The following is a 53,829-nucleotide window of genomic DNA, read 5'->3' on the forward strand; positions in this document are numbered from 1 at the left end:
CGCTGGAGGCCATCTTCTCGACAAAGATGAAGTTGGCGTTGAGGTGGAAAGGCTTCCGTCGAGCCAGATCAAACTCGGCCTGCATCGCCGCAATCTCATTCAACATGATGATCGGCGATCCGGGGGCGAGCCCGGTCTCGTACGTGTACAGCCCACCGCCAGCGAAACCGTCGACTAATGTGAGGTTCAGCCTGTCATGTGTAGGGTTTGAAGTCAGGACTTCGATATATCGCCGTAAGTAAGCACGCAGCACAGCGTGCTTGGCTCGGCTATGCTCTTCAAGCAAGGGTGGCGGGTTTCCGATAAGCCATTCGTATTTGTCGCCTGACATGGAAAAGCCACCTGACTGATGCAACTCCACAGAGTGTTCTATGGTGGAGAGGTGTCGTCAAGATGGCTTTGCAAGAGTGAGTTTCCCTATGGGTTTGTCATGTCACGAATGGGTCGGACCAGACAGACCGTTACGATGTAGCTTGGCGCAGCCTGCAAGATGCGTTAGGTCTGCTGCGATACAATCGATACCCTCAGTCCGGTCTGCTCTGGTCGGTTAATGAATGCACTAAGATTAACGCATTATTTCTGAGAGCTGGTTGAACCTTCAGTTGACACCCATGTGCACTTTTTCTTTTTCGACCTCAGATATTCGCGATGCTTTTCAGTTAAACCACTCACGGAATGGTCTTTAGGGTTGCCGAGCCCAGCACGTCTGCATTCTTCTGGCGTTAAATCCGGCGATACAAGCCAATTTCCATTATCGTCTAATGTAATGAGGTTTTTGTCGAAAGCTGCATCATAGCTTGGGTTCAAGAGGAGCCCGTTGTAAGGATTTATCCGGTCGGCATTATCACATTCACTCCACGGAACAATGTGCGATGCCCGGAGCATTTCAGGGCGAGAAGTTCCCGTGGCGCAGCATTTGCCTGACCATATTTTCATCAAGTCACTGCGAAACTGTCCTTGGCCGACGCGCGCTTCCACTACTGCTGTACGTGTTGTTTTATCGGGTACCGATCGAGCAACAAGCGTTTCGAGGCCGATCCCCGACACTCCTTGTATGTTTGCAGATATAGCCTCAACAATTTTGCTAGCAACAGAGACTGGGATTTGGCAGAAATAGACCTGGTTTAAGCCACGAGAACTAAATGGTCCTCGATGCTCCTTTGGCAAGGTTATGCCTGAAAGGGTGTCTTTTCTGTCCAAAGCCGGCTTGGCGTCTATAAACTCGACCGGAAGCTTCCATCCAATTTCGTGCCATTTCTTGTGCTGTGCATCCAAACCCAGCGGTTTTTCAGAGTTGGGGATTGCAGTTTCTTTGGCAACACACAAACCCGTTATCAAATTTTTCCGGCAACATACAATCACCTCCCCGACCTTCACCGATGCCATCATCTCCCAGTGCCACTGAGGTTCTGTCAGAGATCCATCTTTTCTTCTGGTTTTGTTCGGGCACCAAAGAACCCCTGCCTCCCGCTGAGATTTGTATTCTTGACCCACATTTACCCACCACACAGCCATGTCGCTAATCCCCTGATCGCAAAATTTCAGGCAAACTTTCTGCCATGCTTCTGTGAATTCTAGCCAAAGTTTATGCTTTGAAAAGAGCAACAACCATCGCAGAGGCTGTGGCGGGCACCAGACAAACCGTTAGGTATGTAGCTCGGCGCAGGCTGTGGGGGTTTCTCAGGCCTGCCGACGTACAAACGTTACTATCTGTCTGGTCCGGCGCACCAGATCGTCAGGCCTGAACCACCGGCACTTCGTCCAGCTTCGTAGTGTAGCTGGGCGAACGTTGGTCCTGACGCATGTGCCAAGAGCGGCCGATGGTGGCCGCCGGCACCAGGGTGTTCCGTCCCATCCTGGTGTTGACCGCATCGAGCGCGGCCATCAGCTTCGCGCCGCGTTGTCGATCGGCGACCTGCAGCAGGTCGGGCTGCACCTTTCCCTCCGGGATAAGGCCGGTCAGGATCACGCCGGCCTTGCTCATATCGTAGCCGTCACGCCAGATCCGGCGGGCGCCGGCAGTTGCCGCAGCGATCAGTTGGAAGGTGTCGCTGCTCGCCGGCTGCACCTCCACGGTTACCGCATTGCTGTAGCTCGGACCGGGGCGGAATGGCGAGGTGTGGCAGAACACTTGGATGGCTTCGGTCGCGAGCTTTTCCGCACGAAGTTTCTCGGCCGCCCTGGTGGCGTAGGTGGCCACCGCCTCGCGCATCTCATCCCACTCCGTCACCGGCTGGCCGAACGAGCGCGTCACCGCGATGGTCTTGCGTGGGCCAGGCGCCAGATCAAGCGGCATGCAGGCGATGCCGCGCAGCTCATAGACGAGCCTTTCTCCGGTCACCGTCAGCACCTGACGGGCGAGCCGAGGGTCGAGGTCGCGCAAGTCGGCCGCAGTATGCACGGACAGCCGCTCCAGCTTATCGGCCGATCGCCGGCCGATGCCCCACACTTCGGCGATTGGCACCCGCTCGAGGATCACTTCCCGAATGTCCGGGTTGGTCAGGTCGCAGACGCCGCTATCATCTCGGAAGGCTTTCTTGGCTGCGAAGTTCGCCAGTTTCGCCAGCGTCTTGGAAGGGGCGATCCCGACACAGGTCGGAATGCCGGTCCAGCGCCGCACCGTTCGGCGGATATCGGCGGCATAGGCGGGTAGGGAGCCCGTCATTCCCGTAAGATCGAGGAACGACTCGTCGATCGAATAGACCTCCAGAGCCGGAGCAAAGCCCCGCAGGCAATCGGTCACGCGGGCGCTGAAATCCCCATAGAGGGCATAGTTGCTGGACAGGACCCGGACATTGTGGCGGCGGACGAGGTCGCGCACCTCGAACAGGGGTTGGCCCATGGTGACGCCAAGCGCCTTCAACTCGGCCGACCTGGCGACGAAGCAGCCGTCGTTGTTCGACAGCACGCCGACCGGCACCCCCTCCAGCCGTGGGTTGAAGACCCGTTCGCAGCTCACATAGAAATTGTTGCAGTCCACCAAGGCGAAGGTGCTGGCCATCGTCAGCCCCGGTGGATCCGGATGGTCGCGCTGACGACGCCCCAGACTTCGAAGTCGCGGCGATCGGTGACGTCGATGACCTGATACGCGCGATCATCCGACTCCGGTGCGAGGTAATAGCGCCCCCGGCGGACCAGCAGGCGCTTGCACACCAGCTCACCATCCAGCACGGCAACCACAACGTCATCATGCCGGGCCGTCAGGCTTCGGTCGACGATCGCCAAGTCGCCATCGTGGATGCCGGCGCGCGTCATGCTGTGGCCAGAGATGCGCAGGGTGAAGGTGGCGCTGGGATGCGGCACCAGCACCTCCGAAAGGTCGATGCGGCCTTCGACATAGTCGGCGGCCGGGCTGGGGAAGCCTGCCGAGATCACAGCATCGTATGAGGCAATTGGGCACGAACGCATGTAGACCAATTGCGGCTCGCACATGGCTTCCTCCTTTTTACTGACACTGGCCGTCAGGATGGCGCTGCATAAGAACTTTTCAAGAACATTGATCGGTTGACAGCGGTTCCGCGAGACCGGGATGGGGAAAAGCAACAAAAAACCCTGTCCGAGCAATTTGTCGCAAGGAATTGGTAATCCTTTTGGGCAAACAATCCTAACGACCCTGGCGGATGTGTGCCGTCAGGCGGTCGCCGGAGGTTTGAATGCCCGTCCCTGCTACGCCGTTGCTGCCGGCCCTGCTAGATTTCCTGGCGCTATCCGGGGCGGCCGACTCGCCAGCGGCGGATGATGCATGTAGCCGGTCGGAGCGGCTTCTCGTTGCCGGCGAGATCGCCGATGCCGATGACCTCTTCGCAAAAGCACGCTATCTGCAGGCCTGTGGCCGGATCGATCCCAGCCTGATCCCCCAGGAAGCATTGGACACGCTGGTGGTGGGCATTGTCCGTCTGTTCGGGCAAAGCCTTTCCAGCTCGGACTTGCCCATCCGGGCGGCGGCCTGACCATGGCCGTCGCCTATGTCCATTCGGTGCAGGATCGGCGCCGTCCTCTTGACCTGGAGGAATTGGTGGTGTGGGCCTGCCGGGACCAGCAGGCGCTACGCGATGGCAGCACCCTACATGTAATCGAGGCCGCCGCCCAGTTCGGCATCCGCAACCAGCGCCGCCATCTGAGCGGCTCCGATTACCCGGGTACCTGGGGTGTCGACAGCTGTGCCCGGCTGGCCGCCATCGGCGCCGTCGGCACCCGGTTGGATGGCGGCGGTCCGACGCGCGGCATCGCCCCACGGATCCCACCCGATGCCGAAACCGTGGCCACCGCCATCGAGGCATTGCCCATGGGCAAGCGGCGCCTCGTCCGATCCCATGGAAAGGCCGGAACGCGGCCGGACTGGCTGTCTCTGCGGCAGCCGCTGGTGGCGTGCCGGCAGCCGTCCGACCGGCCAGGCCGATACCGCCACGTGATCGAAGAGGAGTGGCAGCCGACCCCGCTTCGCTCAGAGCTGGCCGCGCGCTATGTGGCACGGGGACAATCCTTGTTCGACGCCCACGGTCGCCGCCGGATCTCGGCAGAGGAACAGGACTTCCAGTTCCGCCCCGACGATCAGGGCGGAAGGGAGCTGCTGGTGCGTTGGTGCGCGTTGGAGCCTGAGCACAGCGACGCGGAGATCATCGAGGCCAACTGCGATTATGCGGAATGGCATGATGGCATGACGGCGCTGTTGCGGTCACTTCAAGGCCGGTATCTGCGGGACCACACCGTCACCGGCTTTGCCGCCCCGGCTCGGCCTTGGGATGATTTTCCTTGAAATAGGATCAATATCTTGACAGAGTGACCTGGACGAATTGCGTGTAAACGAAGGCCTGCCCGGCAGATGCCGCGGCGGGCCTTCGCATTTTTGGCCCGGGTGATCCCAGGGAGCGATGATGGATACGAGTTTCCGCCCGGTCCGCCCAGTAAGCCCGGTTGCCGGCTACATCGGGGGCAAGCGCAACCTCGCCAAGCGCCTGGTGCCGCTGCTGCAGAAAATCCCTCACCGCACCTATGCGGAGCCGTTCGTGGGGATGGGCGGCGTGTTTTTCAGGCGCTATCACGCGGCGCCGGCAGAGGTGATCAACGATTATTCCAGGGACGTCGCCACCCTGTTCCGGATCCTGCAGCGGCACTACGTGTTCCTGCTCGACCACATGCGGTTCGGCATCACCAGTCGCGTCGAGTTCGAGCGCCTTGTGGACGTGGACCCCGACACGCTGACAGACATCGAGCGTGCCGCGCGCTTCCTATACCTGCAGAAGCTCACTTTTGGCGGCAAAGTGTCCGGCCGAACCTTCGGCGTCACCCCATCTTCGCCGGGACGCTTTGACTTGCAGCGCCTCGGCCCCGTCCTCAACGAGGTGCATGAGCGCCTCTCAGGTGTGGTGATCGAGTGCCTGTCGTACGCGGCTTTCATTCCCCGCTATGACCGACCGGAAACGCTGTTCTTCCTCGATCCGCCCTACTGGAATAGCGAGGGCGACTATGGGAAGAACCTGTTCGGTCGGCCCGACTTCGAGATCCTGGCGACAATCCTGGGCGAGCTGAAAGGGCGCTTCGTCATGACGATCAACGACACGCCCCAGGTCCGCGCCATGTTTGGCCGCTTCGCGTTCGCACCGGTGGAGACGACCTACAGCGTCGGCTCGAGCAACGGCGTCAAGGCCGGAGAACTGGTGATCACGAACGTGCCGGAGTGCCTGACCGCTCTGGCGCCGGCCTGACCGGCAGCCCGAGACGCGCGTCATAGCCATCCAGCGCCAGCAGGATAGACCTGGGGATCGGGTAGGCCCGCTTTTCGTAGTTGCGCAGCATGCGGTCGGTGATGCCGAGGATGGCGCAGGCCTGAGTCTGTGTGAGGTGGTGCCCGCTGCGCCAGCCGACCAGCCGATCGGCGGCCTGGGCCAGCCCCAGGTCCCACAGCTCGGCCGCGGTGAGCAGCCCGCCGGCGGGCCAGCGGACGCCGTCCGGGCCGGCCTCGGCCTGGGCGAACGCGGAATCGTCTGGCGGCGCCTCGGCGCGGCCGGACAGATCGAGGTCATGCTCGATGCCGTCGGACCAACCGACGAGCAGCCGACGGCCGCCGGCGGCGAGCAGGGTGGTGATGGTGCGCGTGTCTGCCATAGCGGTCCCCGAGTTGACGGGGGATGGTAGGGGGCACCCAGGGCGGTGGCAATCCCAGCGTGGTCGGGGCCGGCGCTGTTGCGCCGGCCCAGGCCGCTTAGGGCTGCTGCTGGCGCAGCAGGAGCATGAAGGCAGGGTACAGGGCGGCAACCCGGGTGACCGCGGTCTCCGCCGCGGCGCCGGCGCCGACCGCGCCGTTGAGGTTGCCCTTCTCCAGCTCGGTCCGGGCCTCGGCCAGCAGGTTGCTGATTTCGGCCAGATCGTCCATCAGGCTCTCGCCGACTGCGGCGGCGGCGGCGGCGGTGGTGGGCTTGCTCATCGTTGATCCTTTTCGGGTCTGAACCGGAAACCATTTCCGGTTACAAGGAGACGCTACCGGAAATGGTTTCCGGTTACAAGCGGAAACCATTTCCGGTTTTGCGAGGCGCCGATGGGTGACCTGACCCGAATGCCCAACGGCGTCGCCCCGGTGGGATTGGCTGCGGCGCTGCCGCTCGACCGCATCCAGGAGGGGCTGATCGACGCCTTCCTGGCCAGCCGCAAAGCGAACACGGTGGCGGCCTATCGCCGCGACCTGGAAGATTTCCGCGCATGGGTCGCGGCCCAACCCGCGACGGCGGCCTATGCGGACACCATCGACCGGGTGGCGCGCGAGCTGCTCGCCCTGGCCCCCGGTCAGGCCAACGCCCTGGTGCTGGGCTACCGCGCCAGCCTGGATGCCCGCGGCCTGGCCCCGGCTACGATCAACCGGCGTCTTGCCGCCCTGCGCTCGCTGGTGCAGCTCGGCAAGACGCTCGGCCTGGTCGGGTGGGATCTGGAGGTCGAGAACGTCGACGCCGCCGCCTACCGCGACACCCGCGGCCCTGGCCGCGACGGGGTCAAGGCGATGATCGCTCAAGCCCAGGAGCGCAGCGACGCCAAGGGGGTGCGCGATACCGCCATCGTCCGGCTGCTCCACGACACGGCGCTTCGCCGCGGCGAGGTGGTCTCGCTGGATCTGGAGCACTACGACCCGGCGGCCGCCACCCTGTCCATCCTTGGCAAAGGGCGGCTTCAGCGGGAGCCGATCACGCTGCCCGACGCCACCCAGGCGGCGTTGGACGAGTGGATCGGGGCGCGCGGCCGACATCCCGGCCCACTCTTCTATCGTCTCGACAACGCCGGCGCCGGCGACGGCCGGCTGACCGGGGCGGCGGTCTATCAGATCGTCCAGCGGCTCGGGGATGACATCGGCATCCGGACGCGCCCGCACGGCCTGCGCCATGCCGCCATCACCAGCGCGCTGGATGCCACCAATGGCAACCTGCGGGCCGCACAGTCCTTCGCACGGCACCGCGATCCCAAGGTCACGATGCGTTACGACGACAACCGGGCCGACCTGGCCGGACAGACCGCACGCCTTGTCGCCGAAGAGTGACGGTGCCGTGCGGTCCCTCGGAATGGAAAGCTGAGTTTGCGAAAAGAGGGATTATCGCAAGCTCGGCCGTTACACGGTCGCCCCGTTGACGTTACACGCACCGCCGGTGCATCACGAAAAACATCAAGGAATACAACGATGTCGCACTCTGATGCGCAGCCGGAAGCCATTGCGGTCGGTGTAACGCCGGAGGCCGTGCGCCCGGATTATTACGAGGATCGTCAAGGGCGGATGATCCCTGCGCGGAAGGTGCGCGCGAGTGACCTCCTGGAGGACCAATTCGTGCGCGGCCTGATGGAAAAGGCCGATGCGCTGTCGGCGCAAATGCGTGCCTTCAAGGCGGCCGTGTTTGGCGACGTGGACACCTTCGTTGCGCTGCTCCATGAAAAATACGAAGTGAAAGTCGGCGGAAAACGCGGAAACATGACTTTCACCAGCTACGACGGCCGCCTGCAAATAAAGGTGCAGGTGACCGACCACATGCGGTTCGGTCCTGAACTGCAAGTCGCGAAATCTCTGATCGATGAATGCATCAGGGAATGGGCGACCGAGACCAACGACAACATCCGCGTGCTGGTCGAACACGCGTTCCGCACGGACAAAGAGGGAAAGGTCTCGCGCGAAAGCGTTTTCGCGCTGCGCCGCGTCGAGATCGCCGATCCGAGATGGGAACGCGCGATGAAGGCCATCGCGGATTCCGTGATGATCGAAAGCACATCGCGCTATGTGCGCTTCTACCGCCGCGATTCCCAAGAAGCGGCGTGGCAACCCGTGAGCCATGACCTCGCAAATCTGTGAGCGCACCAGCATGAAACAGAACACGACTGCGGCCACCTCGGTGACGATCGGCGCGGCAACGCTGCTGTTGGGCGACTGCATCGAGCGGATGCAGGATCTGCCCGACGGTTCGGTCAGTTTGGTGCTGACCGACGTGCCCTATTCCAGCGGCGCCACGCGTGAGGCTGGGAAAACGGCCTATGCCAAGACCATGACCCGGTCGACCAAGGGCGATCCGGGTCGGTGGTTCGGCTCCGACAGCCTGAGCACGCGTGGGTTTCTGCATCTGCTGCGCAGCTGCGCCATGGAATGGCAGCGGGTGCTGAAGCCGGGCGGGCATGTGCTGGCCTTCATCGACTGGCGCATGGGCGATCATCTGGCCGATGCCATCGATGGGGGCGAGGCCGCGCTGTTCCTGTCCGGCCATGCGGCTGACGCCATGGAAAGCGCCGACCTGAAGCGGGTGGGGCTGCTGGTGTGGGACAAGACCTATTTCGGCATGGGCACCCACTTCAGGCTTCAGCACGAGCTGATCCACCACTTCACCAAGGGCAAGGGCAGCGAGCCGTTGCGCCGGAACGTCGCCAACGTGCTGCGCCATGCGCCGGTGCGGTTCGGCGCCCATCCGACGGAGAAGCCGGTGGAGCTGCTGGCCGAGCTGATCGGCACGGTTTGCCCGGCTGGTGAGACGGTGCTGGACTGCTTCGCTGGCAGCTTCTCGACTGGCCATGCCGCTCTGACCACGGGCCGGCGCTTCATCGGCATCGAGCGCGACCGCCGCTATTTCGAGACTGGCTGGCAGAGGCTGGCCAATCTCACCGAGGAGTTGGCAGCATGACCATGCATGTGGACGACATCATGCACGGCCTCACCAGCCGTGCGGCCACCGATGGCGTCATCGTCACCATCGGCGGCACCATGAACTGGTGGCTCGATGCCCTGCATGGGCCGGCGCAGGAGCTGGCCTTCTGGGGCACGGTGGCGCTGGTGGTCGGGCGCTTGGTGCTGCTGGCACTCGACTTCCGGGATCGGCTCTGGCCGCGTCCCAAGCCGTCCAAAGTGTTCACGCGTGAACACTTTGGCGACGACGCCAGCCCCAAGCCGTAGCGCCATGCTCGCCCTCGATGTCCGCGCCGACCTGAAGCCGCTGCAGTCGACGCTGACCGGGCTGGCCAAGGATCAGATCCCCTTCGCCACCGCGCGTGCCCTGACCGCGGTGGCGAAGAAGGTCCAGGCGGCTGAGAAGGAGGCCCTGACGGAGGTGTTCGACCGGCCGACCCTGTTCACCCAGCGCGCCGTCGGCGTCAAGGCGGCCCGGAAGGCGGACCTGACGGCCATCATCTTCGTCAAGGACATCGCGGCGAAGTACCTGGAGCCCTTCGAGCTGGGCGGTCAGCACCATCTGCCGCCCAGCAAACGGGGCGGCACGCTGTTCAACCCGAAGAACGTTCAGCTCAACCAGTACGGCAATCTGCCCAAGGGCAAGCTCCGCCGGCTGGCGGCCCGGCCGGACACCTTCGTCGGCACCGTCGCCTTCAAGAGCGGCCAGAGCATCAGCGGCATCTGGCAGCGCCCCCCGCGGGATTACCGGCGGGCGGACCCGAAGGCCGGCTATCGGCGCGAGTACGGGACGAAGGGCCGGATCGGCAAGGTGGACGGCGTGAAGACCGGGCTGAAGCTGCTGGTTCGGTTCGGCGACGCGCTGCCCGTCCAGCAGCGCCTGGGCTACCGGGAGCGGGCCAAGGACGTAGTGCAGGCCTCCCTGCAGGCAGAGTTCAACAAGGCCATGGGCGAGGCCCTGGCCACAGCAACGAGGCGGTGATGGCTGACTTGGAACTGATCGACCGCATCATCCGGTTGGGCGAGGTGGCCACGGCCGCGCCCGACGACGTCCGCGCCCAGCTGGTGCTGACGCTGAAGTGGATCAACTGCCCGGTTCCGCTGACCGCCACGCTGGGCGCCAACACCGACGCCGCCCTTGCCTTGGCGAAGGCGATCCGGTTGGAGGAGGAGCTGGTGTGTCGGAGGGGGAGGCTCTGGGTGGAGGAGCCCACCCCCTACCAGGCAGCCTTTTGCCAAGCGGCCTTCGCTGCCGACCCGGCAATGCCTGTCACGGTCGAGCGGGGGGTGGACATGGAGGAGCTGCTGGAGGCCGTCCAGGCGCCATCCTCGGCCGCCCTGGGGGGCGAGGGGCCGGAGGGGGGTACCCCCCCCTCAATGGGTCCTTCCTAGGGGGATCGGCAAACGCGGGCATTGCGCACCGCGGGCTCTGCCACTCGTTGAGCAAAAAAAACGCGTTACACGGTCCGTTACACGCTCCCGGACGGAGGGAAAAGCGGAGCGAAACCAATGGCGTCACCGACGAAGCGTGTAACGGCCGCCAAGGCCGGCGTTACACCGCCGCGTTACACGGCCGGTCCGACGGTCGGCAAGAAGGAGCTGGTCGAGGCGCTGGGCTGGACCCGGCCGAAGTTGGACCGGCGTCTGGAGTCCGACGCCGGCTTTCCGGTGGTCACCCGCGGCACAAAGGCCGGCGGGTGGGAGTTCGACCTCGCGGCGGTCCGGGCCTATCTGGATCCGGAGGCGGCGCCTCCTCCTCCGCCCCGGTCGGCACCACCCCGGCCGGCACCGCGCAGGCCGGCGCCACCTCCGCCGCCGGTGTTCGACCTGGAGGACGAAGAGGACCCGCCGGCGCCGCGGCGCCGACAGGGGTCGGCCCAGCATGCCGGCGAGGCCACGGCCAAGCAGCGCAAGGACGCCGCCCAGGCGGCGATGATCGAAGACAAGCTCCGCCTCAGCCGCTCCGAGCTGGTGGAGGCGGAGGAGATGCGCACGGTGCTGGCCACCATGCTGTCCCACCTGTCCAAGGGGATCGACGGCATCCCGGTCCTGATGATCAAGCGGCTGGGGCTGGACGAGGACGCGATGCCGGTGCTGCGCGAGATCGTTGACGATCTGCGCAGCCAGATGGTGCTCGATCTGCGGAAGGCGATGCGGGATGCAGGAACCTGAATTTGCATCGGGGTGGCTGCTGGCCGAGGAGGCCCTGGCCGCCCTGCTGCCTCCGGAGCGCCGGACGGTGGCCGAGTTCGCGGAGATGAAACGCGTGCTGGCCAACGAGGGCGGCGGCTACGTCGGCAAGTGGCGCAACGACCAGGTGCCCTACGTGGTCGAGCCGATGGAGTGCCTGACCTCGCTGGATCACCTGACCGTCGCCGTCATCGGCCCGGGCCAGTCGGCGAAGACCACGATCGCGGAGAACTGGCTGCTGCACGCCGTCGCGTCGGATCCGGCCAACCTGCTCTGGTACATGCAGACCGACCAGGCGGTGGAGGCCTACGTCAAGTCGCGCATCAATCCGATGATCGAGGCGCATGAGGATATGGAATCCCGCCTCGGCACCCGGTCGGTGGACGACAGCCTGCACTTCAAGAATTTCCGCACCATGCGGGCGGAGTTCCTGCCGGCGACGAAGCGCAACCTGATCAACAAGTCGGCGCCGCGCATCGTCGCCGACGAGATCGACGCCTATGGGGAGATGGGCGACGTCAAGGCACTCTTCGACGTCCGGCGCCAGACCTTTGGCCGGCAGTCGATGATCCTGGCCGTGAGCCACCCCGACAAGGCGAAGGGCATGAACCCCGCCCGCGATTGGACCGCGGGGATCATGGCCATGTACGCCGACAGCGACCGGCGGGTCTGGTACTGGCGATGCCCGCACTGCGGCGCCTTCTCGTCGCCGGCGCCGATCGCCGCCCGCGTGATGGTGCTGGACTATCCGGAGGAGGGCACGCTGGACGAGGTGGAGGCCAATGCCCGGCTGCTGTGTCCGGTGAACCAGTGCCGCATCGAGGACGGCGAGCGCCGCGGCATGCTGGCCACCGGCCGCTGGATCGGCGACGGCCAGACCATCGCGGAGGACGGCACCGTCACCGGCGAGCGGGTGCGCCGCGCCACCGCCGGCTTTTGGATCACCGGCACGATGTCTCCCTTCGTGCTGGGCGGCATCGGCGCCCTGGCCCGGGCCAAAGCGAAGGCCGAACGGGAAATGGAGATGACCGGCGAGGACGAGACGCTGCGCCAGGTCATCGTGAAGCAGTTCGGCATTCCCTATTCCCCGCCCCGCACGGTCGGGCTGCTGCTGGGGACCGACATCGCGGAACGGGCATCCGTCCAGCTGCACCTCGGCTCGGTTCCCGAAGGGGTGCGCTTCATCACCGCCTTCTGGGATGTCCAGATCGCGCATTTCGACGTGCTGTTCCGCGGTTGGGGGGTGAAGGGCGAAAGCTGGGTGATCGACCGCTTCCGGGTGGCCGGCGATCCGGCGACCAGCCCGGAGGATTGGGACCAGCTGGTGGAGAAGGTGCTGCTGAAGACCTATCCGCTGGCCGACGGCTCCGGCCGGCATATGGGCCTGCGCGCCGCCGGCTTCGACTCCGGTGGCCAGCCCGGCGTCAGCCAGCAGGCCTACGATGCCTGGACCCGCTGGCGGAAGCGTCAGCTGATCAAGCTTCACGGCAAGATCGGCGGCCGGGACGTCTACAACGTGATCCCGACCAAAGGCGCTTCCGGCCTGATGGCGCCGCGGTTGAGCGTGACCTATCCGGATACCTCGGCCCAGGCCGGGAAGAAGTTCGGCTCCAACGGCACCGTGCCGGTCGGCGTCTTCAACCCGAACAGCTTCAAGGATGACCTCAACGGTCAGCTGCAGAAGGCGGAGGACGGCCCCTGGGCGATCCATTTCCCGGCCGCCCTGCGGGCCAAGGCGCCGCCGCACCCGTGGTTCGAGCAGCTGGTGGCCGAGCACCGGCTACCCAACGGCCGCTGGGAGAAGACCAGCGCCTCGGTCCGCAACGAGGCCCTGGACACCATGGTCGGCAACCACGTCGTGGCCCACCTCCACGGCATCAACCGCATCAACTGGGACAGGCCGCCCGCGTGGGCGGCGCCGTGGGATGAAAACTCGATGGTCACGTCGTCGGAAGAGGTGAAGGCGGCGGAGGCCGCCGCGGTGATTTCGACCCTGGCCACCGTCATTTCCGCCGTCACCGGCACTCCGCAACCGACGCCGCCCCGGCGCAGCCTGTCCAGCCGCCTCGCCTGAAGGAATCACCATGACCGACATGACCAGCGGCATCCTGGCCGGGATGACGGAAGGCGAGCTGCGTGCCGCACTCGTCACCGCGCAGAAGGCGCTGATCGACGTTCAGACCGGTGGCAAGCCGGTGTCCGTCGCCTACACCCAGGGCAACGGCTCCCGCTCCATCACCTATGCGCCGACCGACGCCACCAAGCTGACGGGGCTGATCCAGACCATCCAGCGCCAGCTCGGCATCGGCTCCACCCGCCGCGCCGTCGGCTTCCTGTTCCGGTAGGGCACCATGAACGCAATCGTCCTCTACGGGCCGGACGGCGTCACCCCGCTGCCGGCATCGCCCCGCCGCGCCTCGATGCTGGCCGGCGGCGGCTCCACCCCCTACGATGCGGCCGACACCCAGGGCCAGCATCTGGCGGCGTGGCAGCCCTATCTCGGCTCGGCCGACAGCGACCTCACCCCGTACCGCGACCGCATCGTCAGCCGTGTGCGCGACCTGGTGCGCAACGACGGCTGGGCATCGGGCGCCGTCACCCGCATCCTGGACAACGCCGTCGGCGCCAGCTTCCGGCCGATCGCCAAGCCCGATTACCGGGCGCTCGCCCTGATGACCGGCAACAGCGGATTCGACGCACGCTGGGCGGACGAGTTCGGACGCGCGGTGGAGGCGGGCTGGCGCCTGTGGGCCGACGATCCCGGCCGCTACTGCGATGCCCAGCGGCAACGCACCATGTCGCAGATCTTCCGGATCGCCTTCCGGCACAAGCTGGTCGACGGCGACGCCCTGGCCGCGTTGCCCTGGATGCCGGAGCGGGTGGGGCGGGGCCGGGCGAAATACTGCACCGTGGTGCAGCTGATCGATCCCGACCGGCTGTCCAACCCGCAGATGCAGTTCGACCAGCGCCACATGCGCGGCGGCGTCGAGATCGACCGGCATGGGGCGGCGCTCGCCTACCACATCCGCAAGGCCCACCAGAACGACTGGTATGCCGGCGGCGACAGCGTCACCTGGGACCGCATCCCGCGCGAAACCGCCTGGGGCCGGCCGCTGATCGTCCACGACTTCGATGCCGATCGCGGCGAACAGCACCGCGGCGGCGCCGGCGTGCTGACCCCGGTGCTGCAGCGGCTGAAGATGCTGATCAAGTACGACGGCACCGAGCTGGACGCGGCGATCGTCAACGCGATCTTCGGCGCCTACATCACCAGCCCGCACGATCCGGCGGTGGTACAGGATGCACTCGGCACCGGCGACGGTGTCGGGGCCTACCAGGATGCGCGTGCCGACTACCACAATGAACGGCGCACCATGCTGGGCGGGGTGCGGATGCCCATCCTGTTCCCCGGCGAGTCCATCAACACGGTGGCGGCCGCCCGGCCGACCAGCAACTTCGCCGCCTTCGAGGGGGCGGTGCTGCGCAACGCGGCCGCCGGCATCGGCATCAGCGCGCAGCAGCTCTCCAACGACTGGTCGGACGTCAACTATTCCAGCGCCCGCGCCGCGCTGCTGGAGGCGTGGAAGACGCTGACCCGCCGGCGTGCCGACTTCGCCACCGGCTTCGCCTCGCCGGTCTACGCATCGTGGCTCGAGGAGGCGATGGAGGTCGACAGCCTGCCGATGCCGTCGGGCGTGGTGCCGGAGTTCATCGACGCCCGCGGCGCCTATGCCCGCTGCCGCTGGATGGGGCCGGGCCGGGGCTGGATCGACCCGGTGGCCGAGAAACAGGGGGCGGTCCTGGGCATGGACGCCGCGCTGTCCACTCTGGAGGAGGAGTGCGCGGAGAACACCGGCCAGGATTGGGAGGAGGTGCTCGACCAGCGCGCCCGCGAAATCCAGGCCTTCAAGGACCGTGGCATGGACCCGCCCAGCTGGGCGGCCATGAACATCCCCGCCAACCAGGCGGCGGCGCCGCCGAAGAAACCGGATGCACAATGAGCCAGATTTTCGAGATTGCTCGCCGGCTATCGAACCGTCCGCTGGCGCTGGTGCAGCAGGAAGCCGACCTGCTGGCGGCTGCTTTGCGTGGTGATGCACCGGCACCGCAGGCTTTTGGCTATGGGAGGGGAGCTGAGCGCGAGCGGCAGTATGGCTTGATCGATGGGGTGGCGATCATTCCAATCCGGGGTGTCCTGTTCCAGGGCGGCTGGGGTTGCTACTGGGCAACCGGCTATGACTGGATCCGGCGGGGCTTCCTGGCAGCTGTGGCCGATCCGGAGGTCCGCGCCATCGTGCTGGACGTCAACTCGCCGGGCGGTGAGGTTGCCGGCTGCTTCGATCTGGCGGACACGATCTATGAGGCGCGCGGCGCCAAGCCGATTGCGGCCATTCTGTCGGAAAATGCCTATTCGGCGGCGTATGCCTTGGCATCCTCCGCCGACCCAGGCCGCATCTACGTCCCCCGCACCGGTGGGACCGGCTCCATCGGTGTGATCTGGATGCATGTCGATTGGTCGGCCGCTCTGGCCGAGTTCGGCATCAAGGTGACCTTCATCACCTATGGTGCGTGCAAGGCCGACGGGCATCCCGAGATCCCACTGTCAAAAGAGGCTCGGATGCGTTTCCAGGCCGACGTGGACATGATGGGCGACCTGTTCGTTGAGACAGTCGCCCGCAACAGAGGACTCCCGGCCGCCAAGGTCCGGGATACCCAAGCCGCGACCTTCCTCGGGCAGCAGGGTGTCGCCCTGGGCCTTGCGGATGCGGTGATGGCGCCTGACGCCGCCTTCCTGGCCCTGCTCGAAGAGTTGGGCTGAACCCAAGTCACACACCGGAGACCGATCATGAAGCACTCGCCTTTTGCGGGCGCGAAGGGGGCGTTTGCCCATCTGCTGGGGCTTCGCCCCTCGGGCAAGCGCGCTGAGGACGAGAACCGCAAGGAGGAAAAGTCCAAGCGGGCCGAGAACGAGGAAAAGGACGAGGAAACGGCTGAAGACGACGAGGACGAGGAAAAGGCCGAGGAGGGCGACGACGACGCCAAGGCTGAGGACTTGGACGATGACGACGCCGATGCCGACACGGAAAAGGAGGAGGCCAAGAAGGCCAAGGCGAAGGGAAAGACCTACGCCGCCGGCCGTGCTGCCGAGCGCAAGCGCTGCACCGCCATCTTCGCCAGCCCGCACGCCGCCGGCATGCCGCACGTCGCCGCCAATCTGGCTTTCACCACCGACCTGAGCGCGCAGCAGGCCATTACCGTGATGGCCGGCGTCGCCGTCACCGGCCAGCCCCAGGGCAAGCGCGGCCTGGGCGAGCGCATGGCCAATGTGCCCAGCCCGGCCGTCGGTCCCGACGGCGGCGCCGGCCCGGAGAAGGGCAGCGCCGCCGAAACCGTCGCCCGCATGACCGCCGCCTATGACCGCGCCACGGGCGGCGCGGCCAAGAAGTAAGGAGCGCCCCCATGGCAACCTTCTCCAGCTCGCCCTTCCAGCCGGGCATGGCCACCAGCGAGTTCGTGCCGGACCAGCTGATCGCCGGCCGCTTCCAGCTGGTGACCGACACCGTCACCGTCGCCGCCGGCCAGGTGCTGGCCCGCGGCGCCGTGCTCGGCAGGATCACCGCCGGCGGCAAGTTCACCCTCAGCACCGCGGCCGCCAACGACGGCAGCCAGGTGCCGTCCGTCATCCTGGCCGACGCCGTCGACGCCGGCGGCGGCGACAAGCCGGCCGGCGTCTACCTCACCGGCGAGTTCAACGCCGCCAGGCTGATCCTGGGTGCCGGCCACACGGTCGCCAGCATCAAGGATGTGCTGCGCGACGCCGGCATCTTCCTCAAGACGGCGGTTTCGGCCGCCGACCCGTCCTGATCGGAGGCATTTCCATGGACATCTACAGCACCGCCGCGCTGGTCGGGGTGGTCCCGAACCTGAAGCTCTCGCAGAACTGGCTGTTGGACAGCTTCTTCCCGAACATCGTGGAGTCCGACAAGGAAACGGTGGCCATCGACGTCGATGTCGGCCTCCGCCGCATGGCGCCGTTCGTCTCGCCGCTGGTCGCCGGCAAGCTGGTCGAAAGCCGCCGGATGCAGACCAACGAGTTCAAGCCGGCCTACATCAAGGACAAGCGCGCCCCCGACCTGCGCAAGCCGGTCCGGCGCCAGATCGGCGAGCGCGTCGGCGGAGAAATGAGCGCCGGCGAGCGCGAGATGATCAATCTCCAGCTGGAGATGGCCGACCAGATCGACATCCTGAACCGCCGGCTGGAATGGATGGCATCGTCGGCGCTGTGCACCGGCACCGTCACCATCAAGGGCGACGGCTTCCCCACCACGCTGATCGATTTCCAGCGCGATCCGGCCCTGACCATCGCCCTGTCGGGCGGCGCCCGCTGGACGCCGGTCAACATCGCGGCCGAAACGGCATCGCCGACCACCGACCTGGACAATTGGGCCACCCTGGTCCTGAAGAAGTCGGGTGCTGTGGTCACCGACGTCGTCTTCACCACCAAGAGCTGGCAGGCCTTCACCAAGGACCCGGTGCTGAAGCAGGCCAACTGGTATCCCGGCCAGCCAAGGCGGATCTCTCCACTCTGCGCCGCCAGATCAAGGTGGCGGTGCTGACCGACTGGGCGATCATCACCAGCATCGAGCAGGTGGCGGCGATCCGCACCGAGACCAGCGTCACGGCCGATACCAAGAAGCATGTCGGCGAGCTGCGCATGCAGTTCGCCTTCCGCTACCCCGAAGACTTCGAGATGGCCGTGACGGACGAGCTGCAGGGCGTCGACGTCCATGTCGACACCATCGGCCCCTTCGACGCCACCGGCACCTATCCCGATCCGCCGTTCCCCGATGCCGTCCCGCCGGCGCCACGCACCTCCGGTCCGGATGGGCGCGACGAGGGCCGGCTGTCCATCGACTTTCCATAGGAGTTCACGCCCGTGTTCGTGAAGCCCAAGCCCGGGTTGCAGATCCGCGACCCGGACCTCCGCGACTTTCTGCCCGACGCCGGGCGGGACGTTCCCGAAACCCCGTACTGGACCCGCCTGCTGAACGTCTTCGGTGACGTCGTGCCGGCCGACCAGACCGCGGCTCCGCCGCCCGTTGCCGAGGAGGCTTAACCTATGGTCGCCTTCAAGCAGATCCCGCAGAACTTGCGGGTGCCCCTCTTCTATGCCGAGGTGGACAACAGCCGGGCCAACAGCTCGTCGCAGACCATGCGGACGTTGATCGTCGGCCAGATCACCGGCTCCGGCACCGCCACCGCGGGCGCTCCGGTCATCTGCCCCAGCCTGGGCGAAGCGCAGTCGCTGGCCGGGCTCGGCTCGCAGCTGGCGCTGATGTACGAGGCCTACCGCGCCTCCGACAGCTTCGGCGAGGTGTGGCTGTTGCCGCTGGCCGATGCCGCCGGCGCCACGGCCGCGACCGGCACCATCACCCTGACCGGCAGCCCGACGGCCAACGGCACGCTGGCGCTCTACGTCGGCGGCGTGCTGGTGGCGCAGCCGGTGGTGTCCGGCCAGGCGGTCGCCGCCATCGCCACCGCGCTCGCCGCCACCATCACCGCGATGCCGTCCCTGCCGGTGACGGCCGCGGCGGCCGCCGGCGTGGTCACCTTGACGGCGAAGAACAAGGGTCCGGGCGGCAACGAGGTGGACCTGCGGGTCAATTACCGTGGCGCCACCGCCGGGGAAGCGACGCCGGCCGGCCTGACCGTGGCCATCGTCGCCATGGCCGGCGGCACCACCCCGCCGACCCTGCCGACCGCCTTCGCCGCCCTGGCCGACCAGCCCTATGACTTCATCGTCTTCCCCTACACCGATGCGACCTCGCTCGATGCGCTGAAGGCGCTGCTGAACGACAGCACGGGCCGGTGGAGCTGGGCGCAGCAGATCTACGGCCATGGCTTCGCCGCCTATCGCGGCACCGTCGGGGCGCTGACCACCTTCGGCGTCTCGCGCAACGACCAGCATGTGTCGATCCTGGGCTTCTACGACAGCCCGACCCCGGCCTGGATCGTGGCGGCCGACTTCGCCGGCACCGCGGCCGTGAGCCTCCGCGCCGACCCCGGCACGCCGCTCCAGACGCTGGCGCTCTCCACCATGCTGGCGCCGCCGATCGCCTCGCGCTTCGACCTGTCCAGCCGCAACATCCTGCTGTGGGACGGCATCAGCACCTTCAACGTCGGCGCCGACGGCACCTGCAGGCTGGAAAACGTCATCACGACCTATCAGCGCAACGGCTTCGGCGCGGCCGACGACAGCTATCTGGAGATCGAGACGCTGTTCCTGCTGGCCTTCGTCCTGCGGGATCTGAAGTCGGTGATCACCAGCAAGTATGCCCGCAAGAAGCTGGCCGCCGATGGCACCCGCTTCGGTCCCGGCGCCAATGTGGTGACGCCGGCCGTCATCAAGGCCGACCTGATCGCCCGATACCGGGAGCTGGAATACGACGGCCACGTCCAGAACGGCGACGCCTTCAAGGCCGGCCTGGTGGTCGAGAAGAACCGCACCAACCCCAACCGCATCGATGTCCTGTGGCCGGGCATCCTGATCAACCAGCTCCGGATCTTCGCCTTGCTGGCGCAGTTCCGCCTCTCGTAAAGGAGACGCTTTATGGCCGACACCTCGCGGCGCCTTGCCGGCACCGCTTACATCACGGTCGACGGCACGACCTACATGCTGGCCGCCGACCTCACCTATTCGCCGTCCACCGTCTCGCGAGACACGCTGACCGGTATGGACGGCGTCCACGGCTATTCGGAAAAGCCGAAGGCCGGCTTCATCAGCGGCACCTTCCGCGATGCCGGCTCCCTGTCGGTCGCCGCCTTCAACGACATGACCAACGTCACGGTCACGGTGGAGCTGGCCAACGGCAAGGTGGTCACCGCCCGCAACGCCTGGACCACGGACGCCCAGGAGGTGAAGGCGGCGGAGGGCACCTTCGACGTCAAGTTCGAGTCCGCCCAGGTCGAGGAGGCGTAAGCGATGGACAACGAGACCCAAACCCAGCCGGACGAGCTGGTGATCGAACTGCGCAAGCCGGTGGAGTTGACCGGCAAGGTTTACCCCGAACTGCGGTTGCGGGAGCCGACCTGCGGCGAGGTGGCGGCCGCGCAGAAGGCCGGTGGCGGCATGGTGGCGGACATCATCCTGGTTTCCTTGGTGTCGGGCGTTCCCAAGCCCGCCGTCGAGAAGATCGGCTATCGCGACGCCAAGCAGGCGGTCGATTACCTCGCGGGTTTTATGTGAGCTGGCCCGGCAATTGGCGGAACGCCGTTGCCGAGGCCACCAAATTCTACAGCTGGGGGCCACGGGACGCTTGGTCTCTCACCTGGACCGAGTTGTCCTGGTGGGTTGACCAGGCCAATCGCATGATCGAGCGGGACTGACATGGCCAACACCTTCCAGATCGTCCTGACGGCCCGCGACCGCGCCTCCAGCGTGGTCAACGGCGTCAACTCCGCTTTGTCGCGGGTGCCGCCGTCGTTGAGCCGAATCGGCTCCGCCATGGAGCGGGTTGGCGATACCTCGGTGCTGGACCGGCTGCAGAAAGGGGCGGTCGGTCTGGCCCGGCCGGTGGTGGACGCCGCCCGCAGCGTCGGCGTGCTCAACAACTCGCTGGGGCTGGTGTTCGGCGCCGGCTCCATCGCCGGCGCCGGCGCGCTGGTGGCGCACTGGGGCGCCGTCGGCGTGGCCACCGGCAACGCCGCCCGCGGCATCGGTATCGCCGCCGGCCGGCTGCGCACCCTGCGCGGTGCTGCCGAGCTGGCCGGTGTCGGCGCCGACGAGATGACCGGCAGCCTGGGCGCCCTGGCGACCACGTTGCAGGACGCCGCCTTCGGTCGCAACAACGAGGCGGCGGCGATGCTCAACAGCCTGGGCATCGCCACGCGCCGCACCGCCTCCGGTGCGGTCGACGCCGAGGCGGCGCTGGGCGATCTGGCGGACGCCATCGCCAAGCAGACCAATCCGCAGACCCAGGCCAGGATCGCCGGCATGTTCGGGGTGCAGGCCCTGCTGCCGATGCTCCGCAAAGGGCGGGCCGGCTGGAGCGCCTACATCAAGGAGGTCGAGCGGCTGGCGAACGTCAGTGAGGACACGCAGAAGCGGTCCGAAGATCTGGGCATCTCGCTCAACAAGCTGGAAGCGGCGGCATCCGGCGTCGGAACCACCTTGGAATCGAAGCTCAACAGTCGGTTCGGCGCGCTGATCGACAGCACAACGGAATGGATTTCGCAAAACAAGGAGCTTGCGGCGGATATCGCTTTGACCGGGGCGGCAGTGGTTGGCCTTGCCGCAGCCGGGAAGGGCGTCGCCATCCTGACGGCCGGGTTCTCCAGCCTTGCCGCCGCCATGGGGGGTGTTCTGACTGGCGCGACGGCTTTGGCCGCTCATCCGGTCATCGCCGCATTGGTCGGAGCGGTAACCGTTCTCACGCCATCCACGGCGAACGAGGGCGAGGACGAAATCCTGAAGAGGATGAAGGCGAACGGTACGCTCAACCCATGGGGCGCCCAGCCGCCAGCGTCCCAGCAGCAGTCACCCGCTGGACGAGCGGATTTTGATTCCTGGCTGTCCGGCCTGGGTAAGCACTGGGCCGGTGGGAGTGACGGGAGCGGCGTCGGATCTGCTCCGACCGCCGTCCCGCCCTCCTCAAACGGGGCAGTCTCGTCCGCAGGCGTCAGCTACCGCGTCCGGCGCTGGGATCCGCAGGTGAACGCGCTGTCGGCTAAATACGGCATCGACCCCAATTTCGTGCGGCGCATCATGCAGCAGGAATCGGGCGGCAGGCAGTTCGGCAAGGATGGCCTGCCGCTGACCAGTTCGGCCGGCGCCATCGGGCCGATGCAGGTCATGCCCGGCACCTTTGCCGACATGGCCCGGCGCTACGGCATCAAGGGCGGCATCACCGATCCGGACGCCAACATCGAGGCGGGCGTCGCCTACCTGTCGGAACAGCTGAAGCGGTTCGGCAACGAAACCACGGCGGCCGCCGCCTACAACGCCGGTCCCGAGCGGGTGAAGGACAACATCGCCGACGGCAGGCCCCTGCCGTCGGAGACCAAGAAATACATCGCCTCCATCGCGGCGATGGAACGCCTGCAGTCGCAGGCGCCGGCCGGCGGCGAGCAAAAGGTGAACGTCACTGTCACCCTGGGCGGCAACGTGCCGGAGGGCACCGCCGCCACCGCGCAGACACCCTCCGGCAACTTCGTGCCCACCCGCATCGAATATGCAATGCCCAGCTTTGCGAGGCCCTGATGTCCGCCACCAGCGCCTATAGGAACCTCGCCGCCGGCGTCTCGAAGGTGGCTTCGGCGGCCGAGCGGCTGGGCACCGACCTGGCCGGCTTCGGGTCGGCGCCCGGCCCCTGGTACAGCCAGCTGCAGCGCGCCTCCTTCCGGGGCGTGCCCTTCGGCGTGCTGTCCTCCGACAGCCAGTTCGGCCGCCGGGTCGCCGTCCATGAATACCCCTATCGGGACAGCGTGTGGGTGGAGGATCTGGGGCGGGCGCCGCGGCGCATCAGCCTGATCGGCTTCCTGGTGGAGGATTCCGCCGTCTATGGCGGCGGCTCCGTCCTCACCCAGCGCGACCAGCTGCAGCGTGCCTGCGAAGGTGAGGGGGAGGGGGAACTGGTCCACCCGACTCTCGGCCGGAAATCGGTGGCCCTGCTGCGTTTCCGCATCGCCGAACGGCGGGACCTCGGCCGGGTGTGCGAGATCGCCTTCCAGTTCGTGGAGGCCGGCCGGCTGCTCTACCCGGGCAGCGTGGCCGATCGCGCCGCGGAGATTTCCGGCATCGCCGACGCGCTGGGGCTGGCTGCCGTGGCCGACTTCGTTTCGACGGTGGGGACGCTGCTGCGCGAGGGCGGGGCGGTGCTGCGCCAGATCGTCGGCACCGTTTCCTATTACGTGCGGACGGTCGAGCGCTACATCAACGACGCGACCAACCTCTACAACGCCATCCGCGATCTGCCGGGCGAGTTCGGCCGCTTCTTCCGCGCCAGCGGCACCCGGAGCGGCACCACCCTGCCGGCGCTGAAGAAAACCACCGCAACGGCGCGCGGCGGTGTCTCGCGGTCGGCGGCCACCGTCACCAGGGCAGCGGCGGTCACCGGCGGCGACACGGCCGGGAACACCGCCACCGCCATCGCCGCCCATGTCTCGGCCGCCGCCGCGGCCGCCGCGACCCCGGCCGACCGCATCCGCCTGCTGCTCCCCCTGGCAACCGACAGCAGCGTCACCGCCGGCGCCGGCGTCCCCGTGGCGGCGCTCTACCGCCGCGCCGCGATTGCCGAGCTGGCGCGTGCCGCCGCCGGCTGGGAACCCGCCTCCTACAACGAGGCGGTGGAGGTGCGCGACCGCCTGCGCGACGTCATCGACGCGGAGATCGTCCGCGCCGGCGATGGCGGAGAGGACGCCACCTATCTGGCCTTGCGCCAGCTGCGCGCCGCGCTGGTCGCCGATCTGACGGAACGCGCCGCCGACCTGGCCCGGCTGGTGTCGGTCATCACCGCCACCCCGCAGCCGGCCCTGGTGCTGGCGCAGCGGCTCTACCAGGACCCGGCCCGTGCGGACGAGCTAGTGCGGGAGGCGGACCCGATCCACCCCGCTTTCATGCCCACCGCCTTCCGGGCGCTCGCGGAGTAACCGTCCATGGACGATCTGACGCTGATCACCGGCACGCGCAAGCTGTCGGGCTGGCAAGGCATGCGCGTCACCCGCGGCATCGAGCGCATGCCCAGCGACTTCGACATCGAGTTCACCGAGCGCTTCCCGGGCGAGGCGGAGGCCGTCGTGGTCAAGCCCGGCGATGCCTGCCAGGTGCGGATCGGCGACGATCTGGTGGTGACCGGCTATGTCGACCGCTTCATGCCGTCCATCGACGGGCAGCGCCACACCCTGCGCGTCACCGGCCGCAGCAAGTGCCAGGACCTGGTCGACTGTTCGGCCGAGTGGGACAGCAACCAGATCAGCTCCGCCTCGGTGCTGTCGATATCGCAGAAGCTGGCGGCGCCCTACGGCATCACCGTCAGCGCGCTGGACGATGTCGGGCCGCCTATCCCGCAGATCAACCTCCTGTGGGGCGAGACGCCGTACAGCGTCATCGAACGCATCACCCGGGCCAATGCCCTGCTGGCTTATGACGCCCCCGACGGCAACCTGATCCTGGCCCGGGTTGGCACCGGGAAGCACGGATCCGGCTTCGCGCAAGGGAAGAACGTCGAGCGCGCCACCGCCATGTTCGGCATGGACCTCCGGTTTTCGGAGTACGTGGTCCGGATGCTCAACATGAACCCGGTCGGCGAGACCGGCACTGCCGGTGACGTCCTGGTCACGGTGAACGACAAGGAGGTGCCGCGCCATCGCCGGCGCACCATCATCGCCGAAACCGGCGTGGTGGCGGCCGGGCTGGCGCAGCGGCGCGGCCTGTGGGAAGCGGCACGCCGGGCCGGCCGGTCCTATTGCGTCCAGCTGACCGCCGACAGCTGGCGCGACGGCGAGGGGATGCTGTGGACGCCGAACCGGCTGGTCCGCATCCAGCTGCCCAGCCTGAAGATCCCGGACGTGCAGTGGATCGTTGCCGAGGTGACCTACCGTCGCGACCGCACCGGCACGGCGGCCGACCTGGTGCTGATGCCGCCCGACGCCTTCGCCGTCGCTCCGGTGGTGCTGATGCCGACCCTCAACGACATGGTGCGATGATGGACATGATGGGTATGGCGGAACGGCTCTACACGCGGCTGCTGATGACCATCGGCCGGGGCCGGGTCACCACCGTCAACGACGCCGGCAACGTGCAGATGCTCCAGGTCCGCCTCGGCCAGGACGAGGTGCGCGACACCACCCCGCGTCTGGCCGAATACGGGCTGACCTCGGTGCCGCCGGTCGGCACCGACGTCGTGGTGATCTTTGTCGGCGGCGACCGCTCCGCCGGCGTCGCGGTGGCCACTGGCAACCAGGCCGCCCGGCCGAAGGGGCTGAAGGGCGGCGAGGTGGCGCTCCACGACGACCAGGGGCAGATCATCCATATCACCCGCGCCGGCATCACGATCCGCGGCGCCGGCAAGCCCGTCACCATCACCGGCACGCCGAAGGTCCGGATCGAGGCCGATCTTCTGGTCACCGGCGACATCATCGACCACTGCGACACCCAGACCCGCACGATGAAGGGCATGCGCGACGTCTACAACGGCCACACCCACAGCGGTGTGCAGACGGGAAGCGGCTCGACCAACGTCCCGAACCAGCTGGAATAGCCATGGCGGACATCACCATCACCTGGTCGCCGGCCGATGGCCGCGGCGATTGGACCTTTGCGCCCGGCGGCGACCTCGACACCGGCGACGACTTGGCCACCGCCATCCTGCTGTCGCTCTTCACCGACCGGCCGGCGCTGAAAGACGACGTCATCCCCGACGGCACCGCCGACCGGCGTGGCTGGTGGGGCGACCGGGAGCTGGGCTCGCGCCTCTGGCTGCTGGAGCGGGCCAAGCAGACCACCGAGACGCTGCACCGCGCCCGCGACTACATCGCGGAGGCCCTGCAATGGCTGGTGGATGACGGCGTCGTGGCCCGCTTCGACATCGAGGCCGCCTGGCTGCGCCGCTCGACGCTGGGCGCCCGCATCACCGCCTTCCGGAGCGACGGCCGCACCGTCGCCCTTTCCTATTCCTGGGCATGGGGGGCTTGAATGCCGTTTTCCCGACCGACGCTGTCCGAACTGCGGGCGCAGACTGCGCAGGATGTCGCCGCCTCCACCGGTGCCGAAACCGGCCTGCTGCGCCGGGCGGTGCTGCGCGTGCTGTCCGACATCCAGGCGGCCATGGCGCATCTGCACTATGGCTATCTCGACTGGATCGCCCGGCAGGCGGTGCCCTTCACCTGCACCGACGAGTTTTTGGAGGGGTGGGCGGCGCTGAAAGGCGTCTTCCGCAAGCCGGCGACCGCGGCCACCGGCATCGTCACCCTGACCGGAACCCCAGGAACGGTGGTGCCGGCCGGAACGCCGGTGATCCGCGCCGATGGCACCGCCTACACCGTGTCGACAGCCGCGGCCGTCGGCGGCGGCGGCACGGTGGCAGTGCCGATCCTGGCCGACGAGGCCGGCGCCACGGGCAATGCCGATGCCGGCGCCGTGATGGTGCTGGGCCGGGCGGTCGCCGGCGTGCAGTCCACCGGCGCGGCCGCTGCCGCCGTCATCGGCGGCGCGGACCTGGAGGCCGACGACGATCTCCGCGCCCGCATGCTGGCGGCCTACCGGATCACCGCCCAGGGCGGCGATGCCGACGATTTCGTCGGCTGGGCACTCGCCGTCCCCGGCGTCACCCGGGCCTGGGTCTCGCGATCCGGGGCCGGGCCCGGAACGGTGGTGGTGTATGTCATGCTGGACGATGCACAGGCCGCCCATGGCGGTTTCCCCCAGGGCACGGACGGGGTGGCGGCGGCGGACATCCGGGCGGTGCGGGCCACGGGCGACCAGCTGACGGTGGCCAACGCGCTGTGGAGCCTCCAGCCGGTCACCGCCCTGGTCTATGTCGTGGCGCCGGTCAACACGCCGGTGCCGATCACCATCAGCGGCATCCCGGCGGCATCGAGGGCGGCGGTGTCGGCCGCGCTGGTCGACCAGTTCGCCATCGACGCAGCGCCGGGCGGCACGATCCCGCTCAACCGGCTGTGGGAAGCGGTGGAGGCGGTCTCCGGCGTCGATGCCTTCCGGATCGTCAGCCCGACCGCCGATCTGGTGGCGCAGCCGGGCCGGCTCTTCACCGTCGGAACCATCACCTGGAGCTGATGCCATGCCGGCGCCGATCTTTACCGCCTCCGCCTTCCGGCAGGCGATGCAGGCCCTGCTGCCCACCGGCCGGATCTGGCCACGCGAGGAGGGCACCGCCCAGGCCGCGGTCCTCGATGGGCTGGCCCCGGTCTACGAGCGGTCGGCGGAGGACGCCGGGGCGCTCCTGGTCAACGCCTTCCCCACCACCGCCCTGGGTCTGCTGCCGGAGTGGGAAGCCACCCTCGGCCTGGAAGCCGAAGCGACGATGCAGCAGCGCCATGGCGCCGTCCTCGCCCAGCTGATCGGCATCGGCGGCCAATCGGTGCCGGTCATCACCGCCTATGCCGCGGCGATGGGCATTTCGATCGGGATCACGCAGTTCGCCCCGGCGCGGGCCGGCTTCACGCGGGCCGGCGACCCGGCACAGGGCGAGGCCTGGGCGTTCCACTGGCAGGTCAACAGCGCCGGGCAGCGCACGACCTATGCCCGCGCCGGCCGGACCGCCGTCGGAGAAGCGCTGGTCGAGTGGGGCGATGTCAGCCTGGAGATCTTCCTGCGCCGGATCGCGGCGGCCCACACCACCGTGACCTTCAATTACGCGACCCTCTGGGATGCGGGGGCCACGACCTGGGATGGCGGAACGACCGCCTGGGATACCTGAACCACTCTGGAGTTGATCACATGGTGAGTGCCATCGACCCGACGAAGCCGCCCGCGGGAGCCGCTTCGACTGCCGACGTGCGAAACAATTTCGCCGCGGCAAAATCCGAAATCGAAGCGCTCCAGACGGGAAAGCAGGCTGCGTCCGCCCGTCTGGCTGCCCTGGCCGCGATCCTGCTGGTGGCGGACAAGCTGCTCTATGCGACCGGTTCCGACAGCTTCGCAACGGCCGACCTAACGGCCTTCGCCCGCACGCTGCTGGACGATCCGGATGCCGCGACGGCCCGGACGACCCTGGGCGCCGCACCGCTGGCGTCGCCGGTCTTCACCGGCACGCCGGCAGCGCCGACGGCGGCGGCAGGCACCAGCTCGACGCAGATCGCCACCACCGCTTTCGTCCGGGCTGCCATCAACGCCGACGCTGGCATCAGCCCCAACACCATTGTCCAGCGCGATCCGACCGGCGGAATCCTGGCCAAGGGGCTTATCGTTCTCAACACCGACGCCTCCGGGGGGAGCGCAATCGCAATCGGCAACGACGTCAGCAGCCTTGAAAACTTCATTATCACCAACGGATCGGCCAAAACCGACCTGGCAGGCGCGCGGTCGCTCAATGTCGTGCTGGGTGGCAAGCTCGGCATTTACGCCGCCGGGGGCGCGAGGGCGATCCTGATTGTCGACAATGCCACGGGCATCGCTGACTTCAAATTCCCACCGGCTGTGAATGGCACGCCCCTGTTGAAGGCCGGCGACGTCTACACCAAGGCCGAGACCGATGCCAAGGTGGCGGTGGGATCGGCCACCATCGCTGCTGGCGACAGCTCCCTGCGGGTGACGGACACCGGCGCCGACGCCGGTGTCGTCGTCGGCAGGATCGACGGCGTCGACGTGATGAAGGTCGGAACGCCGGCGTCGGTGCAGCCGACCAAGAACGCGTCGGGCGCGGATGCGCCACAGCCCTACGTCGCCACCGTCTATGCAAGCAAGGGCCACCTTCGCCTGCATGGTGTCCACGGTGACGACAATGCCGTCAATCCGGGGCAGGGAGGGAATGTCCATCTCTATGGCGGGCATTCGACTGTCGATTCCAACAAGAACGCTGGTGGCGTCTATCTGGTTGGCGGCAAGGCCGATGGCAGCGGCACCGGCGGCGTTGCCGGTGTGAAAGCGGGGGATTCGACCGGCGCCGCCGGGGGACCGGCGTACCTGGAGGGGGGCCAGGGTGCGACCACAGGCGGGGCTGCACAGGTCAAGGGCGGCCCTGGAGCAGTCGGCGGGTCTGTCTCGTTGCTCGGTGGCGAGCCGAGCAACGGCACTGCCGGCAGCGTCACCATCGGCACGCCCGACAGTGTCGGTACCAACAAGCAGGGTGCGGACCTTATCGTCACGGTTGGCCGTGGGACCGGGACGGCGCGGCACGGCCAGCTGCAGGCGACCATCGCCGGCGACGTGGCGTTTACGGTCGGTGGCACCTTCAAGCTGAACGGATCGCGTGTCGCCACCATCGCCGACATTCCGACCGGCATCGCCGATGCCTACACCAAGGCGCAGACCGACGCCAAGCTGGCAGGCAAGATCGACAAGGCCTTCCTGTTTTCAGATGGCGGTACGGGGATCACGCTCGACCCCGTCAGCCTGACCATCCTGGATGACGCCGGATCCGGTTTCTCAGCTCCGGTGATGCCGGCATGGACCGGCGACGGCGGCACTGGGATTGGCGGCGGCATCGTCGGGGCGTTGTGGGGCCTCGGGGAGGCTCTCGACCAGCTGAAAGCCCGCGTCGCCGCGCTCGAAGCGCACTGACCCACCCATTTCTGAACCCTGGAGATCCCCATGGACCGTATCCGCGGGACCACGGTGGCGGCTGCATTGCCGGCCGCCGCCACCACCGGCGCGACCGGCTTTTTCACCGGCGGCGATCCGGCCTCCGGCGTCGCCGCCACGATCATCACCGCCGACTGGCTCAACACGATCCAGGAGGAGCTGGTCGCCATCGTAACGGCCGCCGGCCTGTCGCTGACGCCGAACAACCGGGCGCAGGTGCTGCAGGCGATCAACGCCATGATCGCGGCAGCGTCGGCGACGCCGGCCTTGGCGGCGGGGGCGATTGCCTTTTACGCCACCAGCAACGCCCCCACCGGCTGGCTGAAGGCCAATGGCGCCACCGTCAGCCGCTCCACCTATGCCGCCCTGTTCAGCGTGATCGGCACGACCTGGGGGGCCGGCGACGGCTCCACGACCTTCCGACTGCCCGATCTGCGGGGCGAATTCATCCGCGGCTGGGACGACGGCCGCGGCGTCGACGGCGGCCGCAGCTTCGGCAGCTGGCAGGACGACCAGTTCCGCAGCCACAGCCACTCCTTCAAGTCGGGCGTCGACAGCGCCGCCGGGAACAACGACGAGAGCAACAGTTCGGACATCGGCGGCTGGGAGGACGGCTGGATCGGCTCGACCGGCGGTCCCGAGACCCGGCCGCGCAACGTGGCCCTGCTGGCCTGCATCAAATACTGAGGGGCATCATGGAAAAGATCGTCTACCAGCTGGACGCCGGCGGGCTGCTGCTGGGCACCACCGTCGCTGACGAGTCCCCGCTCGAGCCGGGCGTCTTCCTTATCCCGGCCGGCTGTGTCGAGATCGCGCCGCCGGCGGTGGCCGAGGGCCTGCGGCCGCGCTGGACCGGCGAGGCCTGGGCGGTGGAGGTCATTCCGGCCGTCGAGCCGGTCCTGCCGACCGACGAGGATCTGATCGCCGCCGCGCGCCGTCGGCGCGACATCCTGCTGAAGCGTTGCGACTTCACCCAGCTCCCCGACGCTCCCGGCGACACCGCCGCCTGGGCCGTCTACCGCCAGGCCCTGCGCGACATCACGGCTCAGCCGGGCTTCCCCGCGGCGATCGACTGGCCGGTACCGCCGGCCTGACCGGCGCGACAACACTCCAATCCAGTGACCCGGCCGCTTTGAGCGGCCTTTTTCATGCCCGGAGGTCCAATGTCTCCCTTCCTTTCGGCGGTCCTGTCCGCACTGGTCCTGGCCATCGCCCATCGCGAACGCGGCCAGAGCCACAGTTGGCTCGGCACAACCGGTGCCCGCATTCTTTTCTGGGCGTTGCCCGTCGTCGGCACCGTTTACCTGCTGCTGGCCGGTCTGGCGCTCGATGCCCACGCCGCCATGATCGCCACAGCCTGCGGTGCGGCCGCCTTCATCGGCATGGCTGGAATTCCCCATGGCGCCGGGCAGAACCTGCGGGTGCCGTGGTCCTTCAGCCCGCAATCGACCACGGTTTGGCCGGAAGACGACACCCTGTTCGGGATCACGCGCCCCGAGCGCCTGGGCTATCTGCTGACCGCCGGCATCGTGCGGCTCTGGCTGATTTCGCTGCCGCTGATGGCCACCCACCCGGCGGCGCTGTGGCTGCCGATCGGCGGCGTGGCGATGCCGGCCGGCTACCTGATCGGCACCGGGATGCCGCTGCTGGGCTGGAGGCTGACCCGCGCCACCGAGTGGGGAGAGCTGCTGACAGGCGCAGGCTTCGGCGTGGCAATCGCCGCCGTCCTTCTCGTCTGACCACCCCCGACACACCGCCGCCCGGCAGCCCGCCCGGCGGCCTTTTTCATGGAAGGACCATCCCATGCGTGCGCTCCCCCAAGCCGCCGTCGAGCTGGCCAAGCAGGCCGAGGGCCTGCGCCTCACCGCCTATCCGGATCCCGCCAGCGGCGGCGACCCCTGGACGATCGGCTATGGCCACACCGGGCCCGACGTCCACACTGGCCTGACCATCGCCGCGGATCGGGCCGAGCAGCTGCTGCAGGCCGATCTGGCGGCCGCCGCGGCGGTGGTCGACCGCGCCGTCACCGTCGACCTGACTGACAACCAGCGCGCCGCCCTGACCCTGTTCGTCTTGAACGTCGGCGCCGGCCGGAAGGCGAAGGGCAAGGATGCCGGCAAGGACGGGTTCGTCATGCTGAAGAACGGCCAGCCCAGCACCATGCTGCGGAAGCTGAACCTTGGTGACGCCGGCGGTGCCGCGGCCGAGTTCAGCAAATGGACGCGCGGCAGCGGCAAGGTGATGCCCGGTCTGGTCAAGCGCCGGGCGGCCGAGGCGGCGCTCTTCCTGGCCGACGACCTCCATCCGGCCAGCCGTGGGGCCGAGCCGGCGCCGGCGCCGGCGCCGGTGACGCGCTCGGTTGCCGGGGTCAGCGGGCTGGGCGCGCTGGGCCTGACCGGCGTGGCGGCGGCATTGGACCAGGCGCGCGATGTCTCCACCGCCGCGCGCGGTCTGCTCGAAAGCCTGCCCGCCGGCGGGCTGGGCTGGGCGGTGGCGGGGCTGCTGGCGGCGGCGGTGGTGATCCTGCTGCTGCGCCAGCGGGCGGACCAGCGCCGGGCGGCGGCATGATCGTCGCCCTGCTGCATGGGCTCTGGGGCCGGATCGGCCCCACCCTGCTGGCCATCGGCGCCGTGCTGGCGGCGATCGCCACCTTCGGCGCCTCGCAGCGCCGCGCCGGGCGCCAGGAGGCGAAGGCGGAATCCACCCAGGAGGCGCTGCGCGCCGGAAAGGTTCGACATGATGTTGAAGATGGTGTGCGCCGCGATGGTCCTGGCGCTGCTGACCGGCTGCGCAACCGCTGGAGCCGGGACTGAGGGCGCCTGTGCCGCCTTCCGTCCGATCTACATCAGCCGGGGCGACCAGCTGAGCGACGGCACGGCGGAGCAGCTGCTGGCGCACAACGAGACCGGTGCGCGCCTGTGTGGGTGGGGTGCGGCTGAATGAATCAAGGGGTGGCCACCTTGATGGTGGCTGCGACGATGACCAGAGCGCCGACGATGGTTTGCCATATCGGCGCCGTTCCCCATAACCTGTAATCCAGAGCTGCGGCCATCCGCCGCCAGCTGTTTGGGAGATCGTTTGGGAACGTTGGCAGAAATCGCTGATATTCGGCGGATTTACGCCCCCCTTCTCTTGTTCAATTTCAATACTTTAGCGGTTCCTCTCAAGTCTGGGGGTCTGGGGGTCGCAGGTTCGAATCCTGTCGCTCCGACCAGTTCCGGAAGGACCGGAGAAGCCTTGGAACCCAACGGTTCCAAGGCTTTTTCTTTGCCTGCACTCCAGGAAGCCGGCGCGTCTTCTGTCGGCATCGCATGGATGTCTTGGATGGAAAGGCAGGCACATGGGGCCGGCCGGCAAAGAGCTTCATTGAAGAGATCGGCCAGCCATTCCGAACCGGACAGGGATCGGCGCAATGGGAGTGTCCGGAAGCGAAGCGGGACCGAGCGCACGCTTTGGCGCGTTCATGCTCCACAGTGTCGCAACGAGGCCATCATGCTCCAACTCAATCCGCCGCTTCCCATGGACACCCCGAAGGGCCCCGCCCTCGCGCATTTCCTCATCGACTATGGTGCCGAGCACGATTTGTGCTGGGTCTGCTTCCAGGATGAGACCGGCGAATGCTGGACGTGGCGGAACCGGGACGTGCGGGCGCCCAAGAACATCACCATGGGACGCAGGACCGACGAGCGGCGCGGCAAGGTGGACCTCCGGGTGGCGGAATGAACAGCCTTTCACATCGCTGAGGGGGCTGTGGTCGGAAAAGCCGGGCGGAGCCAGCGCTGCCCGCGCCTCCGCCGCTTGCCCTCTCATGCCGTGCCATGCGCCAGACGCATTGCGCACAATCTGATAACGCACAATCAAATACATTGCGCGCAATTCGATTGTGCGTCATTGTTCCTCTCACAAGATCACGGGGTGCCGGTTCGGACCGCCGCCCGGGAAATCAAAAGCCAAACCAAAATCCACCGCACAACGATCAGTGAAGGAGCACGCGCCATGAAGACCCTGTATTCGACCAAGGTGACCGCCACCGGTGGCCGTGACGGCAAGGCCGTCAGCGAGGATGGCCTGCTGTCGGTCGCGCTGGCCGCGCCGAAGGAACTGGGCGGCCAGGGTGGCGCCACCAACCCCGAGCAACTGTTCGCCGCCGGCTATTCCGCCTGCTTCATCGGCGCCATCAAGTTCGTCGGCAACCGCGACAAGATCGCCGTCCCGGCCGATCTGACGGTGAACGCCACGGTCGGCATCGGTGCCCGCGACGATGGCGAGGGGTTCGGCCTGACGGTCGATTTCGTGGTCTCGCTGCCGGGCATGGACAAGGCCGCCGCCGAGGATCTGCTGGCCCGCGCCCACAAGGTCTGCCCCTACAGCCACGCCACCAAGGGCAACATCCCGGTCACCACGACCATTGCCTGAGGACCGGGCCTGAGGGTTGGGCCTGAGGGTTGGGCCCGAGACCATCGCCTGAAGCGAAAAGTCTTCGGCATTGCGCCGCCGGGCTGTTGCGCGCGATTGTGCAGGCCGCATGATCGACCGACGCGCAGCACCCCGGCGGCGCGCCGTCTTTTCAAGGTTCAGACATCATGGCAGCCGACAGGGACGATCCGCTTCTGCTTTCCAATCAGGCGTGCTTCGCGCTCTATTCCGCCAATCTGGCGATGAGCCGCGTCTATCGCCCGCTGCTGGAGCAGCTTGGCCTGACCTATCCGCAGTATCTGATCATGCTGCTGCTGTGGGAGGAGGACGGCCAGTCGATGAAGCTGCTCGGCGAGCGGCTTGGGCTGGACAGCGGCACGCTGACCCCTCTGCTGAAGCGGATGGAAGGGCAGGGCCTGCTGACCCGCAGCCGCGATCCGCAGGACGAGCGGCTGGTCCGCATCGGCCTGACCGCCGAAGGGGCGGCCTTGCGGACGCAGGCCGAATGCCTGCCGACCCGAATCGCCGCCGCCGCCGGCTGCTCCGCCGCGGAGCTGATGTCGCTCCGCGATGCGCTGCTGCGGCTGCGCGACGATTTGAACCGGGCGGCCGATCAGGACAGATAGGATTGGGACTGGAAATCGTCGGCGGGAGAGCCTTTTCTATCCAGCCGCTTTTCCGATCCAAAGGGTCCGCCCGTGAGTTCCGAACCGACTGACGACCGCCTCCGCCTTCGCTCCGCCGATGCCGACGACGCACCGGATCTGGCACGGCTGATCGACATCGCCGGCGGTGGCGTCTACGAATTCCTGCTCGACGGGCTGATGCCGGGGATGACCGCGGCGGAGATGCTGGTGCCCGGCCTGGCCGGGCGCAGCGGGTCGCTGTCGCATCGCCAGAGCGGTGTCGCCGAACTGAATGGGCAGGTGATCGGCATCGCCCATGGCTATCCCACCGACTGGATCCGGACGGAGGATTACAGCGGCCTGCCGCCCGACCGCGTCGCCCATATGGGCGAATTCGCCGAAACGCTGGACTGGGGCAGCTATTTCCTGTCCGCCCTGGCTGTCGATCCCGCGCACCGGCGCCACGGCATCGCCGGCCGGCTGCTCGGCTGGTTCTACGAGCGGGCGCGGACCGGCGGCTTCGACCGGATCACCCTGCATGTCTGGGCCGACAACGAGCCGGCCCGCCGTCTCTATGTCGGCGAGGGGTTCGAGGAGATCGGCAGCGCCGCCATCCCCTGGCACCCCCGGCTGCCGCACCAGGGCGGCAGCATCCTGATGCGGCGCTATCTTTGAGCGGCGATCCGCGGAGCCGTCTTCCCGGCTGACAGCTCACCGATCCGGCGCACGACTTGGTCCGGGTCGGCATAATGGACCATGTGGCCGGAGTCGGGCACCCAATGCAGCGTGCTGTCGGGCAGCACATGATGCAGCCGGCCGCTCTGCTCCTCCTGCTCGACCACGCGGTCGTGATGGCCGGCGAAGATCGCCACCGGGACGGTCACGTCGGCATAGCGGTGCTGCAGGCGGTCGGCGGCCGGCGCCATGGTCACGCCATCCTGGGCGTTGGCGCGCATCTGGCCCGGCCGGATGGTCAGGGCGGCGGGGAAGCTCTCGGTCAGATGCTCAGGCACCGGACGGGGTGAGAACAGCGTCTTCAGCAGCCCCGGCATCATCGCCATCGAAACCGGCGGCGACAGGGTGTGGCGCAGCAGGTCGCCCAGCACCGGCGTCGCCAGCGGCGCCACCAGAGCCGCATCGGCCCGCTTGGTCGGGAAATAATAGCCGGCCATCAGCACCAGCCCCTTCACCGCTTGCGGATGGTCCAGGGCCAGGGCCAGCGCCACCAGCGTGGCATAGGAATGGCCGACCACCACGGCGTTCCCGATCCCCAGCGAGTCGAAGGCCCGGGCCAGCAGGTCGGCCTGATCCTCCGGCGTCCAGGCGCGATCGCGCGGGCGGTCGCTGTGGCCCATGCCGGGCCGGTCGAAGGCGATCACCCGGTGGGTCCGGGCCAGACGCTGGAACAGCCCGCTCGCCAGCGAATCGCCGAGTGCGGAGACGTTGCCGTGCAGCAGCACGACCGGCGGACCTTCGCCGGCCTCCATGTAATGCAGCCGGACGCCATCGACGGTCAGGAAGCGGCCTTCGGGCGGATAGCGCCGTTCGGCCGCGCGGGCGGCAAGCGTGTTGGCGACGGCCAATCCGCCCAGGGTCAGCGCGGTGAGGCCCAGGGTCTTGAGCAGGGTGGAGCGGCGGTCGGTCATCGGCGGCGTCCTCTCAGGGCTGCTGCGGTGCAACATCGTGAGAGGACAACCGGCGGGCGGGAGAAGGGTTCCTGGGGAAGCCGGGCCTCCACTTCGGTCCTCTCCCATCCAGGGAGGACCGAAGTGGGGCAATCGCACCTTACCTTCGGCTCACTTGCCGGCCTTCAGCTGGTCCCGCGTCAGCCAGAACACCTCGCCGAAGCTGTTGGCGGTCTGCAGCCACAGGAAGTCCAAGTGGGGATAGTCCGCCTCCAGGATCTCGCGGCCGGTGCCGAACTCGCAGAGCAGGCCGCCTTCCGGCGTCAGGTGCTTGGGCGCTTCCTTCAGGATGCGGCGGACGATGTCCAGCCCGTCGTCGCCGCCAGCCAGCGCCAGTGCCGGCTCGGCCCGGAACTCCGGCGGCAGGGCGTCCATTGACTCGGCGTCGACATAGGGCGGGTTGGTGATGATGACGTCGTATTTCCGCGTCTTCAGCGGGGCGAACAGGTCGCCCTGATGCAGGGTGATGCGGTCCCCGAACCCGCTGTCGGCGACGTTGCGCTTGGCCACCTCCAGCGCATCGGGCGACAGGTCCACCGCGTCGACCTGGGCCTCCGGGAAGATGCGGGCGGCCAGGATGGCGAGGCAGCCGGAGCCGGTGCACAGATCCAGCACCCGCTCGACCGAGGTCGGGTCCTCAACCAGCGTGAAGTCGTCGCCGCCGAACATGTCGGAGAACAGCAGCTCGCCGATGTAGGAGCGCGGGACGATCACCCGCTCGTCCACATAGAAGGGGATGCCCTGGATATAGGCCTTGTTCAGCAGATAGGGCGCCGGCTTGCGGGTGTCGATGCGGGCATGGAGGATGCCGGCCACCGCCTCGCGCTCCGCCGCGGTCAGCCGGGAATCCAGATAGGGGTCGAGCTGGTCGACCGGCAGGTGCAGCGACTCCAGCACCAGGAACACCGCCTCGTCGAAGGCCGTGGTGGTGCCGTGGCCGTAATCCAGCTCGGCCTCGTTGAAGCGGCTGACGCCGTAGCGCAGGAAATCGCGGATGGTCGACAGCTCGGCGGCGGCGGTTGCTGCGGTGTGCTTGCTGGTCACGGGCGGCTGGCTCCGGGGAAGGGGCGGGAGTGGGGGGAGCAGAGCGGATCGGAAACGGTCAGAGCAGGTCCAGCACCGACTCCGGCGGGCGGCCGATGCGGGCTCGGTCGCCCTTCACCACGATGGGGCGTTCGATGGCCGCCGGATTGGCGGACAGGGCGGCGACCAGCGCCTCGCCGTCGAGGTCCTTCGCGATGCCGGCCTCCGCCGCCTCCTTGGCGCGGGTGATGTCGCGCGGACCCTTGCCCAGCTTGGCGAGGAGGACCGACAGCTCCGCCGCGTCCGGCGGGGTCTTCAGATACTCGATCACCGTCGGCTCGACGCCGCGGGAGCGCAGAAGCTCCAGCGTCTCGCGCGATTTGCTGCAACGCGGGTTGTGATAGATCGTCACGTCGCTCATGACAGGCTTTCCAAGTTTGAAGAGCGGTCAGACTGATACACCCAACCCGCGCTGCGCGCCAATCCGGCATGCGGAAACGGACGCCGCGGCGCAACATCCGTCAGGTGACAAGGGCTGCCTTTGGTATTATTTTGCGCGCTCGCTTTTCCGAAAGGCCCTGCGCGCCGTATCCCGGTGGGCTGGCCTTGCGGGACAGAACCGATGCCCAGATACGGAAGCCGGCCGTGACCAAGCTCTCGCTCTCCAAGGACAAGATCAACATCCTTCTGCTGGAAGGTGTCCACGACAACGCCATCGACGAGCTGGCCCGCGGCGGTTATGCCTCCGTCGAGCGGCTGCCGCGCGCGCTGGACGAGTCCGAGCTGCTGGAACGCATCGGCTCGGTCCATATCCTTGGCATCCGCTCGCGCACGCACCTGACCGCCAAGGTTTTCGAGGCGGCGAGCAAGCTGATCACCGTCGGCTGCTTCTGCATCGGCACCAACCAGGTCGACCTGAAGGCGGCGCGCCGCCACGGCGTCCCGGTGTTCAACGCCCCCTATTCCAACACCCGCTCGGTGGCGGAGCTGGTGATCGGCGAGATCATCATGCTGATGCGCGGCATCTTCGAGAAGTCGCAGCTGGTCCATGGCGGCGGCTGGATGAAGTCGGCCAAGGACAGCTACGAGATCCGCGGCAAGACGCTGGGCATCGTCGGCTACGGCCACATTGGCACCCAGGTGTCGATCCTGGCCGAAGCGATGGGCATGCAGGTCCGCTTCTACGACACCGTGCGCAAGCTGGCGCTCGGCAATGCGCGGGCCTGCGACTCGCTGGAGGAACTGCTGTCGGTCTCCGACGTGGTGACCCTGCATGTGCCGGACACCCCGCAGACCCGCGACATGATCGGCGAGCGTGAGCTGGCCGCCATGAAGAAGGGCAGCCACCTGATCAACGCCGCCCGCGGGCAGGTGGTGGAGATCGAGGCGCTGGCCGCCGCGATGAACTCCGGCCACATCCTGGGTGCCGCCATCGACGTCTTCCCGGTCGAGCCCGGCTCCGACAAGGAAGAGTTCCAGAGCGCGCTGCGCGGCATCAAGACCGCCATCCTCACCCCGCACATTGGCGGCTCGACGATGGAGGCCCAGGCCAACATCGGCACCGAGGTGGCGCAGAAGCTGCTGGAATATTCGGACAACGGCTCCACCGTCGGCGCGGTCAACTTCCCGCAGGTGGCGCTTCCGGTGCAGGCCGGCTGCACCCGCTTCCTGCACGTCCACGAGAACCGTCCGGGTATGCTGCGTAAGGTGAACGAGGTGTTCTCCGGCCGCGACCTGAACATCGCCGCCCAGTATCTCCAGACCGATCCGGAGCTGGGCTATGTTGTGGTCGACGTCAACGGCGACGTCGAAGAACTGGAGGTCGTCAACGACCTGCGCGCCATCGAAGGCACCCTGAAGGCGCGCTTCCTGTTCCCCTCCAAGCATTGAGGGCAGCATCGGGGGCCGCCGCCGGAGACCTGCGGTGGCGGCCCTTCGCTATCTCCTGCCGCCAAATCTCTTGCCACCAAATCTCTTGTAGGGGAACGGTTTCCCGGTAACAGTGCCGGGATGACCGTTCGCCTCCTGTTCCTTGCCGTTCCGGCACTCCTGCTGTCCGTGTCGCCGGCCGCGGCGCAGTCGAACGGCTGCACCGGATTTCCGCCGACCACGCTGGACCTCGACACCGTGCTGGCGCCGATCCAGCGCGACGATGCGCTGTCGATCACCCAGCTCACCCGCCTGCCGGGACGCACGCCGGGTCCGGTCAGCACCGCCGACAGCCATGTGCTGGGGCTGACCCAGGCGCGGTACGGCGAGCAGTCGCAGGTGTCGGCCCTGTTCAAGACGATGGGCGACGGCACCTATTGCGCCTCTGCCAGCAAGCTTGCCATCAGCTTCGGCTTCCAGCAGCGCATCGTCCATGTCGCCCGGGAAATCCCCGCCGGCTCCTGCCTGCATGGCGAGGTGCTTGCCCACGAGATGCGCCATGTCGCGGTGGACGAGGCCCTGCTTCAGGAAATGATGCCGCAGATCCGCAGCCGGCTGGATCAGGTGATCGCGGAAATGGCGCCGGTGCGCTCGCGCAGCCAGTCGCAGGCGATGGCGGCGATCCGCCGCCCGCTCGAATCGGCGATGCGGCGGATCATGCAGGAGTTCGGCCGCGAGCGCGACCGCCGGCAGGCCCAGGTCGATACGGTCGAGGAGTATGAGCGGGTCAGCCGTGTCTGCAATGGCGAAGCCCGCAATTACCTGCCGAAACCCGCCAAGCGGCGGACCGTCCGCCAGGGCTGAGAAGGACGGTCAGCGCTTGCGCCGCCGCCTGTCGGTGGCATGGCCGTCGTTGAATTCCGGCGGCTTGCGGCGGACCCAGCGGATGAAGGCGGCGAGGTCGGGATGGCCGCGCAGGGCGTCGATCTCGTGATACTGGTCGCGCAGCTGCTGTTCGGTCAGCACCGCATGGATTTTCGCATGGCAGATGCGGTGCATCGTCACCGTCTCGCGCCCGCCATAGGTGCGGGGGATCAGGTGGTGTTCGTTCAGGCTGCCGCCCGGCACCATCGGCCGGCCGCAGAGCGGGCAGGCGGGGCCATCCGGCTCGGCAGCTGGCCGGGCCATGTGGGAAAACGGATGATCGGGAAGACGCATATCTGTTGGAACCGCTGATCGCTGACCATGTTGGCAATCTAGGAGAGGCCATAAATGATATGGTCCGCAACCTCCAGGAGGCCACTGTGAACGATCCCAAATCACAGCCTCGCGACCAGAAGCATGACGGCGAAAAGGCCGCAACCAGCCAAACCGCCGCCGACCAGACTGCCGCCGGCCAGACTGCCGATTGCACCCAGTACGGCCAGGCCGCCGGATCGCCCGGCGGACGTGGCGGCACAAGCTGCTATGGTGGCATCCAGCGGGTACAGCCGCGCACGGCGACCGCCGCGACGCTGGCTCCCGACAAGGACCGTAATGCCAAATAGGAAAAGGGGGAGCCGCGCGAACGGCTCCCCCCTTTTCATGACCTGCCGGCGGTATGGCGTCAGGCCGCCTTCTTCTCGGCGATCAGCTGGACGAAGCGGTCGAACAGATAGTGGCTGTCCTGCGGGCCGGGCGAGGCTTCCGGGTGGTACTGCACCGAGAAGACCGGCTTGCCCTTCAGGCGGATGCCTTCGTTGGTGCCGTCGAACAGGCTGACATGGGTGACCTCGGCGTCGGCCGGCAGCGTCTCCGGCACCACGACGAAGCCGTGGTTCTGGCTGGTGATCTCCACCCGGCCGCTCGCCAGATCCTTCACCGGATGGTTGGCGCCGCGGTGGCCCTGCTGCATCTTGGTGGTCTTGGCGCCCAGCGCCAGCGACAGCATCTGGTGGCCGAGGCAGATGCCGAACATCGGCACGCCGGTGTCGAGCAGGCCCTTGATGGTCGGCACGGCATATTCACCGGTGGCGGCGGGGTCGCCGGGGCCGTTGGACAGGAAGACGCCATCCGGCTGGTGGCGCATCACGTCCTCGACCGAGGCGGTCGACGGCACCACCGTCACCTTGCAGCCGGCGGCGGCGAGGCAGCGCAGGATGTTGCGCTTGGCGCCGTAATCGATGGCGACGACATGGTACTGCGGCTTGTCCAGCGTGGCATAGCCGCCGCCGATGGTCCAACCGGCCTCGGTCCAGTCGTAGGTCTGGCGGCAGGACACGTCCTTGGCCAGGTCCATGCCCTCCAGGCCCGGCCAGCCCTTGGCCTTGGCGACCAGCGCCTCGATGTCGAACTTGCCGTCCGGCGCATGGGCGACGACCCCGTTGGGCGCGCCCAGGTCGCGGATGCGGCGGGTCAGGCGGCGGGTGTCGATGCCGGTCAGGCCGACGAGGCCATAGCTCTTCAGCCAGTCGTCGAGGTGGCGGGTGGCACGCCAGTTCGACGGGTCGGTGATGTCGGCGCGCAGGATCAGGCCGCGGGCGGCCGGCGTGATCGTCTCGATGTCCTCAAGGTTGGCGCCGGTGTTGCCGATGTGCGGGAAGGTGAAGGTGATGATCTGGCCGGCATAGCTGGGATCGGTCAGGATTTCCTGATAGCCGGTCATCGAGGTGTTGAAGCACACCTCGCCCACCGAATCCCCCGTGGCGCCGATGCCTCGGCCGCGGAACACGGTGCCGTCGGCCAGGACCAGGACGCCGGTGTGAACCGCATTGTCGGAGGGGGGAGTGGCGAGAGTCATTCCTGTGAACCTTCCCAAAAACCGCGGCCGGCGACGGATCGGGTGATCGGCGGAACGGCGACGGCCTAGCGTCCCGCCGGGCGCGCACACGTAGCCGCTCGCACCCCGCCTCCGCCGGGATCGGACGGTTTAAGTGGGATCGAGTGGGCTGATCGGATGGGCCGGACATCCTATATGACGATTGGACGCAGGATTTCCAGCAATAGCTTTGCAAGGCGGCCCTGATCCGCGGACAAAGTCGGCGGTCCGGGGGGCGGTCATTTCCCGTCCGGGGCTTTTGCCATGGAAATCGGCAGCCATTTTGGGAATAGTCGGCTGTCCGGCCGGGGCCTTTCCTCCCGGCCCGACGAACCAAGGAACCTGGGACATGACGCTGCGCACGCAGTTCAACGACAGCCTGAAGGATGCGATGCGCGCGAAGGACACGCGCACTGTGTCCGCCATCCGCATGATCCTCGCCGGTCTCAAGGACCGCGACATCGAAGCCCGGGGGCGCGGCGTGACCGACGGCATCGACGATGCCGGCATCCTGTCGATGCTTCAGGGCATGGTGAAGCAGCGCAACGAATCGGCGAGCATGTACGAGCAGGGCGGGCGTCCCGAACTGGCCCAGCAGGAGCGCGAGGAGATCGCGGTCATCGAGCGCTACCTGCCCAAGCAGATGGGCGAGGAGGAGGTCGCCGCCGCCATCGACGCCATCGTGACCGAGCTGGGTGCCGCCAGCATCAAGGACATGGGCAAGGTGATGGCCGAGCTGAAGGCCCGCCACGCCGGCCAGATGGATTTCGCCAAGGCCGGCGGTCTGGTGAAGGCGCGGCTGTCCGGCAAGTAAGGCCGGGCGGACGGGGCGCTGGCCGCCGAGGGGGAACCCGAGGCCAGGCTTGCGCCCCAGGGTGGCGTGCAGCAGTCGGGAGGACGGTGGAATGGTCGCGGTCCGCAAGCCCACTTTCTCAGGCATGACCGTCGCGGAGTTCCTCGACTGGAACGGCGACGGCACCGACACGCGGTACGAGCTGGTGAACGGCGAACCGCGCGCCATGGCGCCGGCGAGCATCACCCACGGCATCCTGCAAAGCACCGTAGCCCGTCTGATCGGCAACCATCTGGCCGACCGGGCAACCGGCTGCCATATCGTGACCGCTCCCGGCGTGCAGCCCCGTGTCCGCTCCAGCCACAACATGCGCATACCCGACCTGGGTGTGACCTGCACGCCCGACGAACGGGGGCTCCGCACGCTGCCTGACCCGGTGCTGCTGGTCGAGATCCTCTCGCCCAGCAACGAGGCCGAGACCTGGGAAAATGTCTGGACCTACACCACGCTGCCGTCGGTCCGCGAAATTCTGGTTTTGTGGACGGCCGGGGTCGGGGCGGAGCTTCTGCGGCGGCAGGCTGACGGAAGCTGGCCGGAGAGCCCGTTGGTGATCATGGCGGATGACACGCTGGGTCTGGAAAGCATCGGCTACGAGGCCTCCCTGCGCACGCTCTATGCTGGAACGCATCTCGTCAGGCAGCCGGACTGATCTGCACCGTCTGCGCCCTTGGGGCCGGCGGCGCTGGTTCCCATACTATGCCTCTGCTATAGCGTGGCCCCCATCGCTTCCGCCTATCGTCCTTCGCATCCGGTGACCGTTCGACCATGGCTTTCCCGCCCCAATTCCTGGAAGAACTGCGCACCCGGCTGACCCTGTCGGAGGTGGTCTCCAAACGGCTGCGGTTGATCCGCGCCGGCCGCGAGTACAAGGCCCCCTGTCCCTTCCACAATGAGAAGTCGCCGTCCTTCTATGTCAACGACCAGAAGGGCTTTTTTCATTGCTTCGGCTGCGGCGCCCATGGCGACATCATCGGTTTCGTCATGCGTCACGACAATCTCGGCTTCCCCGAGGCGGTCGAGCATCTGGCCGGCGAGGCCGGGCTGCCGGTGCCGCGCCCGACGGAGGAGGACCGCCAGCGCTACGAGAAGCGCAAGACCCTGCATGACCTCGTCGAGCAGGCGGCGCGCTGGTTCGAGCAGCAGTTGCACCTGCCGGCCGGCCGGACGGGGCTTGATTACTTCCTGCGGCGTGGGCTGGACGGCGAGACCATCGCCCGCTTCCGGCTGGGCTATGCGCCCGGCGATTCCAATGCGCTGCGCACCTATCTCGGCAAGCAGGGCTTCTCCGATGACGACATGGTCAATGCCGGGTTGCTGAAGCGGCCGGACGACGGCCGGTCGCCCTACAGCTTCTTCCGCAACCGCGTGATGTTCCCGGTGACCGACCGGCGCGGGCAGGTGGTCGCCTTCGGCGGGCGCATCCTGGAAGGCGATGGGCCGAAATACGTCAACACCGCCGACACGCCGCTCTTCCACAAGGGCACGCTGCTCTACGGCCTGTCGCGGGCGCGGCAGGCGGCGGCGGACGGCAAGCCGGTGATCGTCGCCGAAGGCTACATGGACGTGATCGCGCTGGTCCGCGCCGGCTTCGAGGGGGCGGTGGCCCCGCTGGGCACCGCGCTGACCGAAACCCAGGTGCAGGAGCTGTGGAAACTGATCCCGGCGGCGGAGAAGGTGCCCTTCCTGTGCTTCGATGGCGACAATGCCGGCCGGCGGGCGGCCTGGCGGGCGGTGGAGCGCATTTTGCCGCACCTCGCCCCCGGCCAGTCGGCCCGCGTCGCCTTCCTGCCGGAGGGCGAGGACCCCGACAGCCTGATCCGCGCCCAGGGGGCGAAGGCGATGGGGGCGGTGCTGGAGGCCGCCATCCCGCTGTCCGACGCCCTGTGGCGGATGGAGAGCGAGGGCAGGCCGACCGACACGCCGGAGGCCAAGGCCGCGGTGAAGGCGGCGCTGGAGGCCCGTGTCGCCACCATCGCCGACCGCGACGTCCAGAGCTTCTACCGCACCGAAATGCGCCGCCGCGTCGACGAGGCCTTCGCCCCGGCGCGGCCGGCCTACAACCGCGGGCCATGGGTGCCGGGGCAGGGGCGGGGACGCTTCGGCGAGGCGCCGCGCCGCCATGTGCCGGGCACCCCCGGGCGCCTGACCTCCAAGCCGGCGGGGGAGGGGCGCGGCCGCGCCTCCCGCCTCGCGTCGATGCGCGAGCGCATCCTGCTGGCCACGCTGATCAACCATCCGGATTTGTTCGGCGAACTGGCGGAGCCGCTGGGCCTGTTGCCATTCGGTGACCCGGAGCTGGAAAAACTGCGCTGGGCGGTCATCGAATGCCTTTCCGACGACCGCAACCACGACTCGACACTTGACGCCGATGCGCTTTGTCGCCACTTGTCATCCGCCGGCCATGAGACGATGGTCGGTGCTTTGCTAGGCGAGTCGACCTATGTCCATGCCGGCTTCGCCCGTCCGGACGCCTCCACGGAGGATGCTCGGAAGGGATGGTGGCCTGCGTGGCGGCATCTGCATCACGAGCGGGTGCTCGACGATCTTAGGGAAGCGAAGGCCGCTCTGACCCGTGACAACAGCGAGGCCAACTTCGCGAGGGTCGTGGCTCTTCAGCAGGAGGTCATAAAGTCCGGTCTGGGTATCGCGGACAGTGACTTTGACGAGCTTTGAGTGTTGACGATGCAGATCGTCGGCAATCGGGCGTCGGTTGATGGGTACAGAGGGCAACAGGACGGGGCCGCATGACAGTTTCTGTGATGGCGGGTTCTGGGTAGATACATGGTCTGGGGGTGGGGCGGACGGGCCGGGGAACCGGGACCGGGCGCTCCTTTCGTCTTTATTCACTGGGGTAATGCGGGGGCACCGATCGCATGGCCACGAAAGCTGCGAACAGCGTGGAAGTTTCCGAAACGCGGGAGGAATCCGCAGACGGTCCTCTGATGGACGGCATGGGTTTGGCCGTCAAGAAGATGATCGCCCGCGGCAAGGAGCGCGGGTATGTCACCTATGACGAGCTGAACGCAGCGCTGCCACAGGATTCGTCCTCGTCCGAGCAGATCGAAGACACGATGGCGATGCTGTCCGAGATGGGCATCAACATCGTCGAATCGGAAGAGCAGGATTCGGAGAACAGCGGCGAGGGTGCGGGCGAGGGCGAAGGCCGCTCGTCGGGCAACCTCGACGACGACGACATCGGCCGCACCGATGACCCCGTGCGCATGTATCTGCGCGAGATGGGATCGGTGGAGCTGCTGTCGCGCGAGGGCGAAATCGCCATCGCCAAGCGGATCGAAGCCGGCCGCGAGATGATGATCGGCGCGATCTGCGAATCGCCCCTGACCATCCGCGCCATCCTGGAGTGGCATGATTCCCTGATGGAAGGGAAGATGCTGCTGCGCGACATCATCGATCTGGACGCCACCTATGGCGGCGGCCCGGATGGCGAGGAGTTGCCGGAAGGGCTGGCCGACGTTGTTGACGCCACCGGCGCCCCTGGCGCCCCCGGCGCAGGCGCTTCCGCCGTTGCCGCGCCCGCCGCCGACGCTCCGCCGGCCGAAGAGGACGGCGACGAGCCGCGCCCGCCGCGCGCCGAAGGCGAGGGCGAAGAGGGCGAGGAAGGCGACGAGGGCGAAAACAGCCTGTCGCTGTCCGCGATGGAAGCCGCGCTGAAGCCGCAGGTCATCGAGACCTTCGAGAACATCAAGGCGACCTACGACAAGCTGCACAAGCTGCATGAGGCCCGCATGGGCGCGATGCAGCGCGGCGAGGACGTCGGCAAGCAGACGGACAAGAAGTACGACAAGCTGAAGCTCGAGATGGTCGAGCTGATGAACACCGTCCGCCTGAACAACCAGCGCATCGAGCAGCTGGTCGAGCAGCTCTATGGCCTGAACCGCAAGCTGACCGGCTTCGAGGGCCGCCTGCTGCGCATGGCCACCGAGTGCCGGGTGAAGCGCGAGGACTTCCTGAACCAGTATTTCGGCCACGAGCTGGACCCGAACTGGCTGGAGCGCATCCGTGGCCTGAACCCCAAGACCTGGGGCAAGTTCGCTGAGAAGTACGACGGCGAAATCCGCAAGACGCGCGAGTCGATCTCGAACGTCGCCGAGGAAGCGCGTCTGCCGATCAACGAGTTCCGCCGCATCGTCTCCACCGTCCAGAAGGGCGAGAAGGAAGCGAGCCGGGCCAAGAAGGAGATGGTCGAGGCCAACCTGCGTCTCGTCATCTCCATCGCCAAGAAGTACACGAACCGCGGCCTGCAGTTCCTGGACCTGATCCAGGAGGGCAACATCGGCCTGATGAAGGCGGTGGACAAGTTCGAGTACCGGCGCGGCTACAAGTTCTCGACCTACGCCACCTGGTGGATTCGCCAGGCCATCACCCGCTCCATCGCGGACCAGGCGCGGACCATCCGCATCCCGGTCCACATGATCGAGACGATCAACAAGCTGGTCCGCACCAGCCGCCAGATGCTGCACGAGATCGGCCGCGAGCCGACCCCGGAAGAGCTGGCCGAGCGGCTGATGATGCCGCTGGAGAAGGTCCGCAAGGTCCTGAAGATCGCCAAGGAGCCGATCTCCCTCGAGACGCCGATCGGCGACGAGGAGGATTCGCATCTCGGCGATTTCATCGAGGACAAGAACGCCGTCCTGCCGCTTGACGCCGCCATCCAGGCGAACCTGCGCGAGACGACGACCCGCGTCCTGGCCTCGCTGACTCCGCGCGAGGAGCGCGTGCTGCGCATGCGCTTCGGCATCGGCATGAACACCGACCACACGCTGGAAGAGGTCGGCCAGCAGTTCAACGTGACCCGCGAGCGTATCCGCCAGATCGAGGCGAAGGCGCTGCGCAAGCTGAAGCACCCGTCGCGGTCGCGCAAGCTGCGCAGCTTCCTGGATACCTGATTGGGATACCTGATCGGGAAGCGCATCGTTCGAGACGAAGCGGGGGCCTTTCGGCCCCCGTTTTCGTTTTCGGGTTTCCGCGTCGGAGCGATGAACGAGGGGTTGCAATTCCCCAAAGCTTTGTCGCAAAGTGCGGCCCGCGGTAGGGCCTGTAGTTCAGCGGTTAGAACGCGCCGCTCATAACGGTGTTGTCGTCGGTTCAAATCCGGCCGGGCCCACCACGCCTCCCCGACCGACCCAACACTCTCCTTGGGACATGGCGGGGGGCATTTTCGTGGGCGACGTTCTCCAACTCATTCAATCGGCGGCGGCCGCTTTGCAGCGGCGGGAACCGGCAGCGGCGCGCAGGGCGCTGCGGCAGGCGCTGGCGCTCGATCCGGGGCGCGGCGACGGCTGGAGCATCCTCGGCGTTGCGGCCATCGGCAGCGGCGATGCGGTGGGTGCGCTGGCGCCGTTCAGGCGGTCGCTGTGCAGCGCGCCGGGCAATCCCGCCTATGCCCGCAACCTCGCGGCCTGCATGAAACGGCTGGGGCGGGTGGAAGAGGCCGCCGCCGTCCTGCATCGGGCGGCGCTTGCCGGTGCGCTCGCTCCCGACCTGTTCTGCGATCTCGCCGATCTGCGGCTGGGGAGCGGCGACGCATCGGCGGCGCTGCCGCTTTACCGGCTGGCGCTGCTGCTGGCGCCCGACCATGGGCGCAGCCTGAACAATCTGGCGGAGACCCTGCGCCGGCAGGCCATGCCGGAGGCGGCGACCGAACTGGGCCGGCTGGCCCGGCTTCGCGGCACGGCGCCGGCCTGGGCCGCGGCAGGAGCGGAACTGGTCGAGGCGGGGCGGATCGAGGAGGCGCAGCCGGCGCTCTGCCGGGCGCTGGCGCTCGATCCGGCCGATCCGGCCAGTTGGAGCAATCTCGGATTCGCGCATCTGCAACGGCATCGGGCGGAAGCGTCGGTGGCGTCCTTCGCCCAGGCCCGCCGCCTCGATCCGGCGCTGGCGGAGGCGGCGGTCGGGCAGGGCAGCGCGCTGATGCTGATGGGGCGCCTGCGCGAGGGGGCGGCGCTCTATGAGGAAAGGCTGCGGCTGCCGCTGTTCCAGCCGCCGCGCCGTTTCGACCGGCCGGACTGGGACGGCAGCATCCGGCCGGGGGCGACGCTGCTGATCCATGCCGACCGTGGCATAGGCGATGCGATCCAGTTCATCCGCTATGCGCCGATCCTGCGGGCGCAGGGGATGCGGGTGCTGTTCTGCGGCCAGGAAAACCTGCTGGGGCTGCTGCGGTCCTCACGCATCGTCGACGCCGCCTTCGGCTATGACGACGAACTGCCGCCCTACGACATGCATGCCCATGTGATGAGCCTGGTCCATCGGATGGGGACCGGGCTGGACAGCATTCCCGCGGACATCCCCTATCTCCACGCTTCGCAGGCGGCGAAGGCCCTCTGGGCCGGGAGGGCCGCGGGTCTGGAGGGGCTGAGGATCGGCATCGTCTGGGCCGGTTCGGTGCATTTCCGCTATGACCGCGTCCGTTCGCCCCGTCTGGAGCCGCTGCTGCCGCTGTTCGGCATTCCGGGGACGACGGCGGTGGTGCTCCAGTTCGGGCAGGGGCGCGACGACATGGCCAAATTCCCGCTGCCCGCCGGCACCGTCGATTGGGGCTGCTCGTTGCAGGGCATGGACAACACCGCGGCGGCCCTGGGCGAGCTGGATGTGGTGGTCAGTTCCTGCACCTTCATGGCCCATCTGGCTGGCGCGCTGGGCCGGCCGGTGTCGGTGCTGCTGCATGCCGGTTCGGAATGGCGCTGGCTGAGCGGGCGAGAGGAGTCGCCCTGGTATCCGACGGCGCGGCTCTACCGCCAGGCGGCTCCCGGCGACTGGTCGGGGCCGGTTGAGCGGCTGCGGGCCGATCTGGCGGCGTTGGCGGCGCGGCGGATTGCCCTGGCCGGCAACTGACGGGGCCGCTCTGAAGCCTTTTCGGCACAAGCGTGGCCGTCCCGCACAAATTTTGCTGCAAGCCTCATAAAGTCTGGAATAAAGGATGCGCGGCGCGCGTTCGCACCCATATGCATCGGGTCTCCCATTCGGCCGCAAGGTCGGTGGAGCCGGCCCGGCCTCTGGAGTTGCGGCGCCCTCGTCGTCCCCGTCCGCCTTGTCGGCAGAAGGGGGAGGCCATGGCGTGAGCCGTGGCGTGATCGGTTAAGGATCGGGTGCGCGGTTGAGCAAATTCGGGGTCGATCTGGAAGTCCACATCGCGTCCTTGCGGCGCTACGCGCGCGCGCTGATGCGCAACAGCGCGGATGCGGAGGATCTGGTGCAGGAGGCGCTGACGCGCGCGGTGGCGCGTGCCGACAGCTTCCAGGCGGGGACGAACCTGCGGGCATGGCTTTTCACCATCCTGCACAACGTCCACGTCAATCAGGTCCGTTCCAAGGCTGCCCGGCCGCAGGAGGTCGACGTCGACGACGTCGAATCCAAGCTGGTCAGCCCGCCCCGGCAGGAGGAGCGTGTCGAGCTGCGCGAGATGATGCGCGCGGTCGACGAGTTGCCGGAGGAACAGCGCAAGGTGCTGCTTCTGGTGGCGCTGGAGGGCCTGAAATACGACGAGGTCGCCGATATGCTCGGCGTGCCGATCGGGACCGTCATGTCGCGCCTGTCCAGGGCGCGCGAGGCGGTACGGGCGAAACTGGCGAACGAGGGTGGCGTTACCCTCCGGCGGGTGAAGTGATGAACGCGCATCAGGGACTGGGACGGGTCACGGAGGACGAACTCCACGCCTATGTCGACGGGCAGCTGGACGGCAACCGTCGTCTGGCGGTGGAGCGATGGCTGGCCGAGGATCCGGAGGCGGCACGCCGGGCGGAGGATTACCGCGCCCAGGCGATCCTGCTGCACGAGATGTTCGACACCGTCCTGCGCGAGCCGCCGAGCGACAAGGTTCAGGAACTGTCCGACCGGCTGAAGGGACGCGTCGCCTTCAACGACAACCGTCCGGCCTGGCATGCCCGTCCGCTGGTGCGTTTCGCCGCGGCGGTGATGCTGGTGGTCGCCGGCGCCGCCGGCGGCTGGATGGGCCGTGGCGTCGACCAGCAGGCCGCCGTCCCCGTCGCCCAGCAGCGCCAGACGCTTGCCACCTTCGCCCAGGAAGCCACCCAGGCGCACCGCTTCTACACCTCGGACGAACGCTTCCAGGTGGAGCTCGGCGCCGACAATCAGGACGAGCTGAACGGCTGGCTGTCCAAGCGGATGGGACGCGACGTCTTCGGGCCGGACCTGGGCCGCGTCGGCTATCGCCTGATCGGCGGCCGCTCGCTGCCGACCGATCTCGGCGCCGGCGCGCAGTACATGTATGCCAACGATGGCAACAAGCGGATCACCCTGTTCGTCGGCGCCCCGCAGAGCGGCAACCAGTCGAACTTCAGCTTCACCCAGAACGGCGACGTGGCGACCTTCTACTGGGTCGAAGGGCCGCTGGCCTACGCGTTGGCCGGCCGCCTGTCGAAGGAGGAGCTGCTGGAGATCGCCAAGGCGGTCTATCAGGACGTGAAGGCCGGCCCGCCGCGGCGCGAGGCCCCGCCGGAGCAGCCCCAGCAGCAGCCCCAACAGCAGCAGCAGCAGGAGCAGCCGGCGGGCGTGCAGCCGATCAGCGACACGCACAAGGCCAAGGAAAGCTGAGAGGCTGTTCAAGGCAGATCGAGGGGGGCGCCGATGGCGCCCCTTGTCGTTTCGGCAGAGCTTATCGTTTCGGCATGCCTTAAGTTTCTAGGCCTCATCGCTCCAGCAGGTAGGTCTTCAGCCAGTCGCGCACCTCGCGGCAGACCGCCTCCGACGCCTCTTCCAGCGCGTGGCCGGTGCCGGGGACCAGAACCAGCTTCTTCGGCTCGCCCGCCTTGCGGTGGACATGAATAGAGCAGCTGGCCGGCAGGATCTCGTCCGCCTCGCCGTGGATCAGCAGGACCGGGCAGGACAGGTCGCCGACCGGATCGGTGCCGTAGCCCTGGGTCGCCAGCGTCACCACGGTGCAGACCGCACCCCGGTTCGACGCCGCCGCCTGTATGACCACCGCGCCGCCGAAGGAATGGCCGACCAGCGCCACATGGTGGATGCCCTGCTGGCCCAGGAAGCTGAGCCCGCACAGCACGTCGTTCACCGCCTCCTCCAGGTCGCGCGGATCGCGGAAGCGCAGGCGCAGCGAGGCGACCCGGTCGGCGGTGAAATCCGCGGACAGGCGCGGATAAAGCCCGCGTGCCGGGCTGTCGAACCCGCCGCCGACCCCTCCGACCCACAGCACCGCCAGTTCGCCGTCCGGCACCGGGTAAAAGCGGGCCTGGACCGGGCCGCGGTCGGTTTCGAGTGTCACCGGCCGAAAGCCCTCGGCGTCGACGATGCCCATGGTGGCGTCCAGAAGCGGCACGGCCATCCTCCCATCCGATCTTTGCTGTAGGGACTAACAACGCAGACGCCCTGCGGTTGCCGCTTACCACAGCAGGTGAGGCAACGAAGCCGCAACCCGGCTGTTCTCTGTCCATGGTCTTTGCACAGACGGGAAAGGAGCGGCGATGGCGTCGAACAGTTTGACCGGGTGGGGTGGCCGCCGGCCGCAGCCGGACTCTCTCCTCTCTGGCCTGGGGTCCGGCCTTGCGGGGGTGGGATCGGGCGATGCCGCGACCGGCGGCCGCTGGCTTGCCATGGTCGGCGGTACGGCACTCGGCGTCCTGGGATTGCAGCGGCCGGGTTGGGGCGGGGCGATGATGGCGTTGGGCGGCGCCGGCCTGTTCGCCGCTGCTGCCCTCGGGATGCGGCCCTTCGGTGAGCGGTCGTTGCGCGTCGCGCCCGACCCCGGCGCGTGGCGCCACCAGGGTCCGGCCACCCGCCGCCGCTCGCTGACGCCGGAACGCACGCAGGCGGTGGTCACCATCGCGTCGGATGCCGGGACGATCTTCCGCTTCTGGCGCAACTTCGCCAACCTGCCCAAGCTGATGCCGCAGCTTGAGCGGGTCGATGTGCTGTCGGCGACCGAAAGCCGCTGGATCGGCAAATCCGCGACAGCGTCCACCGGGGGGACCGCAGGCGAGGCGCCGAACTGGCGCTGCGTGCTGGACCGCGTCGACGAGGACCGGCTGCTGACTTGGCATACGGTGGGCGAGACGGCCCTGCCGCACCGCGCCTCGCTGATGCTGAGCCCGGCGCCGGGCGACCGCGGGACTGAGGTGCGGCTGACGCTGGTCTACCGCGTGCCGGCGACCGAGGTGGCGGCGCTGCTGGGCATCACGCCGGCTGCCCAGGCGGAGGAGGCGCTGCGCCGGCTGAAGCAGCGGGTGGAGACGGGCGAGCTGTCCACCATCGAGCGGCAGCCGCGCGGCGGAACCTCCGGTCCCTTCCGGGAGGCGACGGAATGAAGGCGCTCTGCTGGAACGGAACCAACGACCTGCGGGTGGAGCGGGTGCCCGACCCGGTGCTGGTCAATCCGCATGACGTGATCGTCAAGGTGGCGCTGTCGTCGGTCTGCGGGTCGGACCTGCACCTGCTCGACGGCTATGTGCCAACCATGCGGCCCGGCGACATCATCGGCCACGAGTTCCTGGGCGAGATCGTCGAGAAGGGGCCGGAGGTCCGCTATCTCAACCGCGGCGACCGGGTCATCACGGTGTCGATCATCGGCTGCGGCCAGTGCGGGCACTGCCGGCACGGCGAAAGCTCGCTGTGCGACAACTCCAACCCGAATCCGGACTATGCCCGCACCGCCTACGGCCATTGCGGCGCCGGCATCTTCGGCTACAGCCATGCCTTCGGCGGCTATGCCGGCAGCCATGCCGAGTACATCCGCGTGCCCTATGCCGACTTCAACGCCTTCCGCGTGCCCGACGGGGTGAGCGACGAGAAGGCTGTCTTCGTCTCCGACGCGGTGCCGACCGGCTACATGGCCGCCGACATGGCGGGCATCAAGCCGGGCGACGTGGTGGCGGTGTGGGGCTGCGGCGGCGTCGGCCAGATGGCGATCCGCAGCGCCTTCCTGCTGGGGGCGGAGCGGGTGATCGGCATCGACCGCGTGCCCGACCGGCTGCGCGCCGCC

At 67.7% G+C, this 53,829-nt stretch carries 63 protein-coding genes and 1 tRNA gene (2 of these 64 cut by a window edge); 52 read left to right on the forward strand and 12 right to left on the reverse strand.

Annotated elements, in window-relative coordinates:
* The 4 genes from TSH64_RS02620 to umuD all read right to left on the reverse strand — a co-directional run.
* Positions 1–331 carry the 5' end (the start) of a three-Cys-motif partner protein TcmP gene (locus TSH64_RS02620; RefSeq protein ID WP_109095437.1) on the reverse strand. 950 nt of this gene lie to the left of the window's left edge, so 331 of the gene's 1,281 nt are visible here — the first part of the coding sequence; its start codon is at positions 329–331; its stop codon lies beyond the left edge, outside the window.
* Between the two features lie 242 nt (positions 332–573).
* Complete coding sequence (locus tag TSH64_RS02625) at positions 574–1,515, reverse strand: HNH endonuclease signature motif containing protein (RefSeq protein WP_109095438.1); 942 nt, start codon at positions 1,513–1,515, stop codon at positions 574–576.
* Positions 1,516–1,735: 220 nt separating this feature from the next.
* Positions 1,736–3,001, reverse strand: a complete 1,266-nt coding sequence (locus tag TSH64_RS02630) for a Y-family DNA polymerase (RefSeq protein ID WP_109095439.1) — start codon at positions 2,999–3,001, stop codon at positions 1,736–1,738.
* 2 nt (positions 3,002–3,003) lie between these two features.
* A complete protein-coding gene (gene umuD, locus TSH64_RS02635; protein ID WP_247872707.1) occupies positions 3,004–3,543 on the reverse strand; it encodes a translesion error-prone DNA polymerase V autoproteolytic subunit in 540 nt (179 codons plus the stop codon).
* Between the two features lie 110 nt (positions 3,544–3,653).
* Here umuD and TSH64_RS02640 point away from each other — a divergent pair, with 110 nt between their 5' ends.
* The 3 genes from TSH64_RS02640 (at position 3,654) to TSH64_RS02650 (ending at position 5,705) form a co-directional block, all read left to right on the forward strand.
* Complete coding sequence (locus TSH64_RS02640; protein ID WP_109095441.1) at positions 3,654–3,950, forward strand: hypothetical protein; 297 nt, start codon at positions 3,654–3,656, stop codon at positions 3,948–3,950.
* 2 nt (positions 3,951–3,952) lie between these two features.
* Positions 3,953–4,756, forward strand: a complete 804-nt coding sequence (locus tag TSH64_RS02645) for a hypothetical protein (RefSeq protein WP_109095442.1) — start codon at positions 3,953–3,955, stop codon at positions 4,754–4,756.
* A gap of 118 nt (positions 4,757–4,874) precedes the next feature.
* Complete coding sequence (locus TSH64_RS02650; RefSeq protein WP_247872708.1) at positions 4,875–5,705, forward strand: DNA adenine methylase; 831 nt, start codon at positions 4,875–4,877, stop codon at positions 5,703–5,705.
* Here TSH64_RS02650 and TSH64_RS02655 read toward each other — a convergent pair.
* Both TSH64_RS02655 and TSH64_RS02660 read right to left on the reverse strand, forming a co-directional pair.
* Complete coding sequence (locus TSH64_RS02655; protein WP_109095444.1) at positions 5,662–6,105, reverse strand: hypothetical protein; 444 nt, start codon at positions 6,103–6,105, stop codon at positions 5,662–5,664. The two genes, TSH64_RS02650 and TSH64_RS02655, sit on opposite strands and share 44 nt — an antisense overlap.
* Positions 6,106–6,202: 97 nt before the next feature.
* Entirely contained in the window at positions 6,203–6,424 is a 222-nt protein-coding gene (locus TSH64_RS02660) for a hypothetical protein (protein WP_109095445.1), read from the reverse strand.
* A gap of 111 nt (positions 6,425–6,535) precedes the next feature.
* Between TSH64_RS02660 and TSH64_RS02665 the strand changes: the two genes are divergently transcribed.
* The 36 genes from TSH64_RS02665 to TSH64_RS02845 all read left to right on the forward strand — a co-directional run bounded on the left by TSH64_RS02665 (position 6,536) and on the right by TSH64_RS02845 (position 35,305).
* The gene (locus tag TSH64_RS02665) at positions 6,536–7,522 is read left to right on the forward strand and encodes a tyrosine-type recombinase/integrase (RefSeq protein WP_109095446.1); all 987 of its coding nucleotides are present in this window, start codon (positions 6,536–6,538) and stop codon (positions 7,520–7,522) included.
* A gap of 138 nt (positions 7,523–7,660) precedes the next feature.
* Entirely contained in the window at positions 7,661–8,320 is a 660-nt protein-coding gene (locus TSH64_RS02670; RefSeq protein WP_109095447.1) for a DUF3164 family protein, read from the forward strand.
* Between the two features lie 10 nt (positions 8,321–8,330).
* Positions 8,331–9,137 (forward strand): DNA methyltransferase, encoded by an 807-nt coding sequence (locus TSH64_RS02675; protein ID WP_109095448.1) that lies wholly within the window; start codon positions 8,331–8,333, stop codon positions 9,135–9,137.
* The gene (locus TSH64_RS02680; RefSeq protein WP_109095449.1) at positions 9,134–9,406 is read left to right on the forward strand and encodes a hypothetical protein; all 273 of its coding nucleotides are present in this window, start codon (positions 9,134–9,136) and stop codon (positions 9,404–9,406) included. The genes TSH64_RS02675 and TSH64_RS02680 overlap by 4 nt, the downstream gene beginning before the upstream one ends.
* 4 nt (positions 9,407–9,410) lie before the next feature.
* Positions 9,411–10,121 carry a hypothetical protein gene (locus TSH64_RS02685; protein ID WP_109095450.1) on the forward strand — a complete coding sequence of 237 codons (711 nt, stop codon included), beginning with the start codon at positions 9,411–9,413 and terminating at the stop codon, positions 10,119–10,121.
* On the forward strand, positions 10,121–10,531 hold the full coding sequence (locus tag TSH64_RS35560) for a hypothetical protein (protein WP_158285330.1): 411 nt from the start codon (positions 10,121–10,123) through the stop codon (positions 10,529–10,531). The genes TSH64_RS02685 and TSH64_RS35560 overlap by 1 nt, the downstream gene beginning before the upstream one ends.
* A gap of 117 nt (positions 10,532–10,648) precedes the next feature.
* Positions 10,649–11,311 carry a hypothetical protein gene (locus TSH64_RS35765; protein ID WP_199237411.1) on the forward strand — a complete coding sequence of 221 codons (663 nt, stop codon included), beginning with the start codon at positions 10,649–10,651 and terminating at the stop codon, positions 11,309–11,311.
* On the forward strand, positions 11,298–13,403 hold the full coding sequence (locus TSH64_RS02695; protein ID WP_109095451.1) for a terminase gpA endonuclease subunit: 2,106 nt from the start codon (positions 11,298–11,300) through the stop codon (positions 13,401–13,403). The genes TSH64_RS35765 and TSH64_RS02695 overlap by 14 nt, the downstream gene beginning before the upstream one ends.
* Before the next feature lie 10 nt (positions 13,404–13,413).
* Positions 13,414–13,674, forward strand: coding sequence for a gpW family head-tail joining protein (gpW, locus tag TSH64_RS02700; protein ID WP_109095452.1), 261 nt, complete (start codon positions 13,414–13,416; stop codon positions 13,672–13,674).
* A 6-nt stretch (positions 13,675–13,680) separates the two neighbouring features.
* A complete protein-coding gene (locus TSH64_RS02705) occupies positions 13,681–15,330 on the forward strand; it encodes a phage portal protein (protein ID WP_109095453.1) in 1,650 nt (549 codons plus the stop codon).
* The gene (locus TSH64_RS02710; RefSeq protein WP_109095454.1) at positions 15,327–16,148 is read left to right on the forward strand and encodes a S49 family peptidase; all 822 of its coding nucleotides are present in this window, start codon (positions 15,327–15,329) and stop codon (positions 16,146–16,148) included. The genes TSH64_RS02705 and TSH64_RS02710 overlap by 4 nt, the downstream gene beginning before the upstream one ends.
* Positions 16,149–16,175: 27 nt before the next feature.
* A complete protein-coding gene (locus TSH64_RS02715) occupies positions 16,176–16,778 on the forward strand; it encodes a hypothetical protein (protein WP_109095455.1) in 603 nt (200 codons plus the stop codon).
* 11 nt (positions 16,779–16,789) lie between these two features.
* Positions 16,790–17,194: a head decoration protein gene (locus TSH64_RS02720; protein ID WP_109095456.1), complete on the forward strand. Its 405-nt coding sequence runs from the start codon at positions 16,790–16,792 to the stop codon at positions 17,192–17,194.
* 14 nt (positions 17,195–17,208) lie between these two features.
* On the forward strand, positions 17,209–17,946 hold the full coding sequence (locus TSH64_RS02725) for a major capsid protein (RefSeq protein WP_109095457.1): 738 nt from the start codon (positions 17,209–17,211) through the stop codon (positions 17,944–17,946).
* Positions 17,940–18,254 (forward strand): hypothetical protein, encoded by a 315-nt coding sequence (locus tag TSH64_RS02730; RefSeq protein WP_199237412.1) that lies wholly within the window; start codon positions 17,940–17,942, stop codon positions 18,252–18,254. The genes TSH64_RS02725 and TSH64_RS02730 overlap by 7 nt, the downstream gene beginning before the upstream one ends.
* Positions 18,255–18,266: 12 nt before the next feature.
* Positions 18,267–18,446 carry a DUF2635 domain-containing protein gene (locus tag TSH64_RS02735; RefSeq protein WP_109095459.1) on the forward strand — a complete coding sequence of 60 codons (180 nt, stop codon included), beginning with the start codon at positions 18,267–18,269 and terminating at the stop codon, positions 18,444–18,446.
* A gap of 3 nt (positions 18,447–18,449) precedes the next feature.
* Positions 18,450–19,928, forward strand: a complete 1,479-nt coding sequence (locus TSH64_RS02740) for a phage tail sheath subtilisin-like domain-containing protein (protein ID WP_109095460.1) — start codon at positions 18,450–18,452, stop codon at positions 19,926–19,928.
* Between the two features lie 12 nt (positions 19,929–19,940).
* Entirely contained in the window at positions 19,941–20,309 is a 369-nt protein-coding gene (locus TSH64_RS02745) for a phage tail tube protein (RefSeq protein WP_109095461.1), read from the forward strand.
* Between the two features lie 3 nt (positions 20,310–20,312).
* Positions 20,313–20,576: a phage tail assembly protein gene (locus TSH64_RS02750; RefSeq protein WP_109095462.1), complete on the forward strand. Its 264-nt coding sequence runs from the start codon at positions 20,313–20,315 to the stop codon at positions 20,574–20,576.
* Positions 20,577–20,717: 141 nt separating this feature from the next.
* Complete coding sequence (locus TSH64_RS02760; protein ID WP_146207982.1) at positions 20,718–22,589, forward strand: transglycosylase SLT domain-containing protein; 1,872 nt, start codon at positions 20,718–20,720, stop codon at positions 22,587–22,589.
* Positions 22,589–23,977 carry a DNA circularization N-terminal domain-containing protein gene (locus TSH64_RS02765; RefSeq protein WP_109095465.1) on the forward strand — a complete coding sequence of 463 codons (1,389 nt, stop codon included), beginning with the start codon at positions 22,589–22,591 and terminating at the stop codon, positions 23,975–23,977. Before TSH64_RS02760 ends, TSH64_RS02765 begins: the two co-directional genes overlap by 1 nt.
* Positions 23,978–23,983: 6 nt before the next feature.
* Positions 23,984–25,033 (forward strand): phage baseplate assembly protein, encoded by a 1,050-nt coding sequence (locus tag TSH64_RS02770; protein WP_109095466.1) that lies wholly within the window; start codon positions 23,984–23,986, stop codon positions 25,031–25,033.
* The gene (locus tag TSH64_RS02775) at positions 25,030–25,587 is read left to right on the forward strand and encodes a phage baseplate assembly protein V (protein WP_109095467.1); all 558 of its coding nucleotides are present in this window, start codon (positions 25,030–25,032) and stop codon (positions 25,585–25,587) included. Before TSH64_RS02770 ends, TSH64_RS02775 begins: the two co-directional genes overlap by 4 nt.
* A gap of 2 nt (positions 25,588–25,589) precedes the next feature.
* Complete coding sequence (locus tag TSH64_RS02780; protein WP_109095468.1) at positions 25,590–26,021, forward strand: phage GP46 family protein; 432 nt, start codon at positions 25,590–25,592, stop codon at positions 26,019–26,021.
* On the forward strand, positions 26,022–27,122 hold the full coding sequence (locus tag TSH64_RS02785; protein WP_109095469.1) for a baseplate J/gp47 family protein: 1,101 nt from the start codon (positions 26,022–26,024) through the stop codon (positions 27,120–27,122).
* A gap of 4 nt (positions 27,123–27,126) precedes the next feature.
* Complete coding sequence (locus tag TSH64_RS02790) at positions 27,127–27,765, forward strand: putative phage tail protein (RefSeq protein ID WP_199237414.1); 639 nt, start codon at positions 27,127–27,129, stop codon at positions 27,763–27,765.
* A 20-nt stretch (positions 27,766–27,785) separates the two neighbouring features.
* The gene (locus TSH64_RS02795) at positions 27,786–29,567 is read left to right on the forward strand and encodes a hypothetical protein (RefSeq protein WP_109095471.1); all 1,782 of its coding nucleotides are present in this window, start codon (positions 27,786–27,788) and stop codon (positions 29,565–29,567) included.
* A 30-nt stretch (positions 29,568–29,597) separates the two neighbouring features.
* Positions 29,598–30,275, forward strand: coding sequence for a phage tail protein (locus TSH64_RS02800; protein WP_247872709.1), 678 nt, complete (start codon positions 29,598–29,600; stop codon positions 30,273–30,275).
* 8 nt (positions 30,276–30,283) lie between these two features.
* On the forward strand, positions 30,284–30,682 hold the full coding sequence (locus tag TSH64_RS35770) for a tail fiber assembly protein (RefSeq protein ID WP_199237416.1): 399 nt from the start codon (positions 30,284–30,286) through the stop codon (positions 30,680–30,682).
* A gap of 69 nt (positions 30,683–30,751) precedes the next feature.
* Positions 30,752–31,327, forward strand: a complete 576-nt coding sequence (locus TSH64_RS02810) for a hypothetical protein (protein WP_109095472.1) — start codon at positions 30,752–30,754, stop codon at positions 31,325–31,327.
* Positions 31,328–31,391: 64 nt separating this feature from the next.
* Positions 31,392–32,156 (forward strand): lysozyme, encoded by a 765-nt coding sequence (locus TSH64_RS02815; RefSeq protein ID WP_109095473.1) that lies wholly within the window; start codon positions 31,392–31,394, stop codon positions 32,154–32,156.
* On the forward strand, positions 32,153–32,401 hold the full coding sequence (locus TSH64_RS02820; RefSeq protein ID WP_109095474.1) for a hypothetical protein: 249 nt from the start codon (positions 32,153–32,155) through the stop codon (positions 32,399–32,401). The genes TSH64_RS02815 and TSH64_RS02820 overlap by 4 nt, the downstream gene beginning before the upstream one ends.
* A 679-nt stretch (positions 32,402–33,080) precedes the next feature.
* The gene (locus TSH64_RS02830) at positions 33,081–33,311 is read left to right on the forward strand and encodes a hypothetical protein (RefSeq protein WP_098740197.1); all 231 of its coding nucleotides are present in this window, start codon (positions 33,081–33,083) and stop codon (positions 33,309–33,311) included.
* A 273-nt stretch (positions 33,312–33,584) separates the two neighbouring features.
* Positions 33,585–34,004: an organic hydroperoxide resistance protein gene (locus TSH64_RS02835; protein WP_109095476.1), complete on the forward strand. Its 420-nt coding sequence runs from the start codon at positions 33,585–33,587 to the stop codon at positions 34,002–34,004.
* A 167-nt stretch (positions 34,005–34,171) separates the two neighbouring features.
* Entirely contained in the window at positions 34,172–34,630 is a 459-nt protein-coding gene (locus tag TSH64_RS02840; protein ID WP_098740193.1) for a MarR family transcriptional regulator, read from the forward strand.
* Between the two features lie 72 nt (positions 34,631–34,702).
* The gene (locus TSH64_RS02845) at positions 34,703–35,305 is read left to right on the forward strand and encodes a GNAT family N-acetyltransferase (protein WP_109095477.1); all 603 of its coding nucleotides are present in this window, start codon (positions 34,703–34,705) and stop codon (positions 35,303–35,305) included.
* Here the strand turns inward: TSH64_RS02845 and TSH64_RS02850 are convergent.
* The 3 genes from TSH64_RS02850 to arsC all read right to left on the reverse strand — a co-directional run bounded on the left by TSH64_RS02850 (position 35,296) and on the right by arsC (position 37,759).
* Positions 35,296–36,276 (reverse strand): alpha/beta hydrolase, encoded by a 981-nt coding sequence (locus TSH64_RS02850; RefSeq protein WP_109095478.1) that lies wholly within the window; start codon positions 36,274–36,276, stop codon positions 35,296–35,298. The two genes, TSH64_RS02845 and TSH64_RS02850, sit on opposite strands and share 10 nt — an antisense overlap.
* A 150-nt stretch (positions 36,277–36,426) precedes the next feature.
* Positions 36,427–37,359 carry a 50S ribosomal protein L3 N(5)-glutamine methyltransferase gene (gene prmB, locus TSH64_RS02855; protein ID WP_109095479.1) on the reverse strand — a complete coding sequence of 311 codons (933 nt, stop codon included), beginning with the start codon at positions 37,357–37,359 and terminating at the stop codon, positions 36,427–36,429.
* A 58-nt stretch (positions 37,360–37,417) separates the two neighbouring features.
* On the reverse strand, positions 37,418–37,759 hold the full coding sequence (gene arsC / locus TSH64_RS02860; protein ID WP_109095480.1) for an arsenate reductase (glutaredoxin): 342 nt from the start codon (positions 37,757–37,759) through the stop codon (positions 37,418–37,420).
* A gap of 224 nt (positions 37,760–37,983) precedes the next feature.
* Here arsC and serA point away from each other — a divergent pair, with 224 nt between their 5' ends.
* Positions 37,984–39,228, forward strand: coding sequence for a phosphoglycerate dehydrogenase (gene serA / locus TSH64_RS02865; RefSeq protein WP_109095481.1), 1,245 nt, complete (start codon positions 37,984–37,986; stop codon positions 39,226–39,228).
* 120 nt (positions 39,229–39,348) lie between these two features.
* The gene (locus tag TSH64_RS02870; RefSeq protein WP_109095482.1) at positions 39,349–40,071 is read left to right on the forward strand and encodes a hypothetical protein; all 723 of its coding nucleotides are present in this window, start codon (positions 39,349–39,351) and stop codon (positions 40,069–40,071) included.
* Between the two features lie 9 nt (positions 40,072–40,080).
* Here TSH64_RS02870 and TSH64_RS02875 read toward each other — a convergent pair whose 3' ends face one another.
* On the reverse strand, positions 40,081–40,425 hold the full coding sequence (locus TSH64_RS02875; protein WP_247872710.1) for an HNH endonuclease: 345 nt from the start codon (positions 40,423–40,425) through the stop codon (positions 40,081–40,083).
* Positions 40,426–40,430: 5 nt separating this feature from the next.
* Here TSH64_RS02875 and TSH64_RS02880 point away from each other — a divergent pair, with 5 nt between their 5' ends.
* Complete coding sequence (locus TSH64_RS02880; RefSeq protein WP_146207983.1) at positions 40,431–40,754, forward strand: hypothetical protein; 324 nt, start codon at positions 40,431–40,433, stop codon at positions 40,752–40,754.
* A gap of 59 nt (positions 40,755–40,813) precedes the next feature.
* Here the strand turns inward: TSH64_RS02880 and carA are convergent, their stop codons facing one another.
* The gene (gene carA / locus TSH64_RS02885; protein ID WP_109095485.1) at positions 40,814–41,986 is read right to left on the reverse strand and encodes a glutamine-hydrolyzing carbamoyl-phosphate synthase small subunit; all 1,173 of its coding nucleotides are present in this window, start codon (positions 41,984–41,986) and stop codon (positions 40,814–40,816) included.
* Between the two features lie 367 nt (positions 41,987–42,353).
* Here carA and TSH64_RS02890 point away from each other — a divergent pair, with 367 nt between their 5' ends.
* The 8 genes from TSH64_RS02890 to TSH64_RS02925 all read left to right on the forward strand — a co-directional run bounded on the left by TSH64_RS02890 (position 42,354) and on the right by TSH64_RS02925 (position 51,431).
* Positions 42,354–42,818 (forward strand): GatB/YqeY domain-containing protein, encoded by a 465-nt coding sequence (locus tag TSH64_RS02890; protein ID WP_109095486.1) that lies wholly within the window; start codon positions 42,354–42,356, stop codon positions 42,816–42,818.
* Positions 42,819–42,909: 91 nt separating this feature from the next.
* Positions 42,910–43,506 (forward strand): Uma2 family endonuclease, encoded by a 597-nt coding sequence (locus TSH64_RS02895; protein ID WP_109095487.1) that lies wholly within the window; start codon positions 42,910–42,912, stop codon positions 43,504–43,506.
* 116 nt (positions 43,507–43,622) lie between these two features.
* Positions 43,623–45,530: a DNA primase gene (gene dnaG / locus TSH64_RS02900; RefSeq protein WP_109095488.1), complete on the forward strand. Its 1,908-nt coding sequence runs from the start codon at positions 43,623–43,625 to the stop codon at positions 45,528–45,530.
* A 200-nt stretch (positions 45,531–45,730) separates the two neighbouring features.
* Positions 45,731–47,764 carry an RNA polymerase sigma factor RpoD gene (gene rpoD, locus TSH64_RS02905; RefSeq protein WP_109095489.1) on the forward strand — a complete coding sequence of 678 codons (2,034 nt, stop codon included), beginning with the start codon at positions 45,731–45,733 and terminating at the stop codon, positions 47,762–47,764.
* A 145-nt stretch (positions 47,765–47,909) separates the two neighbouring features.
* Positions 47,910–47,985, forward strand: a tRNA-Ile gene (locus TSH64_RS02910).
* Between the two features lie 53 nt (positions 47,986–48,038).
* Positions 48,039–49,712: a tetratricopeptide repeat-containing glycosyltransferase family protein gene (locus TSH64_RS02915; protein WP_158285331.1), complete on the forward strand. Its 1,674-nt coding sequence runs from the start codon at positions 48,039–48,041 to the stop codon at positions 49,710–49,712.
* A 262-nt stretch (positions 49,713–49,974) separates the two neighbouring features.
* Complete coding sequence (locus TSH64_RS02920; RefSeq protein ID WP_042703142.1) at positions 49,975–50,484, forward strand: sigma-70 family RNA polymerase sigma factor; 510 nt, start codon at positions 49,975–49,977, stop codon at positions 50,482–50,484.
* Positions 50,484–51,431 (forward strand): anti-sigma factor, encoded by a 948-nt coding sequence (locus TSH64_RS02925; protein WP_109095491.1) that lies wholly within the window; start codon positions 50,484–50,486, stop codon positions 51,429–51,431. The genes TSH64_RS02920 and TSH64_RS02925 overlap by 1 nt, the downstream gene beginning before the upstream one ends.
* A gap of 94 nt (positions 51,432–51,525) precedes the next feature.
* Here the strand turns inward: TSH64_RS02925 and TSH64_RS02930 are convergent, their stop codons facing one another.
* Positions 51,526–52,176 (reverse strand): dienelactone hydrolase family protein, encoded by a 651-nt coding sequence (locus TSH64_RS02930; protein WP_247872711.1) that lies wholly within the window; start codon positions 52,174–52,176, stop codon positions 51,526–51,528.
* A gap of 139 nt (positions 52,177–52,315) precedes the next feature.
* On the opposite strand from TSH64_RS02930, the gene TSH64_RS02935 reads away from it, so the two are divergent.
* Together TSH64_RS02935 and TSH64_RS02940 are read left to right on the forward strand one after the other, a co-directional pair.
* A complete protein-coding gene (locus TSH64_RS02935; RefSeq protein WP_109095492.1) occupies positions 52,316–53,155 on the forward strand; it encodes an SRPBCC family protein in 840 nt (279 codons plus the stop codon).
* A protein-coding gene (locus TSH64_RS02940; protein WP_109095493.1) for a zinc-dependent alcohol dehydrogenase crosses the window boundary here: on the forward strand, positions 53,152–53,829 show its 5' portion. 504 nt of this gene lie beyond the right edge of the window; only the first 678 of its 1,182 coding nucleotides appear in the window; its start codon is at positions 53,152–53,154; its stop codon lies beyond the right edge, outside the window. The genes TSH64_RS02935 and TSH64_RS02940 overlap by 4 nt, the downstream gene beginning before the upstream one ends.

This window comes from Azospirillum sp. TSH64 (genome assembly GCF_003116035.1).
In the GTDB taxonomy this organism is placed as follows: Bacteria; Pseudomonadota; Alphaproteobacteria; order Azospirillales; family Azospirillaceae; genus Azospirillum.

Excerpts from the sequence above, each read along its gene's own strand:
- TSH64_RS35560 (WP_158285330.1), top strand. The coding sequence starts at position 10,121 with ATGGCTGACTTGGAACTGATCGACCGCATCATCCGGTTGGGCGAGGTG.
- TSH64_RS02840 (WP_098740193.1), top strand. The coding sequence starts at position 34,172 with ATGGCAGCCGACAGGGACGATCCGCTTCTGCTTTCCAATCAGGCGTGC.
- TSH64_RS02925 (WP_109095491.1), top strand. The coding sequence starts at position 50,484 with ATGAACGCGCATCAGGGACTGGGACGGGTCACGGAGGACGAACTCCAC.
- TSH64_RS02815 (WP_109095473.1), top strand. The coding sequence starts at position 31,392 with ATGCGTGCGCTCCCCCAAGCCGCCGTCGAGCTGGCCAAGCAGGCCGAG.
- TSH64_RS02650 (WP_247872708.1), top strand. The coding sequence starts at position 4,875 with ATGGATACGAGTTTCCGCCCGGTCCGCCCAGTAAGCCCGGTTGCCGGC.
- TSH64_RS02835 (WP_109095476.1), top strand. The coding sequence starts at position 33,585 with ATGAAGACCCTGTATTCGACCAAGGTGACCGCCACCGGTGGCCGTGAC.
- TSH64_RS02800 (WP_247872709.1), top strand. The coding sequence starts at position 29,598 with ATGGACCGTATCCGCGGGACCACGGTGGCGGCTGCATTGCCGGCCGCC.
- carA (WP_109095485.1), bottom strand. The coding sequence starts at position 41,986 with ATGACTCTCGCCACTCCCCCCTCCGACAATGCGGTTCACACCGGCGTC.
- rpoD (WP_109095489.1), top strand. The coding sequence starts at position 45,731 with ATGGCCACGAAAGCTGCGAACAGCGTGGAAGTTTCCGAAACGCGGGAG.
- TSH64_RS02810 (WP_109095472.1), top strand. The coding sequence starts at position 30,752 with ATGTCTCCCTTCCTTTCGGCGGTCCTGTCCGCACTGGTCCTGGCCATC.
- arsC (WP_109095480.1), bottom strand. The coding sequence starts at position 37,759 with ATGAGCGACGTGACGATCTATCACAACCCGCGTTGCAGCAAATCGCGC.
- TSH64_RS02795 (WP_109095471.1), top strand. The coding sequence starts at position 27,786 with ATGGTGAGTGCCATCGACCCGACGAAGCCGCCCGCGGGAGCCGCTTCG.
- gpW (WP_109095452.1), top strand. The coding sequence starts at position 13,414 with ATGACCGACATGACCAGCGGCATCCTGGCCGGGATGACGGAAGGCGAG.
- TSH64_RS02770 (WP_109095466.1), top strand. The coding sequence starts at position 23,984 with ATGGACGATCTGACGCTGATCACCGGCACGCGCAAGCTGTCGGGCTGG.
- TSH64_RS02765 (WP_109095465.1), top strand. The coding sequence starts at position 22,589 with ATGTCCGCCACCAGCGCCTATAGGAACCTCGCCGCCGGCGTCTCGAAG.
- TSH64_RS02645 (WP_109095442.1), top strand. The coding sequence starts at position 3,953 with ATGGCCGTCGCCTATGTCCATTCGGTGCAGGATCGGCGCCGTCCTCTT.
- TSH64_RS02710 (WP_109095454.1), top strand. The coding sequence starts at position 15,327 with ATGAGCCAGATTTTCGAGATTGCTCGCCGGCTATCGAACCGTCCGCTG.
- TSH64_RS02715 (WP_109095455.1), top strand. The coding sequence starts at position 16,176 with ATGAAGCACTCGCCTTTTGCGGGCGCGAAGGGGGCGTTTGCCCATCTG.
- TSH64_RS02890 (WP_109095486.1), top strand. The coding sequence starts at position 42,354 with ATGACGCTGCGCACGCAGTTCAACGACAGCCTGAAGGATGCGATGCGC.
- TSH64_RS02680 (WP_109095449.1), top strand. The coding sequence starts at position 9,134 with ATGACCATGCATGTGGACGACATCATGCACGGCCTCACCAGCCGTGCG.
- TSH64_RS02930 (WP_247872711.1), bottom strand. The coding sequence starts at position 52,176 with ATGGCCGTGCCGCTTCTGGACGCCACCATGGGCATCGTCGACGCCGAG.
- TSH64_RS02870 (WP_109095482.1), top strand. The coding sequence starts at position 39,349 with ATGACCGTTCGCCTCCTGTTCCTTGCCGTTCCGGCACTCCTGCTGTCC.
- TSH64_RS02740 (WP_109095460.1), top strand. The coding sequence starts at position 18,450 with ATGGTCGCCTTCAAGCAGATCCCGCAGAACTTGCGGGTGCCCCTCTTC.
- TSH64_RS02655 (WP_109095444.1), bottom strand. The coding sequence starts at position 6,105 with ATGGCAGACACGCGCACCATCACCACCCTGCTCGCCGCCGGCGGCCGT.
- TSH64_RS02875 (WP_247872710.1), bottom strand. The coding sequence starts at position 40,425 with ATGCGTCTTCCCGATCATCCGTTTTCCCACATGGCCCGGCCAGCTGCC.
- TSH64_RS02725 (WP_109095457.1), top strand. The coding sequence starts at position 17,209 with ATGGACATCTACAGCACCGCCGCGCTGGTCGGGGTGGTCCCGAACCTG.
- TSH64_RS02660 (WP_109095445.1), bottom strand. The coding sequence starts at position 6,424 with ATGAGCAAGCCCACCACCGCCGCCGCCGCCGCCGCAGTCGGCGAGAGC.
- TSH64_RS02750 (WP_109095462.1), top strand. The coding sequence starts at position 20,313 with ATGGACAACGAGACCCAAACCCAGCCGGACGAGCTGGTGATCGAACTG.
- TSH64_RS02745 (WP_109095461.1), top strand. The coding sequence starts at position 19,941 with ATGGCCGACACCTCGCGGCGCCTTGCCGGCACCGCTTACATCACGGTC.
- TSH64_RS02695 (WP_109095451.1), top strand. The coding sequence starts at position 11,298 with ATGCAGGAACCTGAATTTGCATCGGGGTGGCTGCTGGCCGAGGAGGCC.
- TSH64_RS02785 (WP_109095469.1), top strand. The coding sequence starts at position 26,022 with ATGCCGTTTTCCCGACCGACGCTGTCCGAACTGCGGGCGCAGACTGCG.
- TSH64_RS02630 (WP_109095439.1), bottom strand. The coding sequence starts at position 3,001 with ATGGCCAGCACCTTCGCCTTGGTGGACTGCAACAATTTCTATGTGAGC.
- TSH64_RS02850 (WP_109095478.1), bottom strand. The coding sequence starts at position 36,276 with ATGACCGACCGCCGCTCCACCCTGCTCAAGACCCTGGGCCTCACCGCG.
- TSH64_RS02640 (WP_109095441.1), top strand. The coding sequence starts at position 3,654 with ATGCCCGTCCCTGCTACGCCGTTGCTGCCGGCCCTGCTAGATTTCCTG.
- dnaG (WP_109095488.1), top strand. The coding sequence starts at position 43,623 with ATGGCTTTCCCGCCCCAATTCCTGGAAGAACTGCGCACCCGGCTGACC.
- TSH64_RS02685 (WP_109095450.1), top strand. The coding sequence starts at position 9,411 with ATGCTCGCCCTCGATGTCCGCGCCGACCTGAAGCCGCTGCAGTCGACG.
- TSH64_RS02720 (WP_109095456.1), top strand. The coding sequence starts at position 16,790 with ATGGCAACCTTCTCCAGCTCGCCCTTCCAGCCGGGCATGGCCACCAGC.
- TSH64_RS02760 (WP_146207982.1), top strand. The coding sequence starts at position 20,718 with ATGGCCAACACCTTCCAGATCGTCCTGACGGCCCGCGACCGCGCCTCC.
- TSH64_RS02935 (WP_109095492.1), top strand. The coding sequence starts at position 52,316 with ATGGCGTCGAACAGTTTGACCGGGTGGGGTGGCCGCCGGCCGCAGCCG.
- TSH64_RS35770 (WP_199237416.1), top strand. The coding sequence starts at position 30,284 with ATGGAAAAGATCGTCTACCAGCTGGACGCCGGCGGGCTGCTGCTGGGC.
- TSH64_RS02665 (WP_109095446.1), top strand. The coding sequence starts at position 6,536 with ATGGGTGACCTGACCCGAATGCCCAACGGCGTCGCCCCGGTGGGATTG.
- TSH64_RS02790 (WP_199237414.1), top strand. The coding sequence starts at position 27,127 with ATGCCGGCGCCGATCTTTACCGCCTCCGCCTTCCGGCAGGCGATGCAG.
- TSH64_RS02895 (WP_109095487.1), top strand. The coding sequence starts at position 42,910 with ATGGTCGCGGTCCGCAAGCCCACTTTCTCAGGCATGACCGTCGCGGAG.
- TSH64_RS02820 (WP_109095474.1), top strand. The coding sequence starts at position 32,153 with ATGATCGTCGCCCTGCTGCATGGGCTCTGGGGCCGGATCGGCCCCACC.
- TSH64_RS02775 (WP_109095467.1), top strand. The coding sequence starts at position 25,030 with ATGATGGACATGATGGGTATGGCGGAACGGCTCTACACGCGGCTGCTG.
- TSH64_RS02705 (WP_109095453.1), top strand. The coding sequence starts at position 13,681 with ATGAACGCAATCGTCCTCTACGGGCCGGACGGCGTCACCCCGCTGCCG.
- TSH64_RS35765 (WP_199237411.1), top strand. The coding sequence starts at position 10,649 with ATGGCGTCACCGACGAAGCGTGTAACGGCCGCCAAGGCCGGCGTTACA.
- TSH64_RS02625 (WP_109095438.1), bottom strand. The coding sequence starts at position 1,515 with ATGGCTGTGTGGTGGGTAAATGTGGGTCAAGAATACAAATCTCAGCGG.
- TSH64_RS02830 (WP_098740197.1), top strand. The coding sequence starts at position 33,081 with ATGCTCCAACTCAATCCGCCGCTTCCCATGGACACCCCGAAGGGCCCC.
- TSH64_RS02780 (WP_109095468.1), top strand. The coding sequence starts at position 25,590 with ATGGCGGACATCACCATCACCTGGTCGCCGGCCGATGGCCGCGGCGAT.
- TSH64_RS02670 (WP_109095447.1), top strand. The coding sequence starts at position 7,661 with ATGTCGCACTCTGATGCGCAGCCGGAAGCCATTGCGGTCGGTGTAACG.
- TSH64_RS02675 (WP_109095448.1), top strand. The coding sequence starts at position 8,331 with ATGAAACAGAACACGACTGCGGCCACCTCGGTGACGATCGGCGCGGCA.